Below are 57,671 nucleotides of genomic sequence, written 5' to 3' on the forward strand. Positions count from 1 at the left end.
TGCTTGGCGAGCGCGGCTTGGTCAATCGCTGGCTGATGGCGTGGTTTGAGCTTACGCACGCGCCATTGCAGCTTGAGCAAAGCCTTGGCATGATTTTGCTGGCTCATGTTTTTTTCAATCTGACGGTTGTTGTGCGGTTGCTTAGCGCCTATTGGAGCAACCACGACCAGCGTTTGGAGGCTTCGGCCAATGTGCTGGGCGCGCCACGCTGGCGGGTTTGGCTCGAAGTGACCTTGCCATTAGCAATGCCAGCCTTGTTAGCAGCAGCGTTGTTGGTTTTTACCTTTACCTTTTCGGCCTTTGGCACGGTGCTGTTATTGGGCAGTAGCCAACAACGCACCATCGAGGTCGAAATTTATGATCAAGCGATTCGCCAATTTAATTTGCCAGTCGCCGCAACCCTCTCGCTATTGCAAATTCTCACCAGCCTGGGCTTGACCTTGGCCTATACGCGGCTTGTGCGGCGGAGCAGCGTGGCTCAAGAAGCCCAGCAATTGCCGTTGCGTCGTGCTCAGCGTTGGTCAACCCGCTTGGCTATTGGCTTGGTGATGCTGCTGGTGGGGAGTCTGATTGTCTTGCCATTGGGCAGTTTGTTGCTTGGCGCATTGCGCATTGATGGCCAGTGGAGCCTTGAATATTTTCGTATGTTGAGCATCAATCAGCGCGGCAGTTATGCCTATGTGCCGCCAACCCAAGCGATGCTCAACTCACTACGTTATGCAGGTATTACCATGGTTTTGGCTTTGGGGTTTGGCTTACCGTGTGCCTATTTGCTGGCTCAGCCCCAAGCCCGCCTCACCAAGCTGCTCGATGGTCTGCTGATGTTGCCCTTGGGCACGTCGGCGGTGACTGTCGGTTTAGGCTATATTATCGCGTTTCGTTCGTATGAACTTTGGAGCTGGGAAACCCCTGATCTGCGGCGTTGGTCGGGCTTGTTGCCGCTCGCTCATACCTTGCTAGCTTTGCCATTTGTGATTCGCACAATGTTGCCTGCCTTGCGGCGTTTAAATCCCCGTTTACGCGAGGCTGCCCGCATGTTGGGTGCAAAACCATGGCGGGCTTGGTGGGAAGTTGATTTGCGCTTGCTCCTGCCAAGCATCATGGCTTCGGCACTCTTTGCCTTTACTGTTTCGTTAGGCGATTTTGGGGCGGCGCTGGTGGTGAGCGTAACCAGCCCAGATACGGCCACTATGCCCGTAGTGATCTTTCGTTTTTTGGGCCAACCTGGGGCAAGCAACTATGGCCAATCCTTGGCAATGAGCAGCCTGTTGATGCTGGTTACCTTTGTGAGTTTTGGGCTGTTGGAGCGCTTCCGCGACCAAGGCAGCGAATGGTGATAACTAGACAGAATGGAGTATAATAGCATTAGAATCCGTTGGCTTGGCGAAGGATGGTTGCATGAAACGAGGGTCGGTACGCCGGACAATGATCATCATTGCAACCGTGCTTTTGAGCCTAATGACTGGGTTAAATATCGTTGGGGTTATTGAGCGTAATTGGCTGAATGATGATATTGAATATGTGATTGATCTCGAAGATGCAGAACGCTTAGCCCGCGAAATTAGCCTCTATACCCAATATCAAGCTCATGCGCTCGATGCCTATGCCTTGGGCTATGCAGATGAGCGCGAACACTATACCCGTTATCGCCAAGCCTTCGATGATAAACGCCTCGAACTTGAACAATTCTTCCAGCACATGCAACCAAGCCCCGAGACCAAAGCCGCCTTCGATCAGGTGCAAAAGCTCAGCGCCGATTACCAAGATGCAGGCATTGCTTATCTCGCCCAAATCGATTTACGCATCCAAGAAGCAGCGCCAACCCGCTCTGCAGCTGAACTCGCTGCTTGGGAAATTCTCGATGAGCGTGCCGACCAACTCGACGCTGCCAGCCAAGTCTTATCCGATATTATTGACGATCAATCTGAAACCCTCGAAGCCTCGATTACTAAGCAAAATGGCCGTATGATTGTCGCCTTAACTGGCCGCAGTATGGCAATATTTGTGCTGCTCATTTTATTCGTTTACTATCTGCTGGGGCGGGTTGGTAGTCAATTTAACCTTGTGCGCGATGGGGCGCAACGCTTTGCCGATGGCGATTTTTCGAGCGATATTCCGATTCGGCGCTATGATGAAGTTGGCCAGCTTGCTGCTAGTTTTAACACCATGGCCCAAACGATTCGCGGCCAAATTGAGCGGCTTGAACAAGCAAAGGATCACGCGCAACGCTTGCAATTTGTGGCCGAAGAAGCCAACCGCGCCAAAAGTAATTTCTTGGCTAATATGAGCCACGAACTGCGCACGCCACTCAACGCGATCATCGGCTATAGCGAAATTCTGCAAGAAGAATGCGAAGACCTCGGCCAAACCGCCATGATCGACGATCTCGATCGGATTCGGCTTTCAGGTCGCCATTTGCTGACCTTAATCAACGATATTTTGGATTTGGCCAAGATTGAATCAGGCAAGGTTGAAATTTTGCCTGAGGAAATTTCGCTGCCCCAATTATTGCACGATGTGCGCTCCACCGTTGATCCAATGATTATCAAAAATGAAAATCGCTTGGTGATCGAATCGGCGGCGGGCTTGCTGACGATGATTAGCGATGAAACCCGCTTGCGCCAGATTTTAGTCAATTTGCTGAGCAATGCTGCCAAATTTACCGAGCATGGCCGCATTACGCTCCGGGTGCAGCCCAGCGAAGAAGCTGGCTGGATCAATTTCAGCGTGCATGATAATGGCATTGGCATGAGCAACGCCCAATTAGCGCGCTTATTTCAACCATTTACCCAAGCCGATGCATCAACGACGCGCAAATATGGCGGCACTGGGCTTGGCTTGGCCCTAAGTCGGCGTTTGGCGCAACTGCTTGGCGGCGATATTCGGGTTCAAAGTGAGTTGGGTGTTGGCTCGACCTTTAGCGTACATCTGCCGCAATCGGTCATCGATATGACTCCAGTTTCGTTGCTTGATGAAGCGCCAGTGATTATTAGCGAAGCCAACAATAACCAACCAAAAGTGCTGATTATCGACGACGATCGTAACGTGCACCACATGCTTTCGCGCACGCTCAAGCGCGAAGGTTGGAGCGTTTTGAGTGCGCTCAATGGTGAAGACGGCTTAACGATGGTCCGAAGCTATCATCCAACCGCGATTTTGCTTGATGTGTTGCTGCCAGGCCATATCAACGGCTGGGAAATTCTGGCTGAAATCAAGGCCGATCCAGCGATTGCCGAAATTCCGGTGATTATGCATACGATTGTGGCTGAGCCGAATCAAGGCGTTTCATTTGGGGTATACGATTATTTGATCAAGCCTGTTGATCGCGGTCAATTATTGCGCACCCTGCGCAGTTGTATCGACCCGCAAAACGATAAAACCCAATTAGTCTTGGTTGTTGACGATGATCAGGATAGTCGGGCGATGTTGCGGCGCATGCTCGAAGGCGCTGGCTGGAAGGTTTATGAGGCAGCCAATGGCCGCGAAGCCTTGGGCGCATTGCATAGCCGCCCCTTTGGAGCCATGATTCTCGATTTGATGATGCCCGAAATGGATGGCTTTGAAACGATTGCTGCTTTGCAAGAGCTTGAGCAATTCCGCGATCTGCCAATTATTGTGGTTTCGGCCAAAGAGCTAACCGAGGAAGAACGGCAACAACTCGAAGCAACCGTTGAACGCGTGGTTAGTAAGGGGAATGTGCGGCGTGAAGAGATTTTGGCCTTGGTTCGCGAGCAAGTTCGGCGGCGGGTGGAGCAACCGCCTACAACCACGTAAATTGCTGCGCTGGAGCATACGTTTGATGCTTGCGCTTGCAATTGCTTTATTGCTGGTCAATAGTTGGGTGCGTTGGGCAACCGCCGATTATCGTTTTGCTGATGTGGCCAGCATTCCAACCCAACAGGTTGCAATTGTGTTTGGTGCTGGCATTCGCAACAACCAACCAAGCGCAGCGCTGCGCGAGCGGCTTGATGGCGCAATTCGCTTGTATCAAGCAGGCAAAGTGCAACATCTCTTGATGAGTGGCGATAATAGCCAGGTTAATTATGATGAAGTGAGCGTGATACGCGAGTATGCGCTGGCCCATGGCGTGCCTGCTAGCGCAATTACCCGCGATTATGCTGGTTTCAGCACCTACGAAACCTGCTATCGGGCCAAGGCGATTTTTGGCCTCGAACAAGCCATCCTTGTGACCCAAGACTATCATTTACCCCGCGCAATCTACACCTGTCGCGAGTTGGGCTTGGCGGCGATTGGCCTGAGCATTCCCGATTGGAGCTATCAGCCAGAACAGGCCACAACCTACTATCCGCCAATGACCCAAGTGCGCTACACCACCCGCGAATGGTTAGCACGTTGCAAAGCGCTGTTTGAAGTGCATATTAGCCAGCCGCAACCAACCTTTTTGGGGCCATCCGTCGGCTTGGGCGAAACCACCAGCGCCCAACAATAAAGCAGCAACCGCCGAAATTGGCTGCAACTTCGGCGGTTGTGGAATAACTATTCGACGGTAGTTGGCTCAGTTTGAGCGATAAATGGCAGCTCGACCACGGTTGCTTGCTGATCGCCAACGCTGAGTTGGCTGCCAAGATCGTGGCCAGTGCGCACATAGCCCAAGCCAATGTGCTGATTCAAATCTGGCGACCAAACCACGCTGGTCAATGTACCAGCATCTTTGCCATTGCTGGTTAATGGAGTGGGTACTTCAATTGCGCCGCTCAGTTGCAAGCCTTGGAGCTTTTTAGCCAAGCGTCCGCGACTATCCATGCGGGCAATAATTTCTTGGCCGATGTAGCACCCTTTGTTAAAGCTGACTGCATCCCACAAATTGGCTTCCAGTGGAATGAATTCTTCGTTGAGTTCATTTAAGGCTGGGTAACCAGCTTCAACCCGCAACGTATGGTAGGTTTCGCGGTCAAGCAAGCTAGCTTTAGCATCGTCAAAGGCTTCACATAAAGCATCAGCTGCTGCCAGATCAGCAAAAATTGCCCAGCCAGCGCCACGCATTGGGCGAATGCGGGCCAAGCGCACTGGACAGCCATCGATTTCCGCGCTGACATGCTGCCACAAACCAACCTGCTCTAGGGCTTGGTTGGTCAATTGTTGTAAGATTGCGGTGGCTTGGCTGCCATACACCCGCATCTGATGCACGCTCTCGGTAACATCGCGCACCTTAAATTGATCGCCATAAAACTTGTTGCGGCCAAAATAGGTGGTTAATTGTGCGCCGCGATTGGCGCTGGTAATTGCCCAAATCGTATCATCATTAATCGCCAAGATCGTGATTAAATCGATAATTCGCCCAATATTGGTGGTCAGCACAGTAATTTGGCCAGTGCCAGGGGCCAAATTGAGCACAGCATTGGTCGAAAGCCGATTGATCAACACCAAACGGTCACGGCCTGTAATTTCCACACACCCAGCCGACGAGCGATCCAGATAGACTGCTTGCTCGCTGGCAGCTCGATACGCCTGTTCATTCATAACCAACGACCTCCTCTAGTTGCTTGGTTGTTGTGGGTCAAGGGCTTGTTGCAAAACATCGGCAAATACGTCGTAGGGTTGGGCGCCCACAACCAAGTAGCGTTTGGCAAAAACACTGGCGGGCACGCCACTCAAGCGTAGTTGCTGGGCTAACGCAATATCTTCTTCAACCGCAGCATCGTAGAGTGGCTCGGCCAAACTTGCTGCTAAATTGCTGGCATCAAGCCCAACCGATTCGGCGCACGCGGCCAAAACTTCAATTTGGCTAATATCTTGGCCTTGCAACCAATAGGCGGCTAATACAGCTTTGGCAAAACCATTGCCAGCGCCCTGTTGTTCGGCCCATTTGGTCGCTCGATGTGCCCAACGGCTATCAATGCCAAACGGCCCTTGTTGAATATCAACCCCATATTGAGCTTTGGCCATCGCCACCATCGCTGGCGTTTTTTCGGCAATAAATTGGCGATATTGGGCATCTGGTGGCGGCGAGCCAAATGGCCGCAATTCAAAGGCGTGCCATGTCAATTCAATATCGTGAGTTTCTTCCAAGCGTTTTAAGCTGGTTGAAACAAGAAAACAAAAGGGGCAAACGAAATCCGACCATACATCAACGCTAACCGACATACTAGCTTTCCTTTCCGCGCAAGTCCAACCGCCAACAAGGCCCAAACCTCAATCAACTGGCGGCCTTTTCAGTCTACCACGAGCCGCCGATTGTGGTAGACTAACCAAACACATGAGCTATTAAAGGGATTGGGCAATGAAAATTCTCCACCTCGCAGATATTCACATTGGCATGGAAAATTATGGTCGGCTTGATAATGCAACTGGCCTCAACACCCGCTTAATCGATTATCTTGATCGTTTTGCAGAAGCCTTGCAGATTGGCATCGAGCAGGATGTTGATTTGGTGCTGATTGCTGGCGATATTTATAAAAACCGCACACCCAACCCAACCCATCAACGTGAATTTGCCCGTCGCCTGCGCAGCGTTTTGGATCGGGGCATTCCGGTGTTTATTTTGGTTGGCAACCACGATGTTTCTGCCGCCGCTGGCAAAGCCCACTCGGTCGAAATTTTCGATACGCTGGCGATTGACGGCGTGACGATTGCCGATCGGCTTGGGATTCATACGATCGAAACCCGCGCTGGCAGCATTCAAATTGTGGCTGTGCCTTGGATTAGCCGCCATGCAATTTTAACCAAAGATGATATTCGTGAATTGCCATTTGCCGAACTCGAAGCCGAATTGTTGCGGCGGGTCGGGGCTTGGCTCGAACAAGTGCCAGAGCGTTTGCGCGGCGATTTACCAGCTATTTTAACCTTTCATGGCACGGTTTCCAATGCCACTTATGGCGCTGAACGCTCGGTGATGTTGGGCAATGATCTGATTTTACCACCATCGCTTTTGGCTCAGCCAGGCATTCAATATGTGGCGTTGGGCCATATTCATCGCTATCAAGTGCTGAGCCAAAATCCCCCGATGATCTACCCTGGCTCGATTGAACGGATCGATTTTAGCGAGGAAACCGAGCAAAAACAGGTGGTGATTGTTGAAATTGAAAATAATTGGGAAGATGCGACCTTCCAGCCAATTCCGGTGCATCCACGCCCCTTCGTTACGATTAAAGTTGATGTAACTGGCAGCAGCGACCCCATGGAGCGGGTAGCCCAAGCAATGAGCAAACGTGATTTAGCAGGTGCTGTGGTGCGCCTGTTGATTAGTGCTGCCGCTGAGCAACGCCCGCAACTTGATGAAGCAGAACTGCGGCGTTTGCTTGAAGCTGCCGAAACCCATGTGATTGCCAGCATCGCGATTGATGCCAAACGCAGCGAACGCACGCGCTATGCAGCAGTTGCCAGCGAATTGAACGAAGGGCTTACGCCCCGTCGTGCGCTTGAAATCTACCTTGAGAGCAGCAACATCAGTGCTACCCGCCGCGAGCACATGCTCAAAGCAGCCGATGCCCTGATCAAAGCAGAGCAGGCAAGCGAGCATGCATAAAAGGCAGAAGGCAAAAGGCAAAAGTGAGCAGAGAACAGAGAACATAATCCTCATCATCTGTGCCAATCTGTAGCTAAAAAATTAGCCTTTGTGTGCTTCGTGTCCTTCGTGCCCTTCGTGCTCTTCGCGGTTAAAAATAATCTTCATGTGCTTCGTGCTCTTCGTGGATCAATCGAGGGTAGGAACAAAATCTGCTATCCTAACGTTGATCTCGCAGTGAGGTTGGCACAACGCCAATTCTAATTAAGGAGTTTTACCGAATGCGTAAGGGAATTTTGCTGCTCGTATTGACCTCCGTTTTAGCAGCATGCGGCACCACACAAAGCACACCAACGGCTGCGCCAACTGCGACAGTCGCGGTAACCCCCACGATCGATAGCGCGAGCTATCCAACCCCTGACTTAGCTCAAAGCGAAATTGGCCTGATGATGATTGACAGTGTGGCAGTTACGGTCAAAGAATCGATGCCGCCCCAAGTAATGGTTGAAATTAACGGCATGCTCAACGATGGCTGCACCGCATTCCACGAAGCAAAGCAATCGGTCGAAGGTAACACGATTAAAATTGAAGTAACGACGATTCGACCAAAAGATGCAATGTGTACCCAAGAAATCTCACCATTTAGCACCACGATTCAAGTTGATGCGCAACTCCAACCAGGCGAATACACGATTCTGGTCAATGATGTTGCTGAAGCGCTTAAATTGTAAACTTGCAGATAGCTTATTATGCAGCGGGGAGCCTTGGCTCTCCGCATTTGGTTTAATCGAGAGCTGATGCCGATTTTGACAGATCGCCAAGCTGTTCTAAAATATCGAACACAGATAACAACCATGGAAGTTAGCTATGAAACAATTTCGGTTTATTGATTTATTTGCAGGTATTGGCGGATTTCGGCTCGGGCTTGAGGCTGCGGGAGGTATTTGCGTTGGCTCAGCCGAGATCGATCAACAGGCGATCAAGGTTTATCGCCAAAATTGGCCGACCGATCGATCAGATCATAATCTAGGCGATATTACAGCCCTTCAGCAATTGCCTGCCCACGATTTGTTGGTTGGTGGTGTGCCATGTCAACCATGGTCAATCGCAGGCAAAAATCAAGCCTTTGATGATCCACGGGGGAAATTATGGGTCGATGTAATCCGTTTAATCCGAATAAATCAGCCACGAGCTTTTATATTTGAAAATGTTAAAGGTCTGATCGATCCACGCAATCGTCTATTTCTAGAAACTATTCTCGATAGTTTTAAAGCTGAGGGTTATAACGTTTACTACAAGTTATTAAATTCGTTTGATTATGGGGTGGCGCAAAATCGTGATCGGGTATTTATTATTGGGATTCAACAAAAATTGGGTTTGCCCGATTTTTCATTTCCCGAATATAGTGAATCAAAACAACGGCTTTATGATCTTTTAGATAATCTTCAAGCTCCTTCTATTATTCCTGAATCGATTCCGATTCAACGCAATTTATTTGGTGAGCGGATTGAAGTAGGTTTCAATAAATTAACCCCGCGTGGCGCATTCAATGATTTCTTCATCCTTAACGATATTCGGAATGGACCAACTAGTATTCATAGCTGGGAAATCTATGCTACAACTGAACGTGAAAAGCAAATTTGTACAACGATTATGCGCAATCGGCGTAATCCACGCTATGGTGATTGTGATGGAAATCCAATGAGCTATTCGGATATTGCGGATTTGGTAACTGATTTAGCTGAACCAGAACTGCAAGCCTTGGTACAAAAACGAATTTTACGTCAATATGAAAATGGTAAATACGAGTTTTTCAATCGCCGTTTGTCTGGCGGGATCGACGGAACATATCGTATTTTCTTACCACATGCTCGCTTCTTTGGTACGTTAACTGCGCGTGGAATGCACGATGAAATTGCCGAAATCAGTGTTAGCGGAGCAAACGCCGCAGAATATAAGCAAAATTTCATTCAACAAATATTAATCCCCAAACGCCATCGTCCAATTACCGTCAATGAAGCCGCCCGCATCCAAGGATTTCCTGCAACATTTAAGTTTCATTCCAATCAATCGGCTAATTTTCGCCTGATTGGCAATAGTGTTGCCCCACCTGTTATTATGGCCTTGGGTAAAGCACTCCAAACAATTAATCTATTTGAGCCTGAATTGTGTGAGGTTTAGGCTATGGCGATTAATCCGATTACTCGTAACAAAATTAAAGATTATTTGAATGGGTTTATCGATCAGCAGTTGGCCGTTTATAGTCAACGAAATCTACGGGAATTTCATGATGTTGATAGTTATCTAGCAGCTATTTCATCAGATGGAGATCTGAAGCCATTTCACGCTTCAATTATTCCATCTGCGATTATGCGTTTAAATCGCTTTGAACGAAGCCTAAGTACAGGGCTTGGCTCAACATTCGAGGAATGTGCACGCTTAATCGCGCTTGATCATCATGCAGTTGCTATCCGTAGCTACGATATCCAAGCATCACTTGATCAAGCAGTTTGGGCTAGTATCGATTTATTAATTTCAAATATTGATCGTAACATCCCATCTATTCAATTACTGAAATGCTTGAAAAACTTCAATCAATCGTATTAACTGGGATAGCAGAAAATCATGTTGTTCGGGCCGATCTGTATATTCAACGCCATGATGGTAGTGAGTTATTCTTTGAAATTAAGTCACCAAAACCGAATAAAGGCCAATGTCTTGAAGTTATGCAGCGGTTATTACGAATTTACGCAATCAAACAACAATCTGCAATACCAATCAATGCATTTTATGCAATGGCTTACAATCCTTGGGGAGCTAATCGAGCAAGCTATACCTATAGCATGGTTAAAAAGTATACCGACTTTACAAATGCAGTAGTCATTGGGCAAGAGTTTTGGTCGTTGATTGGCGAACCATCAACATACACTGAACTACTTGAAATCTATCGTGAGGTTGGGCTATCAAAATCATCTGAGATAACCCAAAAACTTTTGTAATACCTCTATAACGGCTCGCAAAAATGGGAGATGCGCCGGAGTTGGCCAACGATATTGCGGCTCCACGGCCAGCTAAACCAAACTGGATACAACATACACAACCTCTTTCACGAGTGTTTGATTAAAGAGCAAGCCCAACGCTTCGAGGCATAGCGCAACATCCACTGGCGATTTGGGCTTGCTTGAGTTGTATTCTAGCAACTGGCTATGAAAAAGTTGTGGAGAATTATTGAACATTCGCGAACAAAAGTGGCATTTGGGGCTTGCCGCGCAGCATTCAAGGTTGTAAGGTAGACCATAGGAGCAATGTTGCTCGGCTAGAAAGGGCTGTTGATATGATTGTTGATCTTTCTACGCGCTTGGATTGTGCTGCTAGCACCGCGATTGAGCATGTCACAACATCACGCCTTTTAGAATATGTGGCCAAACCGTTGGTCCGGTTTGTACCGAAACAACCACGCCAGCTGCCAACGATTTGGCACGATGGCACCTATTGGGTCGAGTTGCGTTTATTTGGTCTGATTCCCTGCGGCAAACAGGCAATCGTCATCTCGCACCCACAGCAACATCCATTTACCTTGCGCGATAATGGCTATAGCCGCCTTATCAAACGTTGGGATCATACGATTGAGGTGGCGGTTGAAGGCACAAGCACGCGCTATCGTGACCATCTGATAGTTGAGGCTGGCTGGCTAACCCCAATTATCTGGTTCTTCGCTCAAGTTTTTTATCGCCATCGGCAGCGGCGTTGGCGCCGTTTAGCCGCCAAACGTTTTCGTTATGAGTAGTATTTTGCTTGACCAAACCAACCCAGTGGTACAATTGTGTATTCGCGGGGTGCAGGCCGAAATGCACGATCACATTGCTGTTGCTCAAGCTGCCTATCAGCAAGCTTGGGCTATGCGCCAAACTGCCTTGGATGGCTGCATTGCGGCCCATTATTGTGCTCGTCATCAACCACCAATGATTATGCTCGAATGGAACCAGCTTGCGCTCGAACAGGCACGTTTGGTTGAACAAGCGGCCATCAGTGATTTTCTGCCATCGCTGTATTTGAATTTGGCTTGGTCGTATGAACAAACTGAGCAGCTCGCCCTCGCAGTCGCGCATTATCGACTGTGCTTGGCTAGCCTCGTTGGCTTGGAAGCTAGCCCCTATCACACCATGATTCAGGAAAGTGCTTTGACCGCGTTGCAACGCCTAGATCGGTAGCGTCCAATCGTAGCGCACCGCGCCCAAGCGCATGGCGGCGGTAATGCCAGTACAGACCAACACCGCCAGCGCATCAAAATTAAGATAGGTACATAACAGATAGCCACACGCGCCGACAAAGGCACAGGTTACATATAATTGAGTGCTGCGCTGAAACACCAAGGGAATTTCATTGCACAAAATATCGCGCAGCATGCCACCAACCGAGGCCGTAATCACGCCCATCAAGGCGGCGATGAAGGCTGGCATCGAGGCTTCGAGGCCATAGGCCACGCCAACCGCTGTAAACAGGCCCAAGCCAAAGGCATCGGGAATTATAATTGCCTTTTCGGTCAGCGCAACCCAATCGGCTTTGGCCACAAAAAACGAGCCAATCGCCAATGCCAACATCAACATTGGGTAAATTGGCTGTTGCACCCAGTAGAATGGGCGCCGATCGAGCAAGATATCCCGTACTGTTCCACCGCCAAACGTGGTGACAAACGCCACCGTATACACGCCAATTAAATCGAATGAGCGACGGCGGGCAGTAATAATGCCCGAAATGGCAAAGGCAATCGTGGCACAAATTTCAATAAGCGAGAGCAGCGTTTCCACAACATCCTCTGAGTTTTAAGCTAATACAAAACCGCGCCGAAAAATCAGGCGCGGTTCATGTCGCGATTGTCTATCACTATACCACGAAGTTGCGATTGATCTATAGCTATTTAGGGCATGGTTGCGCTAGCTGGATAAGCGCCATGAGCAGCCAAATATTCATCTTGCAACAAGTCCATCACAATGTCGTCGTGCCAACGCCCGTTGCGAAAATTGATTTGGCGCAAACGCCCAGCCACTTGGAAGCCAACTTTGCTATAGACGCGCTGGGCACGTTGGTTGTAATCGCGCACCGTCAATTGCAAGCGGTGAAAATTAAGCTCAGCAAAGACATAGCGCACCACCAAGTGCATTGCCTCGGTGCCATAGCCATTATCCCAAAACGCGCGATCAAGCATAATGCCCAATTCTGCCGAGCGATTTTTCAATTGTGCGCCCCAAACATTGGTGAAGCCAATCAATTGACCAGTTGCTGTTAGTTCAATCGAAAAGCCAACATCGCTGCCACCATCGCGAAACCAATGGTCAAACATCATCACATTCGTTGGTTCATGGCGCAAACGAATATCACCATCGGTTTGCAAAGCCATAATTTCTGGATCACCCCACCATTGATGAAATATCGGCAGATCTTCTTGGCCAACAGAGCGCAGGGTCAAGCGACTTGAGCTAAACATGGGGTATACTCCATCGTAATTAAGCAACCCTGATTGTAGCACGTTATTAGTAGTTTTGGCATGAGAGGAGCGATTATGCTCGATTTGACCCAGCTTGATCAAGCAGCCATGCTCACGCTTGCCCTCGATCATACCACCAATCCCGCGCAACTACGGGCGCTGGCCGAATGGATTAAGCTCGTTCACGTATCGCATTCAAATCAACCTAGCACGAGCTTGCATTATCTTACGACGCTTGCGCCGCAAGGCCCGCTAGCGATTTTCCTAGAACGGGCCAACACCTCGCCTGTAGTAGAAGCCTTGGTTGCCAACCCCAATACGCCAGCTCCAGTTGCTTTAGAATTTGCCGCCGCTGTTCCTGCTGCCTTCTTCGCTAATCCAGCGTTGGGTTCGTGGCTTTTGGCCAATCCCGAGCTGTTGCGCCAACTCGAGCCGCTGTATCTATTACAGTTGTTGCGCTATGCCAACATTCCAGCGCCGATTTTGGGGTTGATTCGCACAATGAGCCTCGCAATCGCGCAAACTGTGGAATTGGATATTGGCTCGAATCCAGCCTTGGCTACTGATTGGTATGCGCAATATCAAACCTATAAGCAGCGGGTTGCGTTGCCAGCTACCGAAGCTAGCCTTTTATTGCAAGAATTGCTGAGTTTGAATGCGATTAACGAGCCAATGTTGAGCTGGCTGCGCCAATCGAGCCTTGAGCAGCATCAACGCCTCTTTATGCAAGTTTCTGCCAACAGCACGCCAGCATTTGAGCCAAAAACGCTTGATTTCAGCCCAAAATATGTCACCCTGCTTGATGCACCACTTGCTGAGCGCATGTTGGTTGCCAATTCCAATGATGTTAAAGGCCTAGCAATTTTAGCCGAAGATGATGATCCTAATATTCGGCTTGTCGTAGCTCAGAATCCTGCAACCCCGCGCACAGTCCATCAACTGTTGGAGCTTGATGATTCGCAGCATGTGCGGGCAGCATTGGCGCGTAATCCCACCATTACGCCAAAATTATTGTTGATGCTGGCTCGCGATTACAGCTGGTCGGCGGTGCCCATTCGTGGAGCCGCAGCGCGTAATCCAGTTGCAACTCCTGAGATTCTAGCCCTTTTGGCCCAAGATCAGGCTTCGCTTGTGCGTCAAACAGTGCTTCAGAACCAGCACATTGCGCCAGAAATTGGTCAACAAGTTTGCCAACGGGCATTAATCGAAGCCTTGTATTCGCTTGATCCATGGCTCCAGCTGCTGGCATGCGGTCATCCTGCTACGCCAATCGAGCATTTGGCCAAGGCGGTTAACTCGCCGTGGTGGCTTGGGCGGGCTGCCTTGGCCGAAAACCCCAGTTGCCCACCCGCAGTGCTTGAACAACTTGCCAACGATGGCAATTGCTATGTACGACTGCTTGGCCAACGGCGACTTGAGCATGTTTAAATAGCGGCGAGCCACAATCAAAATAGATCATGGCTCGCTCAAAATTTAGTTATTGCCAGTAGCCAGCCATTAAATCGCCACCACGGGTCGGAATCCCAGCGCCGCCTGGAACCACGCCGCCTTGAGCATTGTAGATCGTGAAGGTCACTTCTTGGCTGGCAGCTAGCCCACAGACGTTGCTATTGCCTGCGCCGTCCACGTTGCCACGATTACCAAGGCCATCGACGGTAACAAACCAACCGCTGGCATTAACTCCGCGAATATGCACCGCAAAACAGGTTGGCTCAACCGCGTTTTCTGCATACTTTTGGACGTACAAGCGTTGTGGTTTTGCGGTGGCTGGCACGGCGGTTGGTGGGGCTGGCTTAGTTGGCGTAGCTGGCACGGCGGTGGGCGAAATTGCCCGTAAACGAGCACGCAAGTCGCCTACATCGATATTTGGTGCATCCTGTGCTAACTCTAATGCCAAGCTATATACTTCACGAGCTTTGGCTAATTGTCCAGTTTCTTCAAAATTCTGGCCCTTCGCGAGATACGCCTTGACCATTGCATCAATTACCGCCAAATCGTTTTTTAATCCTGCAAATTCCTGCGCCGAATTAATTTGTTTTAAGCTTTGATCGAATTCATCGATTGCCTGATCCCACTCACCAGCACTGAACGCTTGTTTGCCCGCTTGATAACTGCCGAGCAACTGATCAAGTTGTTTGGCCAAAGCGTGATCAGGATCAAAACGAAAGGCCTCGGCCAGATGTTGCTTGCTCATAGCAACCGAATCAGGATTGGTCAAGGTGCTGAGCGCCCAATTAAAATAGGTAGCAGAGCCAATACGCTTAAGCTCAAGATAGTTTTTATCAAGCTCCCAGACCCGATTAAAGGACTGGGCTGCAAGCGGCCAATCTTGTTGGGCATAGGCTTCTTGGCCAACACTATATGCCAATCGCTTGGCTTCTTGCGGGTCGCTTGGTTCTTCCTCATCAGGTGGGGTTGGTGCTAGAGTTGGTGTTGCTTGGGCTACAAGGGTTGTTGTTGCTTGGGGTTGCGGTGAGCCATCTGCAATGCCACCTGGACTAGAATTTTTTGGGTTTGGATTTGTCGATGTTTTACCAAAAGTAGTAGTAATGACCAAAAAAATGAGTAGTAAACTAACGAGCCCAGCCCCAATCAGCATCCAACGTTGCTTGGTTTGCCATGGATTTGGCGTTAGTGGTGGGTAGATTTGCGGCGTGTAATTTGTTGGTGAATTTGGGGCTGGATTAAAATTGGCTTGGCTGTTCGGCTGATACGGTTGTTGAATTGCTTGGTTTGGCATTGAGCGTGACGCTGGATTGAAATTGGCTTGGCTAGGCGGTTGGTTTGGCTGATAAACAGTCGCAATGCTCTTTTCATTGGTTGCTGCTTGATGCAAAGCTACATTTGGGCGGCTTGACCCCTGTTGGATCACCGTGACATGTTCGGCTACGGGAATATTGGTTTGTGAGCCTGGATAGCGGGTTTTTTCAAGGGCCTCAAGAAAATCGCCCATGGTTGCAAAGCGCTCATTGGGGTTACTCGCAACCGCTTGATTGATCACGTTGACAATGCCTGGTGGAATATGGGGTGCAAATTGACGTAATGATGGTAATTCTGCCTGTTGAATCCGATTAATCGTTATTCGCTCGTTGCTATCGGTTTCATACCAATATGGGTGTTTGCCCGCCAACATCTCGTATAAAATCAAGCCTAAGGCATAGATATCAGCCCGATGATCAGGCGTAAAGCCAGCAAATACTTCGGGCGCACTGTAGGCAACGGTGCCAACAAAGCCACCAACTCTGGTCATGCGCGCTTGATTTTGGGCCAGCGCAATGCCAAAATCGGTCAATACCGCATCACCATTGGCCCGAAATAAAATGTTGGCTGGCTTAATATCGCGGTGAATAAAGCCCTTGCCATGCGCATAATCGAGGGCCGAGCCAATTTGCTTGATGACTTGCAGTGCTGTTTTCAACAGCTGTTGTGGTTGTTGCTGCAAGCGCGTGGTTAAGGTGCCATTGGGAATGTGCTCCATGGCGATAAAGGGAATATATTGTTGCACCGGCGCAAACCAGGTTTGGTTGGTATCGTAAATTGCCACAATGTGGGGGTGATGGAGTTGGCGCACCAGCTTGGCTTCATGAAAAAAACGATGCACCATCTCATCATCGCTGAGGGCCACTGGGCGCAACACTTTGAAAGCCACCGTTTGATATATCGGATGGAAGGCTTGATAGACCTCGGCCATACCACCAGTGCCAATTTTGTGCTGCACCTGAAATTCTTCAAAATTGTGATTGGAATACATTCCCGCTTGTTGATTAGTGTGTGCTGAGTTACTCATACTGTGGCCCCTTAACCGTAACGTTGAATAACTGGAGATCATCACAAGCAAATAGCCCTAAAAACAGCAAACGCTGTTTATAAGTGCTCAAAAACCTGTTGGTTTGAACTATAGACTGATTGAATGATTGAAGTATTATCACATTATTTTGCTTGCTTCGCAAGCTTTATTTTGCTATTGCTAGGATTCCATAGCAATAGCTGTTGGTATTATTTTCTGTTTAGATACATTCTAATGCGAAATTTGGCATCTTATAAGTACCAGTTTGCCAATTTATCTAAATATTGCAGATAGCTGATTATTGGAGAACATGCTAGGAAATGTGATGACGATTTGAGACACAAAAATCCCCTAGGCTATCAACATAGCACTAGGGGATTTTGCAAGGTACTTTTAGGCTAGCTGGAAATGGTATAGATGCTTATTGCCAATAGCCCGTCATCAAGTCGCCGCCACGGGTTGGAATCCCGCCGCCACCTGGGACTGGATTACCTTGGGCATTGTAGACCGTGAAAGTCACTTCTTGGCTAGCAGCTAGCCCACAGACATTGGTATTGCCTGCGCCGTCTACGTTGCCGCGATTGCCCAAACCATCAACAGCGACAAACCAACCACCTGTGCTAACCCCGCGAATGTGCACCGCAAAACAGGTTGGGTCAACCGCATTTTCTGCATACTTTTGGAAGTACAAGCGTTGGGCAACTGGCACCGCAGTTGGTGGTGCTGGCCGCGTTGGAGTGGCTGGCACCGCAGTTGGCGCGGTTGCCTGAATTCGGCTATTGGCTGTGGCTACATCCAAATTGCCATCAAGTTCTCGCAGGCCAGCAGCCTCGCGATAAATCGCATTAGCCCCCTCAAGATTGCCTGCTTCTTCAAGCTGGCGACCACGGCCAAGATAGGCTTCATACAACTGTTTGACAGTTTGCAACTTGCCCATCAGATCGCCGAATTCACCGCTGCCGGCATTTTGGGCTTCGCGATAGGCGTTGATGGCAGCTTGCCAATCTTGCTGTTCTGCAGCTGTTTGACCATTACGATAGAGGTTCAGCACTTTGGCCAAGTTGGTTCCCGGTTGGTGGTCGGGCTTAAAGCCAAAGGTTTTATTCAAAATCTCAAGGCTTGCTGCAACCTTGTCAGGGCCGGTCAATTCGTTGATCGTCCAGTTGTAGTAGGTTGCTGAGCCAATATTGCTCAAATCGAGATACGCTGGGTCGATTTCGAGCACTTTATCGAAGGCTGCGGCAGCTTTTGGCCAATCTTGTTGGGCATAGGCTTCTTGACCAACCACATATTCCAAGCGCTTAGCTTCTTGAGGATCGCTGGTTTGCTCGGCAGTTGGCGTTGCCGCAACAGTAGTTGCGGTCGTTGCGGTTGGCGTACCATCGCCACCAGCAACGTTGGCATCCGAGGTTGCAGTTGCAACGCTCGCAATATTGGGATCATCTTTGCCCTGGCCAAAGCTCAAAAATGCAATGACGAGCAAAGCTAAAAGTGCGCTACCCAAAGCGACAAGAACTTTTGGTGAACGGAAGAAATCTTTGGCTTTGCCAACAGGCGAGGCCTTCGGTGGCATTGCATATGGCGGTGGGGCAGTAGCATAATCTGCTTCAAACGATTGAGCGACTGGTGCCGGAGCTGGCCGCGCTAGCTCGATCCGTTGGGCATTAATTGGCCGCGCTGGCCCTTTCTTCGGCATCGGCTCATTCGCTAGCGAAGCCCCGCCCATGGCTAGATTGGCCTGATTGCCCGTTTGCGGATAGGCTTGGTTACCCGTTTGCGGATAGGCTTGGTTACCCGTTTGCGGATAGGCTTGGTTACCCGTTTGCGGATAGGCTTGGTTACCCGTTTGCGGATAGGCTTGGTTACCCGTTTGCGGATAGGACGGATACATAACGGTGCTTTCGTTATCGACCGGTTGATTGGTTTGACTTGGAATCGGTCGATTGGGCACGCTATGCGGCGTATACATCATCGTGCTTTGATCATCAAGCGGCACAGTTGGCGCTGCTGGCACAGGCTGATTGGCCTGCGAGGGAGCGCGTGGAATTTCTTGATCTGGCTTGGTTGTTGGGGCTTGGCGCAATGGCGCTTGAGCCGCAGTTGATTGTTGATTGACCACCGGATTTGGCTGAGCTGGCGTGTAAATTTGGGTCGCATCAACTGGTGCTTGAGCCGCAGTTGATTGTTGGTTGACCACTGGATTTGGCTGAGCTGGCGTGTAAATTTGGGTCGCATCAACTGGTGCTTGAGCCACGGGCGCAGCTGGTGCTTGGTTGACCACTGGATTTGGTTGAGCTGGCGTGTAGATTTGGGTCGCATCGACTGGCGCTGCTGCTTGATTGGCCACCGGATTGGCTGCTGGCGGCGTATAAATCATCGTACCTTCGCCTGCATCGGGCAAAGCCGAGGCCGCTGCTGAGGCTGCTATTCCAGCACCAAAGGCTTGGTTTTGAGTATTGCCTGCCTGCGGATTGCGTTGTGGTGGGCGATTTGGCGCACCAGGTCGATTTGCAATCGGAATCATCGGGCGACCGCTGGCGTTCAATTGTTGCGCTGGGCGATCACTAACTCGATTGAATTTAGCCTGCTTCAACGCTTCAACAAAATCTGACATTGTTGCAAAGCGGCGAATCGGATCTTTGGCAGTTGCTTGGGCCAAGATTTCAGCAGTTAATGGTGGCACATGCGGCGCTACATCTTGTAATGGAGGCAAGGGCGTTGTCAGAATCTTGCTCATGGCGATTTGCGCATTGGTGCTGATATTGGCGTAAGGATTATGCCCGGCCAACGATTCATACAAAATCAAGCCAAGCGCATAAATATCCGAACGCATATCGGCAGTTTCGCCCTCGAAGATTTCCGGGGCGGTGTATGCTACCGTGCCAGCAAAGCCACCAGCTTTGGTCATACGCGCTTCATTATTGGCCAAGGCAATCCCAAAGTCGGCGAGCACGGCATGGCCATTGCTGCGAAACAGAATATTGCTTGGTTTAATATCGCGGTGAATAAAGCCTTTGCCGTGAGCGTAGTCGAGTGCTGAGCCAATTTGCTCGCCCATTTCGAGGGTCAGATTGAGCGGCTGTTGCGGCTGTTGGCGCAATCGATCGGTTAATGTCCCACCAGCAATATATTCCATTGCAATATAATGGATTGGCTGGTAGGGATTTTGGGCTTGGGCAATATCGCTCGCTTCGTAGAGCTGCACAATATGTGGGTGATGCAAGGTACGATTGGCGCGAGCTTCGCGCATAAAGCGCTGAAGCGTATCGTTGTCGTGAGCAAAATAGGGTGGTAATACTTTGAAGGCAACCTGACCATAGGCTTGGTGCTGCGCGCGATAGACTTGCGCCATCCCACCACGGCCAATCTCTTCTTGCAATGTATACTCACCCAGTTGGGTATGTTCAAACGATTTCATTGCTGTAATCCTACAACGTCAACTGCGGAGTATCCCGCTTCTAGTATCAAGTGCCAAAAATTGCAGGCTGGGTTGTTGCCCCATTATCACATCATTCGGCAACATTGACAAGCACGAAATTGGAAATTTAAAAAATTCATTAATTAAGCGCTTAAGCGCTTGCTATCGTGCTGAATTTGAGCAGTTTGGCTTCAAAGGGGTTGCTCGCTCTGTGGATAGGCACTGCAAACGATCATCGATTAGCAGGTTTCGTGCCGCTATGCTGAGATGATGGCTGTAAATGTATGCTGGGATTTGCTAATTTGCTGTGCTCGAAGGCCTAAAATCCTACTTGCAAGCGGCGTAGAGTGCGGTATGCTAAAGCAACCACCAGAGGTTCCCTCGTACATTTTTAAGGACAATCCATGAACCCGAATATTCGTTTGCTGTCGCTGGCTTGTGAACGGCTTGGTTTGACGTATGAACATTTACATTCGACCGAAAATATTCTGCGAATCGTTGGCCCTACCCGCAATTGGCTGTTTGTGAATTGGAAGGCGCCGCTCAACGACAATACTATGAGCGAAATTTGCCGTGATAAAGATTATTTTTACACTTTAACACACTCATCAATTAAGCAACCGCAAACTGAATCCTATTTTCACCCGCTTGGCCCAGAGCGCTTTGCCAAATACCGCGCCTTTGATAGCTTTGAGGCAATTGCCGATGATGTGTTGGCCAAATTCGCCTTGCCTGTGATGATTAAACGCAATCGTGGCTCTGGCGGCTTGAATGTATTTCGCTGCCACGACCGTGAGGGTATCATTCGCGCTTTGACCAAAATTTTCGATGGCGCAAGCAAAGATTTTGATTATATTGCCTTGGCGCAGAGCACAATTGAGATTGCCCACGAATATCGCGCCGTCTTTTTAGATGGTCAATTAATCTTACTCTACGAAAAAAATATCGACCAAGCGTTGTTTGAGGGCAATCTTAGCCCGCTCCACTGGAATGGTGGCAAGGCGGTGGTGATTGATGATCAAGCATTACACACGACGATCAGCAATTTTGCAGCCTCATTATTTGCAGCCCTGCCGTTACGTTGGACAGGCTTGGATATTGTCCAAGATCGCAATGGCGAATGGTGGTTGATTGAGGCCAATGCCTCGCCTGGCTTCGAATATATTGCCCGCGATGCTGGCGATGACGTGATCGTCGAGGTTTATAGCAAAGTTTTAGCAACCTTAGGTGTTACCAGCCCAACGCTAGCAGGAGCACAAGCATGAGCGCCCAACGTGACCAATGGATTGGCCAAATTGAGCAATTACCAGCCCAATTAACCGAACTTGTTCGTCCACTTAGCCCAAACCAATTGACTACGCCATTTCTCGCCAATGAATGGAGCGTGGCCCAAAATATTCATCATCTGGCCGATTCGCATATGAATAGCTACATTCGTTGCAAATTGATCGCTACCGAGCACAACCCAACTCTCAAACCATATGATCAAGAGTTATGGGCCAACTTTGGCGATTCCCAGCAGGCTGATGTGGAAATTTCGTTGCAATTGTTGCGTTCGTTGCATGCCCGTTGGGTGCAGTTTTGGCGTGAATTACCAGAGGATGCATGGCAACGGACTGGCTTTCACCCAGAAAATGGCCCAGTCAGTTTGCTCAATTTGGTTGAAACCTATGCCGATCATGGGCTTGGCCATATCGACCAAATTCAACGCACTTTAGCTGCTGAGCCACAACAATGAGCGCACTGCAAGCAGTGTTGTTTGATGTTGATGGGGTGTTGTGTGTGCCAACTTTGCGGTTTGCCGCCTACTTGGAGCGCGAGCATGGCATCACTAGCGCCCACACCCGTGAGTTTTTTCAGGGCGTGTTTTTGGAGTGTATCGATGGCAAGGCCGATCTGCGCGACGTGTTGCCCGCCTACCTTGAGCAATGGCCGTGGCCGCATGATCTCGATAGCTTTTTAGCACGTTGGTTTGGCGAAGAAAGCCTGATCGATGCGCGCGTGTTGAATGCCATGCAACAGCTACGTGATCGCGGAATAAAGTGCTATCTGGCGACCAACCAAGAGCAGCATCGTAGCAACTATCTTTGGCACGATTTGGGCATGTGGCGCTGGTGCGATGGCATTTTAGCCTCATCAAGCCTTGGTGTGCGCAAACCAGAGCCTGGCTATTTTGCGTTGGCGACGCAACAATTGGCGCTAGTGCCTGCGAGCATCGCCTTTTGGGATGATACCAAAGCCAATGTTGTTGCCGCCCAAACCCATGGCTGGCAAGCTTTGCATTATCGCGATTACAGCGATTTAGCTGCTTGGCTCAACGCCAACTCAATTAACTAATTGCCTGAAAAAACAGAGACTGCTTGATCAATATTGATTAATCGGTCTCTGTTTTTTTTTGCACCAAAAATTAATATTCTCGTAGCTTGTATTTTTGCAAGCGAACTATCAGAATTTCATCATTGACATAGTATTTGATTATTTGCTAGCATAGCAATCCAGAGAACGAAGCCACCAATTCACTAATCACTCTTCTCCCTAATCTTCAATAATCTGTTTTAAGCTTGCTGCTAATTATTTGGGTGGGCAGGCAAGTGAAGCTCAAATCATTCGCAAGTATTTGCTGGAACAAGCACCAAAAGCAGCGCCAGCATGAATCAATTGTCTCGCACCGTATGGCTTCGTTAATCCACATCTAGGGGACTAGTTAAGGGGTGTTAAATGCGTTTACGTCTGTTTTTATTAGCGATTAGTCTTATAAGTTTAATTGGTTTTGTGGTTGTACAACGCAATGCTAAAGCCCAAACAATGCTCGAAACGAGCTTTCAAGCACCAGTGATTAATTGTTTTGCCAATATCGAGCCAATGGCCGATGATCAAACCAGTTCAGAAGTGACTGACTCTGGTTGTGAGATTATTCCAGCAGTCGATGCAATCTCTGGAGAGAAGCAAGCGATAGGCCATTGCGTTATTAATATCGAGCCAATCGATCCAAGCAAGGCTGGCCAAAGCTCAAAAGTTACTGGGGCGATGTGTTTCGCTACCTTTCAAACAGCCATTGAGCATGCAACCGATGGTTTGGTTAAGCTTTCAGCTGATAGTGCGCCAGAATTGCTTGACCAAGCAATGCTTGAATCTGCTACTACTGCCAAGACCACAATTATTGGCATTCAATGGGCTAATCCGCGATATTCAATTGCCGAGGGTGGGCTCAGCCAAATTTGGACGACAAGCCAAACTGCTGGCTGCGATGGCTATAGCTATGGGTTTGCCACCGTCGAATATGGCTGGAACAAACAGATTAGTTCGGCCAAAGCATTTGCCAATTGCCGCGACTTTGAGCATTACGAGCATGCAAATTGGACTGGATTACGCATCGATTGCACTCAAGCATGTCCAGGAATGGGCGCGATGAATGATCAAACAGCGTCATGGCGTTTGGATAATGTCCTGCCCTAGTTCGAAAGCGGAGCCTGATTAACCAAAAGCGCGATCAATTAATTGATCGCGCTTTCTTTATTTAATGGAGCTTGATGCTTAATCGAGTTGTTCGCTCCAGCCGCGCTCTTGCAAATCTTCGCGCAGGCGTTCGGTCAAGCGCTCGGCATCGGCGCGCCAGGTATGGGTTGCTGGGGCTAGCTTCAAAAATTGATCAAAATCGGCAATTGCTCGTGCCGCCGATTGCAAGCCATGAAAGCTATGCAAAATGCCGCGTTGCAAATATGGCTCGGCCCACTCAGGATCTTGCTTAATTAAATCGCTGAAATCGCGGACTGCGCCTGCATAATCATCAAGCTCGCGGCCACGAATCACCGCGCGGCGCAGGACTGGCATGTTCCACCATGGCGCATAGCTTTGGGCGCGAGTATAGGCATCAAAGGCCCAGCGATAGATTTGCTTGGAAAGGGTGCGATTGCCCCAATAGGTGCAACTTTGGCCCCAAGCAAACCACAGTTTGGCAGTCAACGGAATTTTTGCTTCGCTCATGCATGCTCCTTGCGGGCAATCGTCCTGACCCACGGCGGATTATCGGGCAAATCGGCCTCAACCACCCATTGATCAAGCACGGTTAATCCAACCCCAGCTAAGGCTTTGGTCACCAATTCAGGTTGATGAAAGGCAAAAAAGCGGCCATCGGCATGCCATTGTTCGCCGTCGCCAACTTTGAGGCTTAGGTAGCAAACCCCTTGGGGCTGCAAAACCCGCGCAATCTCGCTTAAGGCCAGCGAGAATTCGAGGTGCGGCAGGTGCAGCAGCGAAGCTTGGGCCCAAACGCCTTGCACACTTGCCGCAGCAATTGGCAAACTGCGCGAATCGCCAGCAACCAACGGCACTTCTGCTTGCTTGGCGAGTTGCAACATCGCCCAAGTTGGGTCAAGCGCAACCACGTGGTAGCCAGTCTCGCGTAATAAACGGGCATCGCGGCCCGGCCCACAGCCAACTTCGAGAATTTTGGCTGGGGCTGCAAGCTGTTGCTTAAAGCGATCAAGCGATTCTAAAACCCAAGGGCCAACTGCGCCACGGCGTTGCTGATAATCCTCAGCCATTATTTCGTAGGTTGCCACGGTTTGATTAACCTTACGATCAGTTGGCTTATGTAGGATGGCATAAAAATTTCCAGGTGCGCTGATCATCTCGCGCCGTTCGTGGTAGCGATAGCCCCAACGCTCGTACATGGCCTGATTTTCGGGTGAAACTTCGAGCGCACCCAACGAAATGCTTTGATAGCCTTGGGCGCTGGCCCATTGTTCGACTGTTTGGACCAAAAGCTTGCCATAGCCGCGGCCTTGGGCTTCAGGCTTGACGCTCAAACGCCAAAGGTGCAAATCGGTGTCGGTTGGTTTGAAGGTTCCAACTCGTACCGCTGCCACAATCTGATCTGCCTCTTCAACGACCAAAATTTGCCAATTAGGATGCTTGGCCTGCGATGCCGTCAGGCTCTCGACCGTTTCCGTGTAGACATAGGCATAGAGTTCGCTTTTGGCGCGCTGTACAGCATAGGCGGCATAGGTTACCTCAATGACCGCTGGATAATCTGCGTGGCTGGCCAAACGAACTTGGACTGGTTGACGTTCCATTGTGCTCCGACCTTAACAGCAAAATGCTCCGCTTTGTACTATACACCAGAAGTTTAATCAGCTGCTTTGCCAACTGCCAACACAACTTTAAGGTGGCTTTCGCCATACGCTGCGGGGTAATCCAACGGCGAGGCGGGATAATTGGCTTCAATCACGCCAGGCCAGCGCCCTTGCTGCATGCCGCGCTCAACCTGGCCGCGAAATTGGCGCCGCGACAAGCCAACGTGGTTACAACAGGCGATTAAATGGCCATTGGCTGGCAATAATTGCACCGCCAATGCTACCAATTCGGCGTAATGTTCTTCGGCACGCCAGCGCTTGCCCCGATTGCGCGCAAATGAAGGCGGGTCAAGAATCACCAGATCAAATTGGCGACCTTGGCGCACCCAACGACTGAGCCAATCGAAGACATCGCCAAACACAAACTGGCGATCTTCAACCGCCAAATCGTTCAGGCCATAATTAATTTTGCCCCAATCCAACGAGCGGCGCGAAAGATCGAGGTTGGTGACGATTGATTGGGGCGCAGCAGCCACCGCCGCCACCCCAAAGCCACAGGTATAGGCAAAGGTGTTGAGCACCCGCAATTGGCTGTTGGCAACCAAATTATGTACTCGCTGGCGGGTTTCGCGCATATCTGCATACAGCCCAACGCTCAGGCCATCGCTTGGCCGTAATTCATAGCGCAAGCCAGTTTCTTGAACCACAACCTGCTCAATTGGCGTTCCCCAAACTGGCGTAGTTGGAGCTAGCTCGGCCATTGCAGCCTCATCAACGTTGGCGGCAGTGCGCGGACGATATTTGGCATAGATTGCCTGCGGCTGCCATTGCGCAACCAAGGCATTGATTAAGCTCTGGGGCACTTGGCGCACCTGCTCGTTGTAGCACGACGCAATCAACACCTGATCAAGTTTATCGACCGTCCAATCTTTTAACCATGGGTGGGTTACGCCATCGCTGGGGCCGTGAAAGACCCGAAAGATGGTAGTGGCAGGGTCAGCAACTAATGGTGCTCGGCGTTCAGCGGCTAATTCAATTAAGCCATTGAGCGCTGCTGGCTCGTTGCTCTGCTGTAATTCGGGCAAGCCTTGGACAACGCGGGCAAATAAGGCTGGCGCTGGCGCTTGCACATGCAACGGCTGTTGGCTAATTGGGTGAGTAAAACGCAATGCGCTGGCGTGCAATATCAGCCGAGGGGCAGTTCGCGCCACATCATACAGCTGGTCGCCAACAATCGGATGGCCCAATGCTGCGCAATGCACCCGCAGTTGATGGGTGCGGCCAGTTTTGGGTTGCAATTCGAGCAAACTAAACCGCCGATCAGGGCTGCTCGCCACAACGCGATAATGGGTGATTGCTGTTTGGCCCCGCCGATCATGGGCTGGCGCGACCTGCATCAGGCCATCTCCAGCAGGCGCAATCGCCGCATCGATAACGCCTTGGGCTGGGCTTGGTACGCCATACACTATAGCTTGATAGGTTTTTTCAATCGTGTGTTCAGCAAAAGCTAGGGCCAAATTGGCGTTGGCAGCGGGAGCAATCGCGAACAACATCACGCCAGAGGTATCGCGATCAAGCCGTTGATGAATTGCCAAATACTCAAGTTGCAACTGAGCGCGTAATGCCCGTTCAACATCAGTTAATGCCAAATCGCCTTGGGGCGCGTGAGTTGCCACGCCAGTTGGTTTATTAATCACCACGATCTGCTCGTCGCGGTAGAGAATTTCGAGTTGCATTGTTTGCTTCCTTCAGTTAATTGCTGCTTAGTGTACCGTAAAAGAGCATAGAACAGAGAGCATAGAACATAAGGCAAAGTCAGAAGTCAGAAATCAGAAGTCAGAAATCAGAAGTCAGAAATCAGAAGTCAGAAATCAAAAACCGAAAGGATGAGGGATGAAGGATGAAGAGCATAGAGGTGTAGAGAAGGGATGGCTATGGGTTTTGGGATAATAATCTGTGGAATCTGTGGCTAAAAAACTTAACCTTAGCGCTCTTTGCGTTCTTCGCGGTTTCGTTCTTCGTGCCCTTCGTGTCCTTCGTGGATCAAATTGCCCCCTCGATCCATGAATCAAGGGGGCAATCCACAGATTACATCCGAAACACACCATATTTAACATCGGCCAGTGGCGCGTTGGCTGCTGCCGATAAGCCTAGTGCCAAGCTCATGCGCGTATCAACTGGATCGATAATGCCATCATCCCATAAGCGAGCGCTGGAATAATACGGATTGCCCTCGGCCTCGTATTTATCGAGAATTGGCTGCATAAAAGCTTGTTGCTCGGCCAAACTCAAATCTTGGCCTTTGGCTTGCAACCCGTCGCGGCGCACGGTCAACAACACATTGGCCGCCTGCGAGCCACCCATCACCGAAATACGGCTATTTGGCCACATCCAAAGTTGGCGCGGGCTATAGGCACGGCCACACATGCCATAGTTGCCAGCCCCAAACGAGCCACCAATTACCACCGTAAACTTTGGCACGCGGGCATTCGAAACCGCCATCACCATTTTGGCTCCGTCTTTGGCAATCCCGCGTTGCTCGTATTCGCGGCCAACCATAAAGCCAGTGATATTTTGCAAAAACAGCAACGGAATCGCCCGTTCGTTGCATAGCTCGATAAAATGGGCTGCCTTCAAAGCACTTTCGGAGAATAAAATGCCGTTGTTGGCCAAAATACCAACTGGATGACCATAAATATGTGAAAAACCTGTCACTAAGGTTGTGCCATAGCGCGCCTTGAATTCATCCAAGCGCGATCCATCAACGATCCGGGCAATAATTTCGCGCACATCAAACTGCTTGCGGGTGTCGGCGGGAATAATTCCGTACAATTCTTGCGGGTCGTAGCGTGGTGCTTCTGGCGTGCGCAGCGGCCATGGGTTGGCTTTGCGATGCTGCAAATTGGCCACAATCAAGCGCGTGATCGCCAAGGCATGCTCATCGTCGTCGGCAAAATGGTCGGCAACCCCAGAAAGGCGGGTATGCACATCGGCGCCGCCTAAATCCTCGGCGCTGACAATCTCGCCGGTTGCTGCTTTGACCAAGGGCGGGCCACCAAGGAAAATCGTGCCTTGCTCGCGCACAATCACCACTTCGTCGCTCATGGCTGGCACATAGGCGCCGCCAGCGGTACAACTGCCCATCACGACGGCAATTTGTGGAATGCCCAAGGCCGACATTTGGGCTTGATTGTAGAAAATCCGCCCGAAATGCTCGCGGTCAGGAAAGACTTCTGCTTGCAAAGGCAAAAATGCTCCACCGCTATCGACCAAGTAAATACAGGGCAAATGATTTTGTAGCGCAATTTCTTGGGCACGCAAGTGTTTTTTTACCGTGAGTGGATAGTAGGTGCCGCCTTTGACCGTCGCATCGTTGGCGACGATGAGCACCTCAATGCCTGATACCCGCCCAATTCCCGTAATGACGCCTGCCGCTGGTACATCGTCTTCGTAGACTTGCCATGCAGCCAAGGTTCCAATTTCCAGCCAAGCGCTGCCTGGGTCAAGCAAGCGCTCAATCCGATCGCGGACAAGCAATTTGCCGCGACGTTCGTGGCGGGCGCGGGCCTCAGCACTGCCACCTTGGGCAATCTGCTTGGTTTGTTGACGTAATTCTGCTGCCAATTGGCGATGAAAATCGGCGTTTTGGCGAAATTCAGGGCTATGAATATCGAGCGTACTCTGAATGATCGACATTGATCGTTCCTTATCACTAGACGTTCGCTGCGAACATGATACTGATGATCGCGCTTAAAACAAACCAACCCGAATTGTTTGCTCGCCATAGGGAAAATCCGGGTCGTCGGGATACATGCCATAGCGCGAGAAAACCCACGCTTTCAAGGCATGTTCATTATCAATCACTGCCTCGTAATGTGGTGGCTGATGGCGCTCGCAGGTGGCAACTTCATACTCAACACAGACATTTGGGCGCTGCATATAAATGCCACAACGGCTATCTTCCTGTAAATGCTCGCATGGCAGACCAATTTCTATTTCCCAAACCGATTGTTTGACCAAACATTTTACGCCGCGATGCAGCACCAGCCAGCGCAACACATCAAAATCTTCACGAGTTTCAGGGGTGTCAATTGGCAAAATAAACGAGCGACAACACAAACCACCACAACCAGCACAACTCGGCTGATTCTGATTAATCACATTTAAGCTAAGCGACATAGTTCTGTTCCTTGTGGATGAAGTTAAGCACTGGACGAATCTATTTTAATCCAAAAGTGTTTATTTAACCACGAAGGATCATTAGCTGGGGATCGGTTGTTGGGGGCTGGGGATCGGGGTTTTAACTTGGCTATCGACGTTGGGCTATCGGAACAGGATTTGGAATTTCAAACCATGTTCCGATAGCCAATAGCCAATTCTCCTTCGTGGATCGTTAATCAGTATGTTCTTTGCTCTATGTTCTATGTTCTTTGCTCTATGTTCTACCTAGTCAATTCAAATGTTGCCTGCAAACCGCCAAGGCTGCTTGGCGCAACCCAAACATGAAACTCGCCTGGCTCAGCGATTTTTTGCATCGCATTATTGTGGAAACTTAAATCGGCGCTGCTCAGTTCGAACGTCACAGCTTGGCTTTGGCCAGGCTCCAAATGGATGCGCTGGAAACCTTTGAGTTCTTTGATTGGGCGGGTCATGCAGCCCACCAAATCACGAATATACAGTTGCACAACTTCCGCGCCAGCATACTTACCAGTGTTAGTGATGGTGGCGCTAATGCTGAGGGTTTCGTCGAAGCCTATTTTTTGGCTGGATAAACGCAAATCGCTATAGTCGAATGTCGTGTAGCTCAAGCCATAGCCAAAGGCGAACAAGGGCCGATGATCAACATCAAGGTAACTTGACGTAAAGCCGCTAGGGTCAAGCGGCGTGCCAGTTGGAATGCTGGGTGCGTCTTCACTTGGCGGGCGACCAGTGTTTTTGCGATTGTAATAGACTGGCACTTGGCCAACCGTGCGCGGGAAGCTGATCGGCAAGCGGCCCGAGGGGTTATCCAAGCCAAACAATAAATCGGCAATGGCTGGGCCTGCCATCGTGCCAGGATGCCAAGCATACAATATGGCTTGCACTTTATCGTGCAATTCGCCCAACACCAATGAACGCCCAGCCATCACAACGGCAACCACAGGCTTGCCAGTTGCCACCAAGGCATCAACCAAGGCCAATTGGGAACCAGGCAAATCGATAAAGGCGCGGCTGTGGGCTTCGCCACTCAAGCCTGCATCTTCACCCAAAAAGGCCAGCACCACATCTGCTGCTTGCGCCGCAGCAACCGCTTCGTCAAACAAGCTGTGATCGGTGCTGCGGGCTTCGGCCAAGCCTTGGGCAAACTCAACGTGCTCGGCGCCAAGCAACTCACGAATCGCTTGCAATGGAGTTTGGCTATCTTCGGGCTTGCCATCAAACACCCAACAGCCAAGTTGATCGGCGGCATGATCGGCCAACGGGCCAACGATTGCAACCTTGGTTTGGTTTTGGCTGAGTGGCAAGGTTTGCTTGTTACTCAGTAGCACACAGCTTTCTTTGGCAATTTGGCGCGCCAAATCCAAATGCTCAGGCGCAACCAACGTTTCAGCAGCGGCAGCGTTGGCATAGGGTTGATTGAATAAGCCCAAGTGGAACTTGATCCGTAGCACTCGCCGCACTGCATCATCAATCAAATCGAGGCTGAGCGTGCCGGATTCAACCAATTCAGCTAGATATTCGGCGTAGCTGGTGCTGGCCATTTCCATATCAACCCCAGCTTGTACGCCCTTCAAGGCTGCATCACGGGCATCAACAGCATAGCCATGGGCAATCATCTCGACAATCGAGGCCCAATCGCTCACCACCATGCCATCGTAGGCCCATTCGCCTTTTAAAATCTGGCGCAAGGTAAATTCGTTGCCCGAGGTTGGCACACCATTCAAATCGTTGAAGGCGCTCATAAAGGTAGCTGCGCCAGCCTCAGCAGCAGCTTGGAATGGCGCTAAATAGACATCACGCAGCAAAACCTCAGGAATCCAAGCGGTGTTGTAATCGCGGCCATTTTCGCTTGCGCCATAGCCAACATAATGCTTGGCACAGGCGGCAATTGCCTCGGGAGCAGTTAAATCGTCGCCTTGAAAACCTTCGACCATCGCCACTCCCATCAAGCTGGCAAGATAGGCATCTTCGCCACAGCTTTCGGCAATTCGGCCCCAGCGTGGGTCGCGTGCAATATCAATCATTGGCGCGAATGTCCAGTTGATGCCAGCACCAGAGGCTTCGCGGGCGGCAACCCGAGCGGCTTTGCGCACCAACTCAGGGTTAAACGAGGCTGCTTGGCCAAGCGGAATTGGGAAAATCGTACGAAAGCCGTGAATCACGTCGCGGCCAATTAATAGCGGAATGCCCAAGCGCGATTCTTCGACCGCGATGCGCTGAATTTCGTGGGCCTCTGCATCGATCACGTTCAACACCGAGCCTAAGTTCCCTTCGCGAACGAGGTTTTTTTGGTTCTCGCCAGTGCCATGAAGTTGGCGCATTTGGCCAATTTTTTCGGCCAGGCTCATTTGGGCCAACAAGGCTTCGATTTGTTGCTCATACTGCATCTGTGTTTGTCCTCATTGAGCACGCTGACTGTCATAGTCAAGTTGGCAATCACCATTCGACAGCCTAGAATCGGCCATTGCCGCCCATGCAGGTAGATTTTTAGCTGGAAGATGGGTTTTGAATCAAGCTGAAATTCTTGATTCGGTTGATCTCTAAATTTCTGCAAGCGCTTGCAATTGTGCCGCTAAGCCTTTGCACTGTCAAGTTGGGCCAAAAAAGGCCGAGGAATTTCCTCAAGCTTCGCTGCTTCGATCGAGGCTAAATCTGCTTCCTTCCTATTCCATACATGGCGAGGTGGCACTTTATAAGAGATTGAATTAAGATATTTGGCAGCGTTTGTTTTATCGATGAGGAATGATTCATGCAGGTTGTAACCACAATTGAGGAAGTTCGGGCAGCTCGGCGCCAATGGGCCAACGTTGGTTTTGTGCCAACCATGGGCTTTTTGCATGCTGGGCATTTAAGTTTGGTGCAGCAAGCCAAGGCTGAAAATGGTGTGGCGATTGTCTCAATTTTCGTTAATCCAACCCAATTTGGCCCCAACGAAGATTTTGCTAGTTATCCGCGCGATACCCAGCGCGACCTTGATTTATTAAGCGAAGCTGGCTGCGATTTGGTCTGGATGCCAAGCATTGAAACAATGTATCCTGCTGGGTTTAGCAGCTATGTTGAGGTGGAAGGGGTGACTGCACCGCTCGAAGGTGCGCGTCGGCCTGGCCATTTTCGCGGCGTGGCGACAGTTGTAACCAAATTATTTAATGTTGTGCAACCAACCAAGGCCTATTTTGGCCAAAAAGATGCCCAACAAACCGTGGTTATTCGCCAATTTGTGCGCGATTTGGCGTTGCCCGTTCAAGTGGTAATTGCGCCGACCGTTCGCGAGGCTGATGGCTTGGCGCTGAGCAGCCGCAACAGCTATCTCACGCCTGAGCAACGGGCAGCGGCTCCGGTGCTTTATCGCGCCTTGAGCGCCGCCCAAACTGCCTACATAGAAGGCCAAGCCGATGCAGAAGCAGTGCGCCAATTAATGCTTGCAACCCTCAACCAAGAACCGCTAGCTCAAGTCGATTATGTGAGCATTGCCGATCCTCAGAGTTTGCAAGAATTGACGACGATAGACCAACGCGGCGCATTGGTTTCGTTGGCAGTACGGATTGGCAAAACTCGGCTCATCGATAATTTGATATTGTCGTAAAGCACTTAACGCAGAGGCGCAGAGAATAAACTTTACTAGGTTTTAGGAGAGGGTTGAACTGCCTTCGTTTAAGCCATCTACTTTTAATTCTCTACGTCTCCGCGTTAAAATTCTGCTCGTTGACCGTGGCTTAAAACCCTAGGCGTTCAATCCGCTCGTCAACCAAACTGCTTACTTCTGGGTGTTGCTCAGCAACATCGCGCAACAAGGTGCGCAATTGGCTTGGTTCAAGCTCATCGAGCGTCACCTTGGATGCTGTTGCTGGCAGAACTTGCTCGGCGCAATAGCTTAAAAAGAGCAGCACCGCCACCCCATGAGCGCAGAACTCGCTAGCCTGAGCAGGGCATGTGCATTGAATTGCAATCTGCTGAACAGAATGAATTTGGATACTAACCAAATAATGGCGATTATTACGATCACCAACTGAGGCCTGAACGCTTGCGCCATGGGCTTGGACAGCTTCGACCATGCCCTGCTCGAAATATTCCAAGCCCTGTTCAAAGTTCACTGCGCCTGCGATTGCCTGAATTTGAGTCTCAGAAACCACTGGAAACTCCATACATACCTCGTATTATGTGGGCAACTTATTCTAACCCGAGAATCCATTGCTGAATACGCTCAACTAGCGTGCTTGGCTCTGCATCGACGTTGAGGGTCAAGGCATTGCTGGGGATTTCCAAAGTTGCCAATTGGCTAGTTAGTAGGCTGCTGGGCATAAAATGATTGCTGCGTTGTTGCAATCGAGCCTGAATTAAGCCTGGGTCGCCAACCAAATGGACAAAGTGTACTTGCTGATTAATCTGCAAATAGGCTCGATAGTCAGCGCGTAAGGCTGAGCATGCCAAGACCAAACTCTGATTTTGGCTGCACGCAGCCTCAATTTGTTGGCGCACCAACGCCAGCCATGGCCAACGATCGGCATCGGTTAATGGCTGGCCGCTGGCCATTTTTTGGCGATTCGCTTCAGGGTGCAGATCGTCTGCATCGATAAAGTGCCAAGCTTGGGCTGCTGCCAATTGCTGACCAATCGTTGTTTTGCCAACTCCGCTCACGCCCATAACCACAATCACCATAACAACTCCATTTAAGCCAAAAGAGAGAGTTGGTGCATTCCAACCCTCTCAAATGATAATCGGTTGTTGTTGAATTCAGAACTGGAGGCTATGGCGTTGAACAACCGTCGAGCGCAGCAAGAACATGCCGCCAATGCCGACCCCAGAGCTAAGATAGAACCAGACAAACGCAGCGGGTAAACTGATTGCTGCCAAGCCAATTGCTGGGAGCACAATTGCTAAGCTGCCAACCAAAACTGCTGCTGGGCCATGTAAGTTGAGCCGTTGGCCAATCACCATCGCAATTGCTGCCAGCCCAATCAAATAAGGCACTTGGGCAATGAGCAATAGCACTGGCAAAACCGCCAAGCCAACCAACGAGAAGATCAAGAGCAAGGCAATGCCGCCGACGACCACAACTGAGAGCACCGACCATACCAGGCCCAAGCCCAACGCGCGTTGGGTTGCCAAGCGAATAATTTGGGCGCCGCTGGCAAATGAGCGTGGCCAAATGAGGCTCAACAAGCTAGCGATAATTGTGGCCAAAATTGCCAAAACCACTGCCAGAATGACCCGCGTTGAAGTGTTGAGCGTCTGATTGCCTTCTACTGGTAAGAGCGCTGCTGCGCCGCTATCGCTGAGATTGCCATTGAAAACGGCTCCAGCTTGGGCAACATCGGCTCCCGCTTGCATCTGAACTTCGCCAGTAGCTGCCATGACGTTGCCTTGGGCTATCGAATCTGCTTCGAAGGTAACATTGCCAAACAAACTGACGACATCGCCTTCGACTGAACCACGGACGATAATCGAGCCAGTGACCGAGGTTACATCGCCTTCAACCACGCCATCAATCACGATTTGTTGGCTGATGGTTGCGATATCGCCGCCTTCAGTCGTGCCAGCGCGAACCACCAATGCATCACCATCGGTGCGTAGTGCTTGGGCAAACACAAAGGTTGGTGAGGCAATAATAATCAGGGCTAGAATAATCCAGCCAAATAAGAACACTCGTGGATTGCGCTTCATTGTTCTACCTCCACAAGCAGCGCCGGTGAAGGGGTCAACAAACGTCGCCAGATCATCAGTGCTGCACCTGCAAGCACAAGCATCCCAAGGAGCAAGGGGATGCCAATTAATCCAAGGGTTGCCGCCATCGGCTTGCCTGCTAAGGTCAAGGCCATAACTCCGCGGCCTGCGCTTGAATCAACCCCGCCAAAGGTAGCGGCAGGCAAAGAACTATCGAACAAGACCCCATAACCGCCCCAGAGGACGATTAATGTGACGAAGCCCAGAACCACACCCCACAGCACACGTTGACGTAAGGCACGGCTACGGGCTTGAGTTGCTGCAAGCTCAGGAGTCGCTGGTAATTTTGCCATTAAGCTGGCGGCAAAATTTGGCGGTGGAATAGCCGATTTGGGAGCGGCTAAGGCGGCGGGCAATTGCCCAAGTTCATCGAGGCACATTGGGCACTCCTGTACATGACGAGAAATCAGTTGTTGGTCGTCAGGGTCATCTGGTTGCTGAGCGCGTAGCTCGCGAATCGAACGGCATGTCATAGCTCTGCTCCTTGTTTATCCAACGCAGCGGCCACCATATTGCGAGCACGATGGAGCCGGGTTTTAACCGCACTTTCTGATAGCCCCGTAATATTTTCGATCTCTTGATAGGAGAGATCGTTCCAGTAGCGTAGCACTGCCACCAGCCGATAATGATCGGGCAGGGTGGCTAAGGCACGTTGGACGGCATCGCGCAACTCACCACGCAATGCTGAGCGTTCAGGGCCATCATCGGTACTTGGTAGGGCAAATGCCAAATCATCAAGTGGCACTATCGGTCGCCGTCGCCGTAAGCGATCAATGCAGTAGTTCGATGCGACTGAAAAGAGCCATGTAGAAAATTTGCGGCTTTGATCGAACGTTTCAAGCTTGGTATAGGCCCGGATGAAAATTTCTTGGGCTGCATCTTCGGCCTCATGGCCATCGTGCAACATCCGGTAGGCCAAGTTGAAAATTGGCCCTTGGTACAATTCGACAATCCGTTGAAATGCAATTTGGTCGCCACGAATTGTCGCCCGCACCAGCGTCAATTCTTCACTATTGATCTCTGTCACGCGGTTCTACCTCGCACCACTATACTCGGTACGCGCTGAGCAAGGGTAATGTTTCATTGTCAAGAGGGGATTTTGGATTCCCATCGGTGTGATGCTCGCTATGGTACCTAAGGATTGGCTAAATGGCAAAAGTGAACGTTACTACGGGCAGCTAGCAATATATCTATGCCAGGAATTACGCCAATCCAACAGCCTACTAATAGTATTCTGCTGCAACCTCGCGTATAATGCATAGTGGCTTTTAATCGTGTTCGTTGAAAGGAATCACTCAATGACCAATCCACCACAAGGGCTGGACGAAACCACCCAAGGTGGCCCGCAGCGGCCTGTCGTGCCGCCACAGCGGGTTCAGATTCGCTGTCAAAATTGCCAAACGCCGTTTGTGGTGGCACTTTGGACATACGTTGATGTTGGGGTGCAGCCCGAATTAAAAGGCGCGATGCTTTCAGGTCAATTAAATGTCGCTGTCTGCCCCAATTGTGGCGCTGGCGGCATGTTGGCCTCACCCTTGATCTACCATGATCCTGAAAAGAAATTTTTCTGGACGCTCTTTCCTCAAGAATTAAACTTGCCACCAGAAGAACAAGAGCGCTTTGTTGGCGAGGCTTCCAAAGTGGCTATGCAATTGTTGCCACCAGATGCTCCTCGCGGTTATTTGCTCACGCCACGGCGCTTTATGACGATGCAAACTATGCTCGAAACCTTGTTGGAAAGCGAAGGCATTACCAAAGAGGCGATGCAAGCGCAACGTCAACGGGTTGAGTTGCTGAGCCAACTAGCAGAAGCCCTCGAAGCCGATCGGGCCGAGAATTTGCTCGATTCAGCAGAAGGCAAATTGGCGCAAGTAGTGGCCGATAACAAAGCTGCACTTGATGGCGAATTTTTCTTGACCCTCAACTCCTACATCGAAGCAGCCTTGCAACAAGGCCGCGAAGATAGCGCCGAAATGATCGGCGAGCTGAGCCAACGAGTCATGCAATTAAGTGGCTTTGATCCAGTTGCCGCAGGCTTGCAAGAGCCAGCGGTCGAAGATGTGGTTGCTGCCTTGCGCGATGCAGATGATGCGAGCCTCGAAGATGTGATTAGTAATTATCGACCCTTGATCGATGATGAAACCTTCGAAGCTTGGGATGCCCAAATTGCCACCTTGCCTGAGACAGAGCAAGCTGCTGCCCAAGCCCGCCGCGAGCATATTTACAGCACCCTCGAACGCATGGATGCTGAAGCCCAAGCAATTTTTGAAAAAGCCAATGGCCTGTTGCGTGATGCCTTGCAAGCAGAAGACCCACGGGCCTTGTTGACTGAGCGCAATAAAGAGTTGAGCGAAGCCTTCTTTGTAGTGATCGATGCCAACTTGAATGCAGCGATGCGCACCAATCAGCAAATTATTGCCGAGCAATTGATGCTGTTGCGCCAAACCGCTGCCGAAGTGTTGCAAGAGGCCATGACTCCGCAAGAACGCTTGATCAATCAATTATTGAGTGCTGAAACTGCTGGCGATGCTACCAAGCTGCTACGCAAAAACATGGCCTTGGTCAACGGCGATTTCGTCAAGGAAGTCAACCAATTGGCCGAGCAAATGGAAAAAGCAGGCCGCAAAGAAGTTGTTGATCGCTTGCGCCAAGTCGCCCGCGAATCAGCGAGCCTCCTGTTTTAAAAGTCAAAAATCAGAAGTCAAAAGGCAGAAGCGTTGGCTTATCTCGTTTATAATGACCATGGAGTTGTTTGCCTTTTGAGTTTTGCCTTTTGACTTCTATGAAAGCTTTACTTCGTTCGACAATGGTGCGTGGTTTGGCGCTGGCCTTGGGTGTTTTTACTCGGCCAGCGCCAGCCCAACCGCAGCGCATTTTGGTGATTAAGCCCGACCATTTGGGCGATGTTTTATTGTTGACCCCCGCCTTACGTGCTTTGCGTCAAAGCCAACCCCAAGCCCAGATTACGCTGCTGGTCGGTTCATGGGCCAAACGCCTCTTGGCCGATAACCCTGATCTTGATGCAATTGAAAGCTGCGAATTCCCTGGCTTTGTGCGTGGCGCTCAGCCCTCGGCTTTGGCTCCCTATCGCTTGCTCTGGCAGGAAGCTGCCCGTTTGCGCCAAATGAAGTTTGATACAGCCTTGGTTATGCGCGATGACCATTGGTGGGGCGGCTTGTTGGCGCTTGGTGCTGGTTGTGGCCGCCGGATTGGGTTTGCCCATCCCTTGGTTGCGCCAAGTTTGAACAAGGCCTTGGCTTGGAACCCAAATGCGCATGTAACCCAACAAGCCTTAGATTTGGTTGCTGCACTTGGCTCTGTTGACACTCAAAATCATAGGTTGCGCTTTGTGCCAAGTGACGAGGAACATGCTTGGGCAGCTGCTTGGCTGGCCCAGCATCAGATTCAAAAACCATTGCTGGCGATTCAGGCGGGCAGCGGTGGCGCGGCAAAATTATGGCCAGCTGAACGCTGGGCGCAGGTTGCTGAACAATTGGCTGATCAGGCTCAAATTGTGTTAACTGGCGGGCCTGCTGATGCTGCTGATGTGGCAGCGATTAGCCAGCATTTGACGATTCCGCATCTGAACGCGGTTGGACAGGCCAATTTAGGTCAATTGGCGGCCTTGTTTGGACGCTGCGCCGTGGTGTTGGGGGTCGATAATGGCCCGTTGCATTTGGCAGTCAGCCAAGCAACGCCCACTGTGCATCTCTTTGGGCCTGGCGATAAGCGGCGTTTTGGGCCTTGGGGCGATCCGCAGCACCATGTTGTGCTTGATGCAGCAATAGCGTGTTCGCCATGTGGTGTGTTAACCCATTGCCCACGCCAAACCAAGCCCAGCGAATGTATGACCGCAATTACCGTTCAGCAGGTGGTGAAGCAGGCCAAACGCTTGCTGGTACAGACTGGAACATAGCGCTAACACACTACGTACAAGCCATGAAATCAACTTGTTTTGAGGAAAGCAGCATGCAACAATGGGAATATCATGTTGAACTTGTCGATGTTAGTGGCTTTTGGAGTCCGAATGTTGACCCAAGCACGCTTAGTTTGATGCTGAATAAAGCTGGTAAGGATGGCTGGGAACTTGTGAGCATTGTTGATCTTAATCAAGCTCAAGGGCAAAGTTCGCGCCTCATTGTTACCTTCAAACGCCCCAAAGCATTCAACTAAGGATCGGTTTAATGCCTGATTGAGTGCCATGCGGGCTATGCTATAGTAGCCTAGCATGAACGCATTGAAGCAACAGCACTCGCGGCCTTGGCCTCGGTATATTCAAACAGTCAGTTGGATCATTCTGATTCAACTGGCTTTGTTTTGCCCGATTGCCTGTATTGCCCATTGCTGGTGGTGGGGCATGCAAAGCCAAACTGGTGCTGCTTCGGAGCATGCGATGTTGGTTTGTGATTTGCACGCGCAGCATAGCGATTCCGCGCCACAGCCAATGCCTCCGCTACCTGATGGCTTGGCAGCAGTCTATCCAATGGTGTTGCTCCTGCTTACTAGCTGGATGCTTGCGTCTCGTTTATGGCGACGTTTGCTGGAAGTGCAACGCGTTTGGCCGAGTTATCATCCGCAAATTATCACGCCCCCGCCAAGAATCCTCGTGCTTGGTTAATAACTGGATTCCTACAAACTTGAATTTATAAAATTCTTAAGGATGGGTGCTATGAAATACGCTCATTGGCTTTTGGCCTGTGTGCTGCTTGGGCTTGGTTTGAGTTTAAGCGGTTGTGGCACAGCTAGCTATCAGATTATTCGCCCAATTGAAAACCCAACGGCTGCGCCCGATTTTAGCTTGATTGATCAGCATGGTGCTGAATTCCATTTGGCTGAGCAACGCGGCAAAATCGTGATTCTCTTTTTTGGTTTTACTGCTTGCCCTGATGTGTGCCCCTTGGCTTTGGGGCTTTCAGCTCAGGCTCGCAAACAGCTTGGCGCTGATGGTGACAAGGTGCAAATTGCCTTTGTGACGGTCGATCCTGAGCGCGATAATCCGGCAACGATCGATCGCTATGTTTCGTTGTTCGATTCAACGATTTTGGGCTTAAACGGCGAAACGGCGGCGGTCGAAGCGGTGAAAAAAGAGTATGGCGTGCATGCTCAGCGACGCGAATTGCCTGACTCGGCCTTGCAATACACCATCGATCATACTGCTGGCTTGTATATTATCGATCAACAAGGGCGCTGGTTTGCCATGGCCAACCACGATGTTGATCCAACTCTTTTAGCGACTGATCTTAAAACGATGTTGCAATACATCGCTGTTGAATAAGTGGAGAAACCTTTCATGAAACGTTTAATCTTGGCCGTATTGCTTTTGGTCTTAGCCGCTTGTGGCTCGGCAACTACCCCGACCACCGTGCTAAATAGCAGCAATAGCGCAGCGAACACGCTTGGTTCATTAACGATCGATGGTTCGTTTGCGCGGCCTGCCTTTGCTGCGGCAACGCTGATGCAAACCCCAACCATGGCAACTACGCCAGTTAGCCCAACCATGGGCGGTGGCATGGGTGGCGGCACGATGATGGGCAGTAATAGTGCTGCTTATATGACGATTCGCAATACTGGCGCTGCCGATAGCTTGATTGCTGCTGCAACCGATGTTGCTGGCAAAGTCGAGTTGCATACGGTTACTGCCGATGGCGAGGTGATGAAGATGGAGCAAGTCGAGAAGATCGAAGTGCCAGCCAATGGTGAAGCAGTATTAAAACCAGGCGGCTTCCATATTATGTTGTTGGAAATCAAGCAGGATCTCAAAGTTGGCGATACACTTGATCTCACCTTGACCTTTGAAAAGGCTGGCAAGATTACGGTGAAAGTGCCAGTTCAAATGCCAAGTGCCCAATAAGAGCATAGAGCAAAGAACATAGACAATGCAGCGAAAACAATAGTTCAAATCCCTCGTCTCGTTGAATGCTGGACGAGGGATTTTGTTTAGCTTCATTTTAGGCGGCCATCGCTTGATCGTTTGGTGCTTGGCGAACCTGTTCGGCGGCGCTGATCCAGCCTTCGATAGTGCTGGGTTTTTTATCTTTGCGCCCAAGGTAGCGTTGCACGGCGTTCCAATTGTTGCCGCCAACGACCGAGGCATAGCGGGCAAAGAAACGGCGTTCTGCTTCATTGGCATCAACTGGGCGGCCTGTGCGCTCAGGGCTGTTGCCAAACGCTTCGTCAAGCGCAAGCTCAGGGTAGAGCGTGCCTAGCTTGGCGGGATAATTTGCGCCCAATTTGAGGTGCAATGGCCGAGGTGGCTTGATAATTGGTCGCATCTGGCGTTGGTCGCCGTCGCGCTCAACCAAGATAATTGCATCGGCCTCGTAGGTGATGTGCTCATCGGCCAGCACGCGCAAGCCCACATCGGTGTGGTTGCGATCTTCGCTTTGTTCGCTATATTGTTTGGCCAAGTGGCCGATAATAATCACATGAAAGCCATGTTGTTTTAGCTCGGTGAGGCCAGTATAAATCGCTTGCAGGTTGCGATTGAACGACGCATATTCATCAAACTCAATTTGGGTTTTGCGATCGGTTTCTGCGCCAGCCCGTTGCTGGGCATGGGCGCGCATCGCTTGCAGCACTTTGGAAACAGAGTCGAGCACAACGGTATCGCCAGCCTTGCCAATGCGCAAAATCTCTTGCATGGCAGCTAAAATTTGTTGCAACGACAGCGTTTGAACTGCTTGGATCGCTTTGTGGACTCCAGGCTTGCCCAAAAGATTCTTGGCAGCGCCCTCGGTATCCAAAATCCAGACCGTGCCGTTGCGGCGGGTGCTGGCGGCTAAATGCGATTTCCCTGCGCCAGATTGGCCGGTTAATATAAATAAACTGCCTGTTTCAAGTTGTTCGAGCGACTGAAACATTGTGCTATTCCTTTCGTGAACTCGGTTACCCATAGCCATTGCTGGCCCGTATCCAATCAATATACATAAAAAATATAGAACAAATGTTTCAATGTGTCAAGCAGCAAAAAGCCACAGGTTTTATCCTGTGGCTCAATGAGTTGCTCCAATTAGCATGTTATGGTTGAATATCGCCGCTTTCGACGCGTTTTTTGGCTTCGCGGCGGGTGCGGCGGCCTTCGCGGCGTTCGGTAGCTGCTGGTTTCTCAAGCAGCTTCTCCTCTTGTTCGACTAAATCGGCTTGAGGATTCGGCGAATCGACCAGCTTGCCATGCAGGTATGATAGGATGATCCTTGCTACTGCCGCCATTGGAATTGATAAGAGGAGGCCCAAGCCGCCAGCTACTGCTCCCCCCGCCAAAATTGCAAAGATCACAAAGATCGGGTGCACATTGACAATGTGGCCGACCAAGTTGGGAATAATAAAGTGATCTTCGAATTGGCGCAGGGCAAAGTAGGTAATGACGATCACCAATGCCAGCAACCACGGCTCCCAGCCAAATGGGGTTGTGCCTTGGAACAAACCAACCAAGGCCGCGATTGCGGTAGCCAAGTATGGCCCGATGATTGGAATAATTTCCAACACCCCAGTTGCAATTGCGATGATCAAGGCATATTTGACTTGCAAAATCGAGAGCGCAATATAGCTCAACACCGACATAATGATGATCAGCAAAAACTGACCGCGAATATAGGCTGAGAGCACGCGATCGATCGAGCTAACCAATTGGCGAATTTCATCGCGATGGCGTTCGGGAATCAAGCGATAGAAATTATTGGGAATGGTTTCTGCTTGCAGCAGCAAATAGAACGTGACCACAAAATAGACTAAGGTTAAAATAAAACCTTCGGCAATCCCAAACAAAAACTTGGGTGCAGCACTTGGCAAATCTTTGGCAAAGGCAGCGATTGCGCCAGAGATTTCACGTTCAGCCTCGCGCAAATTAATAATTTCGACTCCACGAATCGTCAATGATTCATGTTTCTCGACATAATTACTTGCATCCTCAAGCCATTCGGGAATGGCCTTGGCAAGATCGTTAATTTGGGTCGTAATGATCGGGACGACATTACTGACCAGCAATGTTAACAGCGCAGACCCGATGATGTAGAGCACAATTACCCACCAAAAACGGGGGGTTTTGGTCCGCCGTTGCATCCATGTAACAACTGGATTAAAAATATAGGCTGTGATGATTGCCCAGATGAAGGGAATCATAATATGCCAGGCTTGGTTGACCAAGTACAGGCTAATAATAACAATCGAAAGGACTGTTACAAATTTTGCGCGCGGCGAGAAACGAATCGGGCTAGTAGGCTGAACGTACATAAAATCTCCTCCACATGGCCATAGCGTTATTGTTGACGCGAGCGACCAAGGGGAATATCGGCCTTGAGGTGGTCGGTAGCTTCGCCACGGGTCAAGGTTACTTCAATGGCCTCTGGGTTGGTTACTTCAACGTAACGCTCGATTACTGCAATGATCTCACGTTTCATCTCGTCCATATCGTGGGGCGAGAGATGAACCCGATCATGAACTAAAACCGTCAACAAACGCTCTTTGGCAACCGACGAGCTGGTCGGTTGCTTGCGACCAAAAAGATTATCTAAAAAACCCATAGATCCGCTCCATGTGGAAGATAAGGTTGGCTAGGTAGCGCCATTTTAGCGGCGTGTCCGAAACATACTGACCAATTGGGCCCATAAGCCTTGTTTTTCATCAAGCACAAGGAAGGGAATATCGTGGCCAAGTAAACGATTGGCGATATTATTATAGGCTTTTCCGGCCATTGAGTCGCGATCTAGCACCGCTACTTCGCCACGGTTGGTCGAGACCACAATACTCTCGTCGTCGGGCACAATCCCAATTAAGTCGATTGCCAAAATTTCTACCACATCGGGCGTATCCATCATGTCGCCGCGAGCAACCATGCGGGCCTTGATCCGATTGATAATGAGCTTTGGGTTGCTTTTTTCATACGCTTCGACCAAGCCAACAATTCGGTCGGCATCGCGGACTGCTGACATTTCAGGAGTTGTGACGATCAAAATGTGGTCTGCGGGTGCAATCGCATTTTTAAAGCCGCCCTCGATGCCTGCTGGCGAATCGATCAAGATAAAATCGAATTCGCGGCGCAGCTCGTTGCAGAGGGCAATCATATCATCAGGCGTTACCGCATCTTTATCGCGGGTTTGGGCTGCTGGCAACAAGAATAAATTATCAGGAAAGCGCTTGTCTTTAATCAGCGCTTGGCGTGTCCGACAGCGACCTTCGACCACATCGACTAAATCGTAGACGATGCGATTTTCGAGGCCCATTACAACATCGAGATTCCGCAAGCCAATATCTGCATCGATAGCAACAACGCGTTGGCCTTGCATGGCTAACGAGGTTGCGAGATTAGCGGTGGTGGTGGTTTTGCCAACCCCCCCTTTACCAGAGGTGATTGTAATTACTTGTGCCATACATGATCCTCAAAGGCCCACTAGCGGCGTGGGGCATCCCATGGTACTACTACAATGTTGTCGCCATCAAGGCTGGCTTGTTCAGGGCCAGTTGGGCGATGATTATCGGGTGTGCGGGCAAGGTTATCGGCAATCCGCAAGAGGGTTGGGCTCAATTCGAGCGCACAGACAATCGCTTGTTGATTGCCGCCAACTCCTGCATGGACGGAGCCGCGTAAGCGCCCCCAAATGATGATGCTGCCGTGCGCGCTAATTTCGGCCCCAGCATTAACATCGCCAACCACAACGACATGGCCTTGATGCTTAATTGCTTGGCCAGAACGCACGGTGCGCCATAAAAACAAGCCTTCGCCTTGCACGACGGGTGGAGGAGTAGACCGTAGGCTGTCGGGGTGGCGGGTTTCCACACCAGCTTGCCGACCAGTAGTTCGATTGGTTGGTGCGATGGTGATTAATGCAGCTGGCTCAATATCATGTTCGGCCATGATTGCCAAGATTGCCTGTAGCTCTACATCGGTGATCGACCGTTCGCCAACATCGATCAATAATTTTGCGCCATGATAAAACGATGATCCTTGGGCTAGCTGCTTGCGCAGGGCTTCAAGGACTTCTTCCCACGCTGCGGTGGGGTGTAAAATCAAGCGCAGCCCGTCACGGCTGCCTTTTAACGTGATGCGCTCTTCCATATCGCGCATTATACCGTCTCCGTCAAGAAAACGAAAATAAGAGCAAAGAGCAAAGAACATAGAGCATAGTAGCCGTAATTGATGCCTAATTTGGTAAAACCACAAGCACATGCTTGTCTATGTTCTATGCTCTATGTTCTTTGTTCTACTGAAGCCCCATGACTAAACCTGCATACTTTTCGGTCAAGACGTGCGCTTGATCTTCGTTGACTCCCTCGGCAATCACGTGAATAAATGGGCCATCAGGGTCGGGCAGAATCAGCACCCATTCTGGCCCAAGCTCAATCTTGATGCCGTCGATATTTTCTTGTGAGCGTTCAGCATATTGTTCGTTGAGAATCCGCATTACTTTGCCTTTGGATTCCCAACGACATGGCACTTTGTGGTTGGCCATGGCCGAGCGCGGCAACGAGCGCCGAATTTCCGAGAGTGGAATATTGGCCCGCGCCAACAATTCCATCAATTTTACAATGGCAAACAGACCATCGGCTACCGGAAAGAACGATGGGAAAATCAAGCTACCAGCGCCATCGCCCAAGACGCATAATTCGTTGCATTTGGCTGCTTGCTGCATCAGCGCGCCCAAGGCAGTTTTGGTGCGCTGAATCCGCCCGCCATAACGCTCGGCCAATTTATCGAACAGGCGCGGTGCGGTCACTGGCACGGCCACCGTACCGCCACTGTTGGCTTCCATCGTGAGTGCGGTCACTGCAGCCAGCAACTCAATATCGCTCAAACGATGGCCGGTATCATCGACCACATACATTCGTTCGCCACCAGAATCAAGCCGCACCCCAATATCGGCGTTCATCACGGGCACAATTGCTGCCAAGCGTTGCATGCCAGCATTGAATTGATCGGCGGTTTGGAACAAGCGATCTTCATCGATTTGGGCATTCAGCTCAACTAAATCAACATTCAAGCGTCGCATAATCGTGCCAAGAATTTGGGCCGCATTCGACGAAGCATAATCGATCACAATGCTCCACGGTTGTTCTAGCTCTGGCAAAATCTTGGGGTCGAGCGATTCCATAAATTTATCGATATAAACCGAGTTGTAATCGCTGTTTTCGGTGATCCTGCCAATTTCATCGAGATAAACGCGGCGATAATCTTCGCGGAAGTAGGTATTTTCGATCTTGCGCTCCATATCGCTGCCAAGATCTAGCCCGCGATGATCGAAGAATTTAATATCAACAACCCGATTATCGAATGGCGAAAGCCGCACATGCATGCCGCCAGCTGCTTTCAGGGCATAGGTCAAATAGCGCGCGGTTGGAATTGGCACCGAATGCAAATCAAGCACATCGATGCCCGCCGATGGAATGCCTGCAATCAAGCCGCGTTTGAGCATGCGCGGCGTGTAATGCGCATCGCGATTCATTGTAACCATGGTATTTTTGGGCAAAATTGCGCCATAGGCAGCGCCTAATTTCGCGCAAAATTCTGGCGTAAGGTCGATATTGACCAAGCCGGTAATGCCGTAGCGCCCAAATAAGACCCGCCGCCCTTGGGCACCCCAAATAATCGAAGCACTAACCGTCGCTCCTTCTTCGACTTCTTTCGAGGGCCAAATTTTGACGTTTGGCTGAATGACCGCGCCAGCGTTGATAATCGTGCTATCGGCGACAACCACGCCCTCGAAGAGCAACGAACGACTTTTGATGTTGCACTGCTTGCAGACAATCGCCCCGCGCAACTCGGCCCGCTCGCCAACATACGAATTGCGCCACATCACCGAGCGATCGATTGTGGCCCGCGAATCAATAATTGTGTAATCGCGGATGACCGATGGGCCGAAGACCATCGCTCCACCTTTGATTTTGACCCCGTGGCCAAAAAAGACTGGGCCATGAATTTGAGCATCGGGGGCAATTTCAACTTCGCCTTCGATCCAAACATTATCGCCGCGATCATGGCCTAGGCGCGGCAAATTGACCATGCCCATCAAATAATCCGAGCAAGCCCGCATATAGGCATCGATGGTGCCGACATCGGTCCAATAGCCCTCGGCAATATAGCCATAGAGCAATTCGCCGCGGCGCAACAAGGCTGGAAACAAATCTTTGGAAAAATCGAAGGCATCGCCCAACGGAATATCGTCGAGCACACTGGGATCGATTACATAAATGCCAGTGTTGACGGTATCGGAAAAAACCTCGCCCCAGCTGGGTTTTTCGAGAAATTGACGAATTCGGCCTGCATCATCGGTGATCACAACCCCATATTCAAGTGGGTTGGGCACGCGGGTCAGGGTAATGGTAGCTTTGGCATTCGAGCGTTTATGGGCCTCAATCAGCGCCGTCAGGTCGAAATCGGTCAAGGCATCGCCCGAAATCACGATGATAGGCTCGCTATCGTCGTCGATCAAGCGCGAGGCATATTTGACGGCTCCTGCTGTGCCAAGCGGCACTTCCTCGACCGAATACGAAATATCGACATCAAACGCCGAGCCATCGCCATAAAAATCTTGAATAATATTGGCGAGATACTGGACGGTAATAATAATATCGGTAATGCCGTGGCGTTTTAGCAGCTCAATAATATGCCCCATCACTGGTCGATCAACCAGGGGAACCATTGGTTTTGGCCGACTAATCGTGAGTGGACGGAGCCGAGAGCCTTCGCCCCCAGCCATTAAAACTGCTTTCATGGTCTGCAACCCTCGCAGTGTCAACAATGCAGCACTCAGCGCGGTGGCCAGCACGGGCATTCGAGGGCCGCGCCGTTGTTCAGTATACCAGAAGATACTGGCAGAATTTGAGTGCTTTGGGGCATTGCTGAACGGATGTAGCTGTGGTCAATGCCGATCAAGCCACGCTGATCAGTCGGCTTTTGGTTTGCATAAGTTGTGCCAGTAGTTGCACCCCAAAATAGCTAGGAATCCCTAGCAGCGGAGTTCGGCAATTAACGCTATCCAGCATGGCTGAATCGCGTATACTTTGGTTAATCCTAAAGCTTCTTAATAAACGTCGCCAAATTGCACAAACTCTAGCCGATTGCCAAACGGGTCGGCAGCGTAAAAGCGCCGCACATGGGGCAAGCTGCTATCTTCAACAATTGCAATTCCGGCGGCCTGCAACTCAGCGCGGGCCTGCGCAAGGTCGGCGACGCGAAAGGCAGGGTGTGCTTTGTGCGCTGGCCGAAAATCGGCCTCGACTCCAAGGTGGAGTTCGATATTGGAGCCGCGAAACCAGCAACCGCCTCGAGCTTGCAACGGCGCTGGCTTGGCAACTTCGTCAAGGCCAAGCAGGGTGCTATAAAACCAGCGCGCTTGGGCTTCTTGCGCGGCGGGCATTGCGAGTTGGATGTGGTCGAGTGCGATAAGTTGCATAACCGCTCCACTACAGAATGATTCTTTTGCTATGATACAGTGGATACAGCAAGAATCAATCTAGAAATAGCCTAGGACGTGCATAGATGTGCTCTATAGCTCGGTATATCCTATTGAACATAGGTAACGAATTGGCACAACCTAGCCTCTCAATGCTTGAGCACAATGGCGCTGTGCTGCTTAATCGTTGGTGGGGTAGCATCGTACCAAACATCTTGAGGAAACTGCTATGAGTTTTTATCCGACCTATGTTGAACGCCCACGTTTACTTCGCTTGACCCAACATGAGCCACGGGTAATCTTAATCATTGGTTTGCCCAGCAGTGGCAAGTCGACCGTATTAGAGGCACTTAAGCATTCCATCAATGCTCCCTATGCTATGCTGCGGCTTGCGTCAGCGCCCAACGATCCCCAGGCCATGCTGCACACAATTGGCCAGCAACTTGGCTTAACCAGCGAGCAGCAGCTGCCGCAACTTTTGGCTATTCGCCAGCCAACTTGGATTTTGATCGACGATCTTGACCAGCTTTTGGATGCTTGGGGCGCGTTTTTGCCTGAGTATGCATGGCTAACCGACTTGTTGGAAAATCCGGCGCTGCATGTCGTCGCCACGGCGCTTTCAATTCCACAGCATCCAATGATTCAACAATGGATCATTCGGCAGCAGCTGCTGGTGATTGGCGCGAAAGAGCTGGCATTCACCAGTGCTGAATTAATTGAATTGGCCCAAAAACGCCAACTCAGCCTAAGCCAAGCCCAAGCTGATCAGCTGATCGGCTTAACTGAGGGCTGGGTTGCCCCCTGTATTTTTGCGCTCAATCGCTCGGGCACGCTCCAGCCTTCATCGCTTGAATGGGTGATGCAAGATGTTATGGGGCGGCTGCCAGCGCAACTGCGCAATCTGCTCGAAGCATGGCTTTGGCTTGCCAGCGATTCGCTTGAGTTGCTGCAAAGCTTGTTGCCAAACGACGATTTAGCCCGTTTATTGCTTAGCTGGGAATCAGCAGGCTTGTTGTTTGAAGCCAACCTACGCTTGCAACCCTTGGCTGAGCTTGGTTTGCGCAAGCGCTCGAATGCTTTGGCTGACTATTTGACCCCGTTGTTTGAACAGGCTGGCGCATGGTATCTCGCGCAGCAGCAATTGCTGCCGTTTGTGCACCAGATGCAACGCTTGCAACGCTGGGATGTGATCAATCATACGCTGATCGAACAGTTCGACCTCGTTAACAACCAGCGCTTTTTTGGCGAGCTGGTCAATGCGTTGCAAACGGTTCCCGTGCAGCAGCTTGCGCCAAAAGTTGGCTGGTTGCTGGTGCGAAGTTATCATCTTGGGGCGCGCAATGCCGAAAAAGCCTTGATTTTGGTCAATCAACTTTTGGGCATTCATCAACAGCCAGATGACCAACGGATGTTGCGTTTGCTCAAGGCCGATATGTTGCGGGCACAAGGAGCGATTCGAGAAGCTGATAGCTTAATTCAGCCCTATTTGAACGATCCTAATTTAACAGATGACGACCATGCGCGGGTTTTGCGTACCCATGCAATTTATTTGGCCTCGTTGGGCCAAGATGATGCTGCAATTACCACCTTTGAGCGAGCCTACAACTATATTGAAGGCTCGGGTATTAACCGATTACTGGGCTTAATTTTGGGCGATTATGCCAATGCTGCGGCCCGCGCCGGACGTTATTCGTTGGCTGATCGGCTTTTGCGCCAAGCAACCTCATTATGGGACGAAATGGCTTCGCCTGCTGGCTTATCGCAAACGCTCAATTTGCGGGCGTTGGTGGCCTTACATCAAGGCCAAATTAGCGATGCAGCGCGCTATGCCCAAGAAGCCTACGACAACGGCATGCGTGCTGATAAGCGGGCGGCAAATGGTGCGTTGGTTACGCTTGGCGATGTGGCGCTGGCTGAGCGCGATTGGACGAGTGCAATTGGGCGCTATGGCTTGGCGCGTGAGCAATTACGCAATAGCAATATGGTCGATTATCATATTTTGACCTATGCCTTGGCCTTGGAATCGCAAGCAACCCGTCATGGCTCGCGCGATCAATTGCAGCGCTTGTTGCTTGAAATCGATACGACGACCGCCCAAAATCCGCTTGATCAGGCATGGTTGGCGGTGGCGCGCAGTGCCGCCAACTTAAGTCTCAAAATCGATGGCACGATTCCGCTCTTGCAACGAGCCTTGGCAGGGCTTGATAACGAAGGATCATTAGCCAAAGGCCTGCTGTATCTGTTATTGAGCGAGGCATTTTGGCTGCGCCACGAGCGAGGCGAGGCCCGCCAAGCGTGGAAAGCGCTTGATGAATTGATTATTGAGGGCCGCAGCGGCTTGCCGATTTTGCTTTCGGCGCTTACCAGCCATTTGCCAGACTTGGTGCAGGAAGCCTATACCGAATGGAATTCGCCCTTTGCAGCGCGGGTGTTGCACGATACGTTGTCTGCCCCGCAAGCCCCAACCTTGGTGGTGCGCTTGATGGGCCAGTTGCGGGTTGAAATTGATGGCAAATTACAACGCATCCCTCGCCAAGGGATTTTGCTGATCGCCTTATTGTTGTTGAACCCCAGCGGCATGACCTCCGAGGAACTACGCGAAAATCTTTGGGGAATTGATGGCAAGGCTGCTGGCTGGCGCAAAATGCTAGAACGCACACGCAAAGTTATTCCTGAATGCGTGGTCTATGATGGTTCGATCTATCGCTTGGGAATTCCCTTATCGCTGATTGATGCAGACATTTTAGTGATTAAGAATACCCATTTACAAGGCTCTGAAGCGACCCTGGAGCGCTTACAACTTGCCGCCGATTACGCCAGCCAAGGGTTTTTGCCTGGCTGTGATGCAGCGTGGATCGAACATGAGCGCCAAGTGTTGATTAAGCGTGGCTCGGAGTTATGGGTTGCAACGGGCATTCAAGCCTACGACCAACAATTGTTTGATCGTGCTCAACAGGCGTATGATCGGGCGCTTCAGCTTGAGCCATTAAATGCACGGGCAGTTGCGCTGGCCATGAACTTGGCCATCAAGCAAGAGCGCCGTACCGATGCGCTGAAGCTCTATGCAACATATCGCAACGCATTAGCTGATCAATATGGCATTGATCCATCTGCTGAATTGCAAGCGCTCGAACGCCGCGCCTTGGACTAATTGCTAAGGCGTTAGGGTTGGCGAAATCGGCTCGGTCGGGCTAATTGGCTCGGTCGGGCTGATTGGCTCGGTTACCGTTGGCGTGCTGACTGGCGTTGCTGCTGGCTCACTTGGTTGGGTTGGTTCGCTTGGGTTGGTTGGGCTAGCTGGCTCGTTGGTTGGAATGCTAATCGTGCTCAGCGTGACCTGAATAACGCTCAACGGTTTGGCGAGGGTTACGCCGCTTGGGAGATTAAGGCTTGGTTGAATACTATAGCTGCCAGCAGTTCGCCCAGCCAAATCAAGCACTAAGGCCAAATCGGTGAGATTTTGCAAATTTTGGGCATTGCCCCGCAGAGTTACCTCAAGTTGGCGTGGTTGGTAACTTAATTCTAAGCCAGCAGGCTGATTACGCGGCACTAACGGCAGCGTCAGCACAATTTCGGTGTTAATGGGCACAAAGCGCACAGTGGCAATTGTGCTATCTGCTGCTTGCGCATCACGCGGGGTAACCCCAATTGGGAAGCGCAATTTGATGGTTGCGGTGTAACTTTGGGTTGTATTCGGTAGGTTAAGCGGTTGGGTTTCAACAAATTCAACCTCAGTTAAACGCTGAGCGCTGCCAATTAATGTGACGAAAGCTGGTTCAAGCACCACATCGGCGCGATAGCCTGCTGGTGGCCCATTGAGGGTTGTGTAGATAATTGGCACCCGTTTGATGCCGCTGCTCGATAAAATGCGCACTTCAATATCTGCTAGCTCAGGGCTAACCGTCACGCCTTCAACATCGCGCCCAGCAATATCTACCGCCGTAATATTGCGCCGCGTGCGCAAATTGCTGGTTTGTGATGAAAGATCAAGCGTAATTTCGCCACCAACGACCTTATTCACTTGGCTAGCTGGCCCAGTAATTGTGACCTGCTTGATCATCTCGCCATTGACGCTGGCAATGGGCAAACTGGCCTCGTAGCTGGTTGGCGGCTGGCCTTCGGTAGTAATCGTTAGCGGCAGCGAGGCAGTAATAATTTGCTCGATTTGCACCAAGACTGTCGCAGGCTGAAAGCTTTGAAAATCGAGATCGGAGCGGCTAGGAATGCTGCGCGCTTGCACAGCAACTTCATGCGAGCCAGGCTCCAAGCCAGCAACATTAATAAATGGCTGTACATTTTGCTTGGTAATCCGGGTAATCGTATCTTGCGGACCAGAAACATTCAAGTTGACCACAGCATCGGGCACAGGAATTGGCCTGCCTTCGCCATCGACCAAAGTTAAGGAACTGTTCAGGCCTTCGGCACGAATTGGCAAATTGGTAAATGGCGTAACTTGTTGCGGATTTTCGGTGAAACTGACGAAAACCCAGATGATGCTGGCCAACACTGCGGCCACGAAGGCGCGTAATGGGCTGCCTGCAAGCTTATTCATGCCTCTTCCTCCTCGCTTAGTTCGACGCGCAATAAGCCAGCTAGCAATTTCCGTAAGCGGCCTTCGGTTAAATGACGCACCATGCGGCCATCGTGGGTAATCGAAATACTGCCAGTCTCTTCTGAAACGATCACCGAAATTGCGTCGGATTGTTCGCTGATGCCCAAGGCGGCGCGGTGGCGCGTGCCATAGCGGGTGCTGCCAACCACGTTTTCGCTCAGCGGCAACACACAGTTGGCGGCCAAAATTCGGTTGCGCCGAAACAGCACCGCCATATCGTGGAGCGGCGCGTTGGGAAAGAAAATATTCACCAACAAGGGCACCGAAATGCGCGAATCGACTATCACGCCTCGGTCGGCATATTCTTGCAAGCCCGTGTCGCGCTCAATCACCATCAATGCGCCAATGCCTTGTTGAGATAATTGCTTGGCTGCGCGCGAAATCGTGTTGATCATCTCCTCTACTTCTGAGCGATTGGTGCTGCCAAAGCGATTAAACCATTCGCCAGTGCGGCCTAATGATTCTAAAGCGCGGCGTAATTCAGGTTGGAATAAAATTGGAATTGCCACAAAAAGGGCAGGGCTGAGGGCTTCGCGAATGATCCAGCGCAAGGTGGTGAGCGGTAAGGTCGAGCCTGCAAGCAGGGCAACCACCACCAAAATCCCAACCCCACGTAACAATTGTACCGCCCGTGTGCCTCGGATGACCCCGAGCAGCCAAAAAATCAAGGCAGCAACAAGCAGAATATCGAGTACAGCTAAGAAAGAAACACGTTCCCAAATCTGCTGGAAGCTTGGCACGATCATACCCTCGAAACTGCCAGCCTCCCACTCGTGCTGGACATCGCGCCTGTACCTTACACCGATCAGGCTATCTATGCAAGTTTTAATCTTCGCGGCTCATACCACCAACAAGCCGCTTAGCCAAGGCCCTAGCTGGCTCGCTGCTTGACGAAATAGCGCGAGATTCGGTAGTATAGACCATCTTCTTTCCCCCCATTTTGGCGATGATGCCGCAAGCCCTTCAACGATGAAGCGACTGTAAGGAGCACACTATGCCCGATGTCGCCCCTTTTCGTCAGTATCAGCTCGAAACTGCTTACGATGAGTTGTTGCTTAACCCAAACACGCCGCGCCCACACTATCGTTTGCTTGCGGAACGGTTGCGCGAGTTGCCGCCCGATGAGTTGGCGCGGCGCCAGCAAGCAGCCGATTTGGCGTTTCTCAATCAAGGGATTACCTTTACGGTTTATGGCCGCGATGAAGGCACCGAGCGGATTTTTCCCTACGATCTGCTGCCACGCATCCTGACAGCCAAAGAATGGGATACGATTGAGCGTGGTTTGGCGCAACGAGTAACCGCATTAAATTTGTTTTTGCGCGATATTTACCACGAAGAAACTATTTTAAAGGCTGGGATTGTGCCGCGCGAATTGGTCTATAGCTGTCGCCATTTTTCACGCCAAATGCGCGGTGTGAGCGTGCCACGCGATCGCTATATCTCCATCGTTGGCACCGATTTGATTCGTTTGCCGAGCGGCCAATTTGCGGTGCTTGAAGATAATTTGCGGGTTCCCAGCGGGGTTTCATATATGCTGGCCAATCGTTTGGTGATGAAACGGGTCTTTCCGCAGTTGTTTGCCAGCTACGGCGTGCGGTCGATCGATCATTATGGCCAAGCGTTGTTAGCAACCTTGCGTTCGTTGGCGCCCCAAGGCCGTAGCGATCCAACGATTGTGTTGCTAACGCCGGGGGTTTTTAATTCGGCCTATTACGAACACACCTTTTTGGCTCGCCAAATGGGCGTTGAATTGGTTGAAGGCCGCGATTTGATCGTCCACGACAACGTGGTGTACATGCGCACCACTGCTGGCTTGCGGCGGGTTGATGTGATTTATCGGCGGGTCGATGATGAATTTATCGATCCCTTGGCTTTTCGCCATGATTCGATGTTGGGCGTTGCTGGCTTGCTGAATGCCTATCGGGCTGGCAATGTGGCTTTGGCCAATGCCTTGGGCACAGGTGTGGCCGATGATAAGGCGATTTATGCCTATGTGCCAGCGATGATCAAATTTTATCTTGATCAAGACCCGATTTTGCCCAATGTGGAAACCTTTTTGCTCAGCGACGATCGCCAACGTCAGCATGTGTTGCATAATTTAGATTCATTGGTGGTCAAGGCGGTCGGCGAATCTGGCGGCTACGATATGTTGATCGGGCCGCATAGCACGCTGGAACAACGTGCCCAGTTTCGCGACCGTATTATTGCCAATCCCCGCAACTATATTGCCCAGCCAACCCTTGCGCTTTCTAAAGCACCATGTTTTATCGATGGCCAACTCGAAGCGCGCCATGTTGATTTGCGGCCCTACATTTTATTTGGCGACCAAATTAGCATCGTGCCCGGTGGCTTGACTAGGGTGGCCTTGCGGCGCGGCTCGCTGGTCGTCAATTCATCGCAAGGCGGCGGCAGCAAAGATACGTGGGTGCTTTATTAAAGGATGAAGGATGAGGGATGAAGACAGAAGTCAAAAATAGCCAAATCTTCCTTCGCGATCTTCGCGTTCTTCGCGGTTTCGTTCTTCGTGGTCTTTGTGCGCTTCGTGGATCAAAACGTTAACGCAGCGACGCAGAGAAGCGAAGGATGAAGACAGAAGTCAAAAGTCAAAAGTCAAAAAATAGCCAAATCTCCCTTCGCGATCTTCGCGATCTTCGCGGTTTCGTTCTTCGTGGATCATCATTAAAAATTGGGGGTTGCTCATGTTATCGCGCGTTGCTGATAGCCTGTATTGGATTGGCCGCTACCTTGAGCGAACAGAGCATACTGCTCGCTTGCTTGACGTGAATTTGGCTTTGATGCTCGACCAAACTCCAGCCGCAGCCGAACGCCGCTGGGAGCGTATGCAAACCTATCTTGCATGGCAATACGATGGAATTCCCCAAACTTACGCCTTGGTACAAGCCTTAACCTTTGATGTCAATAACCCTGGCTCGTTGGTTAGTTGCATTGGCGCTGCCCGCGAAAATGCCCGCCAAGTGCGCGAACAAATTAGCTCGGAAATGTGGGAGCAACTTAATCGGCTCTATTTACAAGTCAAGCGTGCCACGATGGAGCAATTGTGGCACGAGCCGCACGAATTTCTCCACAATGGGTTAAAAGAGGGCATTCATCTTTTTCAAGGGATTACGAATGCAACCTTGAGCCATGGCGAATGTTGGCATTGGCTGCGTTTAGGCCAGTTTATTGAGCGAGCCAATGCCACAGCGATTTTGCTCGATGTGCATTTTGCCGAGCCAAGTGGCGCTGCCGATGCTCAAGCCAATTATTTGGATTGGGTTGGCCTATTAAAGTCCTGTACAGCCTTCGAGGCCTATTGTAATGTATACACTGCTGATATTCGGCCAGAACGAATTGCTGAATTTTTGTTGTTGAACGCTGAATCGCCGCGCTCGGTGCGTTTTGCCGCCGATCAGATTGCGATTTCGATTCAAGCGATTGCTGCCAATACGCTTGGGCGGCGCGGTGATCGGGTCAAACGCTTAGCGGGGCGCTTACAAGCTAGCCTTGATTATGGCCAAGTCGATGAGATTATGGCCGATGGCCTGAGCGGCTATTTGGCCAGTATTCAACAACAATGCCAACAAATTCATACCAACGTCTATCAGACCTTTATTAGTTATCCGGTTGAGACAGCATTGGTATAAGGATGATCATGACAGCAGCACAACAGCGCATGCTCGCGGCACTCAAAGGGTTGTCGGTTGGTGAAGCCTATGGTCAACAGCTTTGGCAACAGGTGCAAACTGGGCTTGCAGTCGCCGAGCAACCAAGCCTTTTGCCAGCACCATGGCTGTGGACAGACGCAACCCTCATGGCTTGTTCATTGGTTGATCACTTGTGGCATTATGGCACGGTGCATAGCGCGGCCTTGGCTGCCGATTTTGCCCTGCGCTACACGCCAATCCGCGATTATGGCACCGCCATGCATACTCTCTTGGCCAAACCGCGTGATGGGGCGGCGGTGATGAGCGATGCCCAAAATTTGTTTGATGGCCAAGGCTCGTTTGGGGTTGGCGCGGCCATGCGGGCGGCTCCGTTGGGCCTATTTTTTGCTGAAGCGCCGCTGAGCCAAGTTGCCCAACAAGCTCAACTCTCGGCGCTCACCACCCACACCAATCCAGAGGCGGTGGCGGGTGCGGTGGCGGTGGCAGTGGCCGGAGCAATTCTCTGGCGCGAGCGTGATCAGCCGTTACGCCAGCCATCGGCAATCTTGAATGAAATTGTGCAATATCTACCAAGCAGCAGCCTTGAGCATCGCCTAGCCTTAGCCGCCGCCATGAACGATCGCCAAATGTGGCATCATATTGCCTTGCGATTGAGCAATGGCTACCAGCATAGTGCTCAAGCCATTGTGCCATGGTGTTTGTGGTGCGCTGTGCATTATCGGGATGATTATGCGGCGGCGATTGAGCAAGTCTGTGCTGCCGGCGGCAACGTTACCTCAATGGCGGCGATTGTTGGTGGGCTGTTGGCAGGAACTTTAGGCCGCGATTGTATTCCGCCGCCTTGGCTGCGCGCCCGCG

52 protein-coding genes (2 of these 52 running past the window's edge) are annotated in these 57,671 nt (G+C 50.7%); 26 read left to right on the forward strand and 26 right to left on the reverse strand.

What is annotated here, in order from left to right:
• From SE18_RS13345 to SE18_RS13355, 3 genes are all read left to right on the forward strand, one after another.
• Positions 1–1,337 carry the 3' portion of an ABC transporter permease gene (locus tag SE18_RS13345; protein ID WP_054534963.1) on the forward strand. The gene continues 358 nt to the left of window position 1, outside the view, so only the last 1,337 of its 1,695 coding nucleotides appear in the window; its start codon lies off the left edge, out of view; the stop codon is at positions 1,335–1,337.
• 61 nt (positions 1,338–1,398) lie between these two features.
• Complete coding sequence (locus tag SE18_RS13350; protein WP_083469894.1) at positions 1,399–3,774, forward strand: response regulator; 2,376 nt, start codon at positions 1,399–1,401, stop codon at positions 3,772–3,774.
• Positions 3,775–3,799: 25 nt separating this feature from the next.
• Positions 3,800–4,450 (forward strand): SanA/YdcF family protein, encoded by a 651-nt coding sequence (locus SE18_RS13355; protein ID WP_236706871.1) that lies wholly within the window; start codon positions 3,800–3,802, stop codon positions 4,448–4,450.
• A gap of 47 nt (positions 4,451–4,497) precedes the next feature.
• On the opposite strand, the gene ygfZ is transcribed toward SE18_RS13355, so the two are convergent.
• On the reverse strand, positions 4,498–5,481 hold the full coding sequence (gene ygfZ, locus SE18_RS13360) for a CAF17-like 4Fe-4S cluster assembly/insertion protein YgfZ (RefSeq protein ID WP_054534966.1): 984 nt from the start codon (positions 5,479–5,481) through the stop codon (positions 4,498–4,500).
• Positions 5,482–5,496: 15 nt separating this feature from the next.
• A complete protein-coding gene (locus SE18_RS13365) occupies positions 5,497–6,105 on the reverse strand; it encodes a DsbA family oxidoreductase (protein ID WP_054534967.1) in 609 nt (202 codons plus the stop codon).
• Between the two features lie 136 nt (positions 6,106–6,241).
• Between SE18_RS13365 and SE18_RS13370 the strand changes: the two genes are divergently transcribed.
• From SE18_RS13370 to SE18_RS13400, 7 genes are all read left to right on the forward strand, one after another.
• Positions 6,242–7,486 (forward strand): metallophosphoesterase family protein, encoded by a 1,245-nt coding sequence (locus tag SE18_RS13370; protein WP_054534968.1) that lies wholly within the window; start codon positions 6,242–6,244, stop codon positions 7,484–7,486.
• Between the two features lie 260 nt (positions 7,487–7,746).
• Positions 7,747–8,196 carry a hypothetical protein gene (locus SE18_RS13375; RefSeq protein ID WP_054534969.1) on the forward strand — a complete coding sequence of 150 codons (450 nt, stop codon included), beginning with the start codon at positions 7,747–7,749 and terminating at the stop codon, positions 8,194–8,196.
• Between the two features lie 136 nt (positions 8,197–8,332).
• A complete protein-coding gene (locus SE18_RS13380; protein WP_054534970.1) occupies positions 8,333–9,646 on the forward strand; it encodes a DNA cytosine methyltransferase in 1,314 nt (437 codons plus the stop codon).
• Between the two features lie 3 nt (positions 9,647–9,649).
• The gene (locus tag SE18_RS28150; RefSeq protein WP_054534971.1) at positions 9,650–10,072 is read left to right on the forward strand and encodes a TdeIII family type II restriction endonuclease; all 423 of its coding nucleotides are present in this window, start codon (positions 9,650–9,652) and stop codon (positions 10,070–10,072) included.
• A complete protein-coding gene (locus SE18_RS28155) occupies positions 10,042–10,464 on the forward strand; it encodes a TdeIII family type II restriction endonuclease (protein WP_083469895.1) in 423 nt (140 codons plus the stop codon). Before SE18_RS28150 ends, SE18_RS28155 begins: the two co-directional genes overlap by 31 nt.
• 335 nt (positions 10,465–10,799) lie before the next feature.
• The gene (locus SE18_RS13395; RefSeq protein WP_054534972.1) at positions 10,800–11,252 is read left to right on the forward strand and encodes a hypothetical protein; all 453 of its coding nucleotides are present in this window, start codon (positions 10,800–10,802) and stop codon (positions 11,250–11,252) included.
• Entirely contained in the window at positions 11,245–11,676 is a 432-nt protein-coding gene (locus tag SE18_RS13400; RefSeq protein WP_054534973.1) for a hypothetical protein, read from the forward strand. The genes SE18_RS13395 and SE18_RS13400 overlap by 8 nt, the downstream gene beginning before the upstream one ends.
• On the opposite strand, the gene SE18_RS13405 is transcribed toward SE18_RS13400, so the two are convergent.
• Both SE18_RS13405 and SE18_RS13410 read right to left on the reverse strand, forming a co-directional pair.
• The gene (locus SE18_RS13405; protein WP_054534974.1) at positions 11,665–12,273 is read right to left on the reverse strand and encodes a trimeric intracellular cation channel family protein; all 609 of its coding nucleotides are present in this window, start codon (positions 12,271–12,273) and stop codon (positions 11,665–11,667) included. The genes SE18_RS13400 and SE18_RS13405 overlap by 12 nt on opposite strands.
• Before the next feature lie 110 nt (positions 12,274–12,383).
• The gene (locus SE18_RS13410; protein ID WP_054534975.1) at positions 12,384–12,950 is read right to left on the reverse strand and encodes a GNAT family N-acetyltransferase; all 567 of its coding nucleotides are present in this window, start codon (positions 12,948–12,950) and stop codon (positions 12,384–12,386) included.
• Between the two features lie 75 nt (positions 12,951–13,025).
• Here SE18_RS13410 and SE18_RS13415 point away from each other — a divergent pair, with 75 nt between their 5' ends.
• Positions 13,026–14,378 (forward strand): hypothetical protein, encoded by a 1,353-nt coding sequence (locus SE18_RS13415; protein ID WP_054534976.1) that lies wholly within the window; start codon positions 13,026–13,028, stop codon positions 14,376–14,378.
• A gap of 49 nt (positions 14,379–14,427) precedes the next feature.
• Here the strand turns inward: SE18_RS13415 and SE18_RS13420 are convergent, their stop codons facing one another.
• Positions 14,428–16,737, reverse strand: coding sequence for a serine/threonine-protein kinase (locus SE18_RS13420; RefSeq protein WP_054534977.1), 2,310 nt, complete (start codon positions 16,735–16,737; stop codon positions 14,428–14,430).
• A gap of 421 nt (positions 16,738–17,158) precedes the next feature.
• Positions 17,159–20,155 (reverse strand): serine/threonine-protein kinase, encoded by a 2,997-nt coding sequence (locus SE18_RS13425; RefSeq protein WP_054534978.1) that lies wholly within the window; start codon positions 20,153–20,155, stop codon positions 17,159–17,161.
• Between the two features lie 404 nt (positions 20,156–20,559).
• Between SE18_RS13425 and SE18_RS13430 the strand changes: the two genes are divergently transcribed.
• The 4 genes from SE18_RS13430 to SE18_RS13445 all read left to right on the forward strand — a co-directional run bounded on the left by SE18_RS13430 (position 20,560) and on the right by SE18_RS13445 (position 23,611).
• Positions 20,560–21,420 carry an ATP-grasp domain-containing protein gene (locus SE18_RS13430; protein ID WP_054534979.1) on the forward strand — a complete coding sequence of 287 codons (861 nt, stop codon included), beginning with the start codon at positions 20,560–20,562 and terminating at the stop codon, positions 21,418–21,420.
• Positions 21,417–21,893, forward strand: coding sequence for a DinB family protein (locus tag SE18_RS13435; protein WP_054534980.1), 477 nt, complete (start codon positions 21,417–21,419; stop codon positions 21,891–21,893). Before SE18_RS13430 ends, SE18_RS13435 begins: the two co-directional genes overlap by 4 nt.
• A complete protein-coding gene (locus SE18_RS13440; protein ID WP_054534981.1) occupies positions 21,890–22,492 on the forward strand; it encodes an HAD-IA family hydrolase in 603 nt (200 codons plus the stop codon). The genes SE18_RS13435 and SE18_RS13440 overlap by 4 nt, the downstream gene beginning before the upstream one ends.
• A gap of 381 nt (positions 22,493–22,873) precedes the next feature.
• Entirely contained in the window at positions 22,874–23,611 is a 738-nt protein-coding gene (locus SE18_RS13445) for a hypothetical protein (protein WP_054534982.1), read from the forward strand.
• Positions 23,612–23,689: 78 nt separating this feature from the next.
• Here SE18_RS13445 and SE18_RS13450 read toward each other — a convergent pair whose 3' ends face one another.
• The 6 genes from SE18_RS13450 to bglX all read right to left on the reverse strand — a co-directional run bounded on the left by SE18_RS13450 (position 23,690) and on the right by bglX (position 31,817).
• Entirely contained in the window at positions 23,690–24,139 is a 450-nt protein-coding gene (locus tag SE18_RS13450) for a tetratricopeptide repeat protein (RefSeq protein WP_054534983.1), read from the reverse strand.
• Positions 24,136–25,230 (reverse strand): bifunctional GNAT family N-acetyltransferase/class I SAM-dependent methyltransferase, encoded by a 1,095-nt coding sequence (locus tag SE18_RS13455; RefSeq protein WP_054534984.1) that lies wholly within the window; start codon positions 25,228–25,230, stop codon positions 24,136–24,138. Before SE18_RS13455 ends, SE18_RS13450 begins: the two co-directional genes overlap by 4 nt.
• Before the next feature lie 53 nt (positions 25,231–25,283).
• Positions 25,284–26,966, reverse strand: a complete 1,683-nt coding sequence (locus SE18_RS13460; RefSeq protein ID WP_054534985.1) for an RluA family pseudouridine synthase — start codon at positions 26,964–26,966, stop codon at positions 25,284–25,286.
• 352 nt (positions 26,967–27,318) lie between these two features.
• Positions 27,319–28,926, reverse strand: coding sequence for a carboxyl transferase domain-containing protein (locus SE18_RS13465; protein ID WP_054534986.1), 1,608 nt, complete (start codon positions 28,924–28,926; stop codon positions 27,319–27,321).
• A 54-nt stretch (positions 28,927–28,980) separates the two neighbouring features.
• Positions 28,981–29,409 (reverse strand): YkgJ family cysteine cluster protein, encoded by a 429-nt coding sequence (locus SE18_RS13470; RefSeq protein ID WP_054534987.1) that lies wholly within the window; start codon positions 29,407–29,409, stop codon positions 28,981–28,983.
• A gap of 263 nt (positions 29,410–29,672) precedes the next feature.
• Positions 29,673–31,817, reverse strand: coding sequence for a beta-glucosidase BglX (gene bglX / locus SE18_RS13475; RefSeq protein WP_054534988.1), 2,145 nt, complete (start codon positions 31,815–31,817; stop codon positions 29,673–29,675).
• A 362-nt stretch (positions 31,818–32,179) separates the two neighbouring features.
• Here bglX and panC point away from each other — a divergent pair, with 362 nt between their 5' ends.
• Positions 32,180–33,013: a pantoate--beta-alanine ligase gene (panC, locus tag SE18_RS13480; RefSeq protein WP_054534989.1), complete on the forward strand. Its 834-nt coding sequence runs from the start codon at positions 32,180–32,182 to the stop codon at positions 33,011–33,013.
• 130 nt (positions 33,014–33,143) lie between these two features.
• Here the strand turns inward: panC and SE18_RS13485 are convergent, their stop codons facing one another.
• The 5 genes from SE18_RS13485 to SE18_RS13505 form a co-directional block, all read right to left on the reverse strand.
• Positions 33,144–33,560, reverse strand: coding sequence for an SWIM zinc finger family protein (locus tag SE18_RS13485; protein WP_152976648.1), 417 nt, complete (start codon positions 33,558–33,560; stop codon positions 33,144–33,146).
• Between the two features lie 37 nt (positions 33,561–33,597).
• Entirely contained in the window at positions 33,598–34,086 is a 489-nt protein-coding gene (locus SE18_RS13490; RefSeq protein ID WP_054534991.1) for a gluconokinase, read from the reverse strand.
• A gap of 75 nt (positions 34,087–34,161) precedes the next feature.
• Positions 34,162–35,091 (reverse strand): bactofilin family protein, encoded by a 930-nt coding sequence (locus tag SE18_RS13495; protein ID WP_054534992.1) that lies wholly within the window; start codon positions 35,089–35,091, stop codon positions 34,162–34,164.
• A complete protein-coding gene (locus SE18_RS13500) occupies positions 35,088–35,624 on the reverse strand; it encodes a hypothetical protein (protein WP_054534993.1) in 537 nt (178 codons plus the stop codon). Before SE18_RS13500 ends, SE18_RS13495 begins: the two co-directional genes overlap by 4 nt.
• Complete coding sequence (locus tag SE18_RS13505; protein WP_054534994.1) at positions 35,621–36,178, reverse strand: sigma-70 family RNA polymerase sigma factor; 558 nt, start codon at positions 36,176–36,178, stop codon at positions 35,621–35,623. The genes SE18_RS13500 and SE18_RS13505 overlap by 4 nt, the downstream gene beginning before the upstream one ends.
• A gap of 271 nt (positions 36,179–36,449) precedes the next feature.
• Here SE18_RS13505 and SE18_RS13510 point away from each other — a divergent pair, with 271 nt between their 5' ends.
• The 6 genes from SE18_RS13510 to SE18_RS13535 all read left to right on the forward strand — a co-directional run bounded on the left by SE18_RS13510 (position 36,450) and on the right by SE18_RS13535 (position 41,002).
• Positions 36,450–37,835: a CpXC domain-containing protein gene (locus SE18_RS13510; protein WP_054534995.1), complete on the forward strand. Its 1,386-nt coding sequence runs from the start codon at positions 36,450–36,452 to the stop codon at positions 37,833–37,835.
• Between the two features lie 98 nt (positions 37,836–37,933).
• Complete coding sequence (locus SE18_RS13515; RefSeq protein WP_054534996.1) at positions 37,934–39,067, forward strand: glycosyltransferase family 9 protein; 1,134 nt, start codon at positions 37,934–37,936, stop codon at positions 39,065–39,067.
• Between the two features lie 53 nt (positions 39,068–39,120).
• On the forward strand, positions 39,121–39,324 hold the full coding sequence (locus SE18_RS27505) for a DUF4177 domain-containing protein (RefSeq protein WP_054534997.1): 204 nt from the start codon (positions 39,121–39,123) through the stop codon (positions 39,322–39,324).
• Positions 39,325–39,379: 55 nt separating this feature from the next.
• Complete coding sequence (locus tag SE18_RS13525) at positions 39,380–39,769, forward strand: hypothetical protein (protein ID WP_054534998.1); 390 nt, start codon at positions 39,380–39,382, stop codon at positions 39,767–39,769.
• Positions 39,770–39,820: 51 nt separating this feature from the next.
• Positions 39,821–40,426, forward strand: coding sequence for an SCO family protein (locus SE18_RS13530; RefSeq protein WP_054534999.1), 606 nt, complete (start codon positions 39,821–39,823; stop codon positions 40,424–40,426).
• Positions 40,427–40,441: 15 nt separating this feature from the next.
• Positions 40,442–41,002, forward strand: coding sequence for a copper chaperone PCu(A)C (locus SE18_RS13535; protein WP_054535000.1), 561 nt, complete (start codon positions 40,442–40,444; stop codon positions 41,000–41,002).
• A 97-nt stretch (positions 41,003–41,099) separates the two neighbouring features.
• Here SE18_RS13535 and SE18_RS13540 read toward each other — a convergent pair whose 3' ends face one another.
• The 7 genes from SE18_RS13540 to SE18_RS13570 form a co-directional block, all read right to left on the reverse strand.
• Positions 41,100–42,011 (reverse strand): AAA family ATPase, encoded by a 912-nt coding sequence (locus SE18_RS13540; RefSeq protein ID WP_054535001.1) that lies wholly within the window; start codon positions 42,009–42,011, stop codon positions 41,100–41,102.
• 157 nt (positions 42,012–42,168) lie between these two features.
• On the reverse strand, positions 42,169–43,380 hold the full coding sequence (locus SE18_RS13545; RefSeq protein WP_054535002.1) for an AI-2E family transporter: 1,212 nt from the start codon (positions 43,378–43,380) through the stop codon (positions 42,169–42,171).
• A gap of 26 nt (positions 43,381–43,406) precedes the next feature.
• Positions 43,407–43,670, reverse strand: coding sequence for a cell division topological specificity factor MinE (gene minE, locus SE18_RS13550; protein ID WP_054535003.1), 264 nt, complete (start codon positions 43,668–43,670; stop codon positions 43,407–43,409).
• Between the two features lie 45 nt (positions 43,671–43,715).
• Entirely contained in the window at positions 43,716–44,516 is an 801-nt protein-coding gene (minD, locus tag SE18_RS13555) for a septum site-determining protein MinD (protein WP_054535004.1), read from the reverse strand.
• A gap of 20 nt (positions 44,517–44,536) precedes the next feature.
• The gene (minC, locus tag SE18_RS13560; protein ID WP_054535005.1) at positions 44,537–45,211 is read right to left on the reverse strand and encodes a septum site-determining protein MinC; all 675 of its coding nucleotides are present in this window, start codon (positions 45,209–45,211) and stop codon (positions 44,537–44,539) included.
• Positions 45,212–45,347: 136 nt separating this feature from the next.
• Complete coding sequence (locus SE18_RS13565; RefSeq protein ID WP_054535006.1) at positions 45,348–47,855, reverse strand: mannose-1-phosphate guanyltransferase; 2,508 nt, start codon at positions 47,853–47,855, stop codon at positions 45,348–45,350.
• Between the two features lie 309 nt (positions 47,856–48,164).
• Positions 48,165–48,536, reverse strand: coding sequence for a VOC family protein (locus SE18_RS13570; RefSeq protein WP_054535007.1), 372 nt, complete (start codon positions 48,534–48,536; stop codon positions 48,165–48,167).
• 229 nt (positions 48,537–48,765) lie between these two features.
• Between SE18_RS13570 and SE18_RS13575 the strand changes: the two genes are divergently transcribed.
• Positions 48,766–51,687, forward strand: a complete 2,922-nt coding sequence (locus SE18_RS13575; RefSeq protein WP_054535008.1) for a BTAD domain-containing putative transcriptional regulator — start codon at positions 48,766–48,768, stop codon at positions 51,685–51,687.
• 3 nt (positions 51,688–51,690) lie between these two features.
• Here the strand turns inward: SE18_RS13575 and SE18_RS13580 are convergent, their stop codons facing one another.
• Both SE18_RS13580 and cdaA read right to left on the reverse strand, forming a co-directional pair.
• Positions 51,691–53,088: a CdaR family protein gene (locus tag SE18_RS13580; protein ID WP_054535009.1), complete on the reverse strand. Its 1,398-nt coding sequence runs from the start codon at positions 53,086–53,088 to the stop codon at positions 51,691–51,693.
• On the reverse strand, positions 53,085–53,888 hold the full coding sequence (gene cdaA, locus SE18_RS13585) for a diadenylate cyclase CdaA (RefSeq protein WP_110516443.1): 804 nt from the start codon (positions 53,886–53,888) through the stop codon (positions 53,085–53,087). Before cdaA ends, SE18_RS13580 begins: the two co-directional genes overlap by 4 nt.
• A 254-nt stretch (positions 53,889–54,142) precedes the next feature.
• On the opposite strand from cdaA, the gene SE18_RS13590 reads away from it, so the two are divergent.
• The 3 genes from SE18_RS13590 to SE18_RS13600 form a co-directional block, all read left to right on the forward strand.
• Positions 54,143–55,585, forward strand: a complete 1,443-nt coding sequence (locus SE18_RS13590; RefSeq protein ID WP_054535011.1) for a circularly permuted type 2 ATP-grasp protein — start codon at positions 54,143–54,145, stop codon at positions 55,583–55,585.
• Positions 55,586–55,847: 262 nt separating this feature from the next.
• Complete coding sequence (locus SE18_RS13595; protein ID WP_054535012.1) at positions 55,848–56,792, forward strand: alpha-E domain-containing protein; 945 nt, start codon at positions 55,848–55,850, stop codon at positions 56,790–56,792.
• 8 nt (positions 56,793–56,800) lie between these two features.
• A protein-coding gene (locus tag SE18_RS13600; protein WP_054535013.1) for an ADP-ribosylglycohydrolase family protein crosses the window boundary here: on the forward strand, positions 56,801–57,671 show its 5' portion. The gene runs 50 nt beyond the window's last position; the window shows 871 of its 921 coding nt (coding positions 1–871); its start codon is at positions 56,801–56,803; its stop codon lies beyond the right edge, outside the window.

Origin of the sequence: Herpetosiphon geysericola, from assembly GCF_001306135.1 — a bacterium.
GTDB classification, from domain to species: Bacteria; Chloroflexota; Chloroflexia; order Chloroflexales; family Herpetosiphonaceae; genus Herpetosiphon; species Herpetosiphon geysericola.

Bases quoted from the DNA above. Each gene is read 5' to 3' on its own strand.
- SE18_RS13410 (WP_054534975.1), bottom strand. From the start codon at position 12,950: ATGTTTAGCTCAAGTCGCTTGACCCTGCGCTCTGTTGGCCAAGAAGAT.
- SE18_RS13460 (WP_054534985.1), bottom strand. From the start codon at position 26,966: ATGCAACTCGAAATTCTCTACCGCGACGAGCAGATCGTGGTGATTAAT.
- SE18_RS13350 (WP_083469894.1), top strand. From the start codon at position 1,399: ATGAAACGAGGGTCGGTACGCCGGACAATGATCATCATTGCAACCGTG.
- SE18_RS13435 (WP_054534980.1), top strand. From the start codon at position 21,417: ATGAGCGCCCAACGTGACCAATGGATTGGCCAAATTGAGCAATTACCA.
- SE18_RS13375 (WP_054534969.1), top strand. From the start codon at position 7,747: ATGCGTAAGGGAATTTTGCTGCTCGTATTGACCTCCGTTTTAGCAGCA.
- SE18_RS13570 (WP_054535007.1), bottom strand. From the start codon at position 48,536: ATGCAACTTATCGCACTCGACCACATCCAACTCGCAATGCCCGCCGCG.
- SE18_RS13420 (WP_054534977.1), bottom strand. From the start codon at position 16,737: ATGAGTAACTCAGCACACACTAATCAACAAGCGGGAATGTATTCCAAT.
- bglX (WP_054534988.1), bottom strand. From the start codon at position 31,817: ATGCAGTATGAGCAACAAATCGAAGCCTTGTTGGCCCAAATGAGCCTG.
- ygfZ (WP_054534966.1), bottom strand. From the start codon at position 5,481: ATGAATGAACAGGCGTATCGAGCTGCCAGCGAGCAAGCAGTCTATCTG.
- SE18_RS13415 (WP_054534976.1), top strand. From the start codon at position 13,026: ATGCTCGATTTGACCCAGCTTGATCAAGCAGCCATGCTCACGCTTGCC.
- SE18_RS13595 (WP_054535012.1), top strand. From the start codon at position 55,848: ATGTTATCGCGCGTTGCTGATAGCCTGTATTGGATTGGCCGCTACCTT.
- SE18_RS13580 (WP_054535009.1), bottom strand. From the start codon at position 53,088: ATGAATAAGCTTGCAGGCAGCCCATTACGCGCCTTCGTGGCCGCAGTG.
- SE18_RS13440 (WP_054534981.1), top strand. From the start codon at position 21,890: ATGAGCGCACTGCAAGCAGTGTTGTTTGATGTTGATGGGGTGTTGTGT.
- SE18_RS13515 (WP_054534996.1), top strand. From the start codon at position 37,934: ATGAAAGCTTTACTTCGTTCGACAATGGTGCGTGGTTTGGCGCTGGCC.
- SE18_RS13510 (WP_054534995.1), top strand. From the start codon at position 36,450: ATGACCAATCCACCACAAGGGCTGGACGAAACCACCCAAGGTGGCCCG.
- SE18_RS13545 (WP_054535002.1), bottom strand. From the start codon at position 43,380: ATGTACGTTCAGCCTACTAGCCCGATTCGTTTCTCGCCGCGCGCAAAA.
- SE18_RS13450 (WP_054534983.1), bottom strand. From the start codon at position 24,139: ATGAGCGAAGCAAAAATTCCGTTGACTGCCAAACTGTGGTTTGCTTGG.
- SE18_RS13495 (WP_054534992.1), bottom strand. From the start codon at position 35,091: ATGAAGCGCAATCCACGAGTGTTCTTATTTGGCTGGATTATTCTAGCC.
- SE18_RS13425 (WP_054534978.1), bottom strand. From the start codon at position 20,155: ATGAAATCGTTTGAACATACCCAACTGGGTGAGTATACATTGCAAGAA.
- SE18_RS13465 (WP_054534986.1), bottom strand. From the start codon at position 28,926: ATGTCGATCATTCAGAGTACGCTCGATATTCATAGCCCTGAATTTCGC.
- minE (WP_054535003.1), bottom strand. From the start codon at position 43,670: ATGGGTTTTTTAGATAATCTTTTTGGTCGCAAGCAACCGACCAGCTCG.
- minD (WP_054535004.1), bottom strand. From the start codon at position 44,516: ATGGCACAAGTAATTACAATCACCTCTGGTAAAGGGGGGGTTGGCAAA.
- SE18_RS13525 (WP_054534998.1), top strand. From the start codon at position 39,380: ATGAACGCATTGAAGCAACAGCACTCGCGGCCTTGGCCTCGGTATATT.
- SE18_RS13395 (WP_054534972.1), top strand. From the start codon at position 10,800: ATGATTGTTGATCTTTCTACGCGCTTGGATTGTGCTGCTAGCACCGCG.
- SE18_RS13400 (WP_054534973.1), top strand. From the start codon at position 11,245: ATGAGTAGTATTTTGCTTGACCAAACCAACCCAGTGGTACAATTGTGT.
- SE18_RS13490 (WP_054534991.1), bottom strand. From the start codon at position 34,086: ATGGTGATTGTGGTTATGGGCGTGAGCGGAGTTGGCAAAACAACGATT.
- SE18_RS13565 (WP_054535006.1), bottom strand. From the start codon at position 47,855: ATGAAAGCAGTTTTAATGGCTGGGGGCGAAGGCTCTCGGCTCCGTCCA.
- panC (WP_054534989.1), top strand. From the start codon at position 32,180: ATGCAGGTTGTAACCACAATTGAGGAAGTTCGGGCAGCTCGGCGCCAA.
- SE18_RS13430 (WP_054534979.1), top strand. From the start codon at position 20,560: ATGAACCCGAATATTCGTTTGCTGTCGCTGGCTTGTGAACGGCTTGGT.
- SE18_RS13370 (WP_054534968.1), top strand. From the start codon at position 6,242: ATGAAAATTCTCCACCTCGCAGATATTCACATTGGCATGGAAAATTAT.
- SE18_RS13530 (WP_054534999.1), top strand. From the start codon at position 39,821: ATGAAATACGCTCATTGGCTTTTGGCCTGTGTGCTGCTTGGGCTTGGT.
- SE18_RS13380 (WP_054534970.1), top strand. From the start codon at position 8,333: ATGAAACAATTTCGGTTTATTGATTTATTTGCAGGTATTGGCGGATTT.
- SE18_RS28150 (WP_054534971.1), top strand. From the start codon at position 9,650: ATGGCGATTAATCCGATTACTCGTAACAAAATTAAAGATTATTTGAAT.
- minC (WP_054535005.1), bottom strand. From the start codon at position 45,211: ATGCGCGATATGGAAGAGCGCATCACGTTAAAAGGCAGCCGTGACGGG.
- SE18_RS13540 (WP_054535001.1), bottom strand. From the start codon at position 42,011: ATGTTTCAGTCGCTCGAACAACTTGAAACAGGCAGTTTATTTATATTA.
- SE18_RS13500 (WP_054534993.1), bottom strand. From the start codon at position 35,624: ATGACATGCCGTTCGATTCGCGAGCTACGCGCTCAGCAACCAGATGAC.
- SE18_RS13535 (WP_054535000.1), top strand. From the start codon at position 40,442: ATGAAACGTTTAATCTTGGCCGTATTGCTTTTGGTCTTAGCCGCTTGT.
- SE18_RS13355 (WP_236706871.1), top strand. From the start codon at position 3,800: ATGCTTGCGCTTGCAATTGCTTTATTGCTGGTCAATAGTTGGGTGCGT.
- SE18_RS28155 (WP_083469895.1), top strand. From the start codon at position 10,042: ATGCTTGAAAAACTTCAATCAATCGTATTAACTGGGATAGCAGAAAAT.
- SE18_RS13365 (WP_054534967.1), bottom strand. From the start codon at position 6,105: ATGTCGGTTAGCGTTGATGTATGGTCGGATTTCGTTTGCCCCTTTTGT.
- SE18_RS13575 (WP_054535008.1), top strand. From the start codon at position 48,766: ATGAGTTTTTATCCGACCTATGTTGAACGCCCACGTTTACTTCGCTTG.
- SE18_RS13590 (WP_054535011.1), top strand. From the start codon at position 54,143: ATGCCCGATGTCGCCCCTTTTCGTCAGTATCAGCTCGAAACTGCTTAC.
- SE18_RS27505 (WP_054534997.1), top strand. From the start codon at position 39,121: ATGCAACAATGGGAATATCATGTTGAACTTGTCGATGTTAGTGGCTTT.
- SE18_RS13470 (WP_054534987.1), bottom strand. From the start codon at position 29,409: ATGTCGCTTAGCTTAAATGTGATTAATCAGAATCAGCCGAGTTGTGCT.
- SE18_RS13455 (WP_054534984.1), bottom strand. From the start codon at position 25,230: ATGGAACGTCAACCAGTCCAAGTTCGTTTGGCCAGCCACGCAGATTAT.
- SE18_RS13445 (WP_054534982.1), top strand. From the start codon at position 22,874: ATGCGTTTACGTCTGTTTTTATTAGCGATTAGTCTTATAAGTTTAATT.